Source organism: Streptosporangium sp. NPDC023615 (genome assembly GCF_040640155.1).
Taxonomy (GTDB): Bacteria; Actinomycetota; Actinomycetes; order Streptosporangiales; family Streptosporangiaceae; genus Streptosporangium.
Genome location: NZ_JBFABE010000024.1, coordinates 1 through 57,274, shown reverse-complemented (window position 1 = coordinate 57,274; position 57,274 = coordinate 1). Strand labels below are relative to the sequence as shown.

At 71.9% G+C, this 57,274-nt stretch carries 51 protein-coding genes and 1 riboswitch; of the genes, 21 read left to right on the top strand and 30 right to left on the bottom strand.

The window, feature by feature from the left end; genetic code table 11:
• Positions 1-990: 990 nt before the first annotated feature.
• The 3 genes from AB0G16_RS18925 to mraZ form a co-directional block, all read right to left on the bottom strand.
• A complete protein-coding gene (locus tag AB0G16_RS18925; RefSeq protein ID WP_362806206.1) occupies positions 991-1,302 on the bottom strand; it encodes a hypothetical protein in 312 nt (103 codons plus the stop codon).
• Between the two features lie 190 nt (positions 1,303-1,492).
• Positions 1,493-2,452: a 16S rRNA (cytosine(1402)-N(4))-methyltransferase RsmH gene (rsmH, locus tag AB0G16_RS18920; RefSeq protein WP_362806204.1), complete on the bottom strand. Its 960-nt coding sequence runs from the start codon at positions 2,450-2,452 to the stop codon at positions 1,493-1,495.
• A gap of 290 nt (positions 2,453-2,742) precedes the next feature.
• The gene (gene mraZ / locus AB0G16_RS18915; RefSeq protein ID WP_344896758.1) at positions 2,743-3,174 is read right to left on the bottom strand and encodes a division/cell wall cluster transcriptional repressor MraZ; all 432 of its coding nucleotides are present in this window, start codon (positions 3,172-3,174) and stop codon (positions 2,743-2,745) included.
• A 492-nt stretch (positions 3,175-3,666) separates the two neighbouring features.
• Here mraZ and AB0G16_RS18910 point away from each other — a divergent pair, with 492 nt between their 5' ends.
• The 3 genes from AB0G16_RS18910 to AB0G16_RS18900 are packed head-to-tail and all read left to right on the top strand — an operon-like array spanning position 3,667 to position 8,380.
• Positions 3,667-4,644, top strand: a complete 978-nt coding sequence (locus tag AB0G16_RS18910) for a MoxR family ATPase (protein ID WP_362806201.1) — start codon at positions 3,667-3,669, stop codon at positions 4,642-4,644.
• Entirely contained in the window at positions 4,641-5,897 is a 1,257-nt protein-coding gene (locus tag AB0G16_RS18905; RefSeq protein ID WP_362806199.1) for a DUF58 domain-containing protein, read from the top strand. Before AB0G16_RS18910 ends, AB0G16_RS18905 begins: the two co-directional genes overlap by 4 nt.
• Complete coding sequence (locus tag AB0G16_RS18900) at positions 5,894-8,380, top strand: DUF3488 and transglutaminase-like domain-containing protein (RefSeq protein WP_362806197.1); 2,487 nt, start codon at positions 5,894-5,896, stop codon at positions 8,378-8,380. The genes AB0G16_RS18905 and AB0G16_RS18900 overlap by 4 nt, the downstream gene beginning before the upstream one ends.
• Positions 8,381-8,704: 324 nt before the next feature.
• Here AB0G16_RS18900 and AB0G16_RS18895 read toward each other — a convergent pair whose 3' ends face one another.
• From AB0G16_RS18895 to AB0G16_RS18865, 7 genes are all read right to left on the bottom strand, one after another.
• Positions 8,705-9,124: a DUF3040 domain-containing protein gene (locus AB0G16_RS18895; protein WP_362806195.1), complete on the bottom strand. Its 420-nt coding sequence runs from the start codon at positions 9,122-9,124 to the stop codon at positions 8,705-8,707.
• Between the two features lie 147 nt (positions 9,125-9,271).
• A complete protein-coding gene (gene dinB, locus AB0G16_RS18890) occupies positions 9,272-10,492 on the bottom strand; it encodes a DNA polymerase IV (RefSeq protein ID WP_362806270.1) in 1,221 nt (406 codons plus the stop codon).
• A gap of 55 nt (positions 10,493-10,547) precedes the next feature.
• Positions 10,548-11,306, bottom strand: coding sequence for a methyltransferase domain-containing protein (locus tag AB0G16_RS18885; protein WP_362806193.1), 759 nt, complete (start codon positions 11,304-11,306; stop codon positions 10,548-10,550).
• A gap of 100 nt (positions 11,307-11,406) precedes the next feature.
• Positions 11,407-11,817 carry a transcription antitermination factor NusB gene (gene nusB, locus AB0G16_RS18880; protein ID WP_362806191.1) on the bottom strand — a complete coding sequence of 137 codons (411 nt, stop codon included), beginning with the start codon at positions 11,815-11,817 and terminating at the stop codon, positions 11,407-11,409.
• Positions 11,817-12,377: an elongation factor P gene (gene efp / locus AB0G16_RS18875; protein WP_362806189.1), complete on the bottom strand. Its 561-nt coding sequence runs from the start codon at positions 12,375-12,377 to the stop codon at positions 11,817-11,819. The genes nusB and efp overlap by 1 nt, the downstream gene beginning before the upstream one ends.
• A gap of 25 nt (positions 12,378-12,402) precedes the next feature.
• The gene (locus AB0G16_RS18870; protein ID WP_362806187.1) at positions 12,403-13,536 is read right to left on the bottom strand and encodes an aminopeptidase P family protein; all 1,134 of its coding nucleotides are present in this window, start codon (positions 13,534-13,536) and stop codon (positions 12,403-12,405) included.
• Between the two features lie 182 nt (positions 13,537-13,718).
• Positions 13,719-14,759, bottom strand: coding sequence for an LLM class F420-dependent oxidoreductase (locus tag AB0G16_RS18865; RefSeq protein WP_362806185.1), 1,041 nt, complete (start codon positions 14,757-14,759; stop codon positions 13,719-13,721).
• Between the two features lie 209 nt (positions 14,760-14,968).
• Here AB0G16_RS18865 and AB0G16_RS18860 point away from each other — a divergent pair, with 209 nt between their 5' ends.
• Positions 14,969-15,862 (top strand): endonuclease/exonuclease/phosphatase family protein, encoded by an 894-nt coding sequence (locus AB0G16_RS18860; protein ID WP_362806183.1) that lies wholly within the window; start codon positions 14,969-14,971, stop codon positions 15,860-15,862.
• A gap of 9 nt (positions 15,863-15,871) precedes the next feature.
• Here AB0G16_RS18860 and AB0G16_RS18855 read toward each other — a convergent pair whose 3' ends face one another.
• The 4 genes from AB0G16_RS18855 to AB0G16_RS18840 form a co-directional block, all read right to left on the bottom strand.
• Complete coding sequence (locus tag AB0G16_RS18855) at positions 15,872-16,450, bottom strand: nucleotidyltransferase family protein (protein WP_362806268.1); 579 nt, start codon at positions 16,448-16,450, stop codon at positions 15,872-15,874.
• A gap of 143 nt (positions 16,451-16,593) precedes the next feature.
• Positions 16,594-17,700 carry an XdhC family protein gene (locus AB0G16_RS18850; RefSeq protein WP_362806181.1) on the bottom strand — a complete coding sequence of 369 codons (1,107 nt, stop codon included), beginning with the start codon at positions 17,698-17,700 and terminating at the stop codon, positions 16,594-16,596.
• Positions 17,693-18,886, bottom strand: a complete 1,194-nt coding sequence (locus AB0G16_RS18845) for a VWA domain-containing protein (RefSeq protein ID WP_362806179.1) — start codon at positions 18,884-18,886, stop codon at positions 17,693-17,695. Before AB0G16_RS18845 ends, AB0G16_RS18850 begins: the two co-directional genes overlap by 8 nt.
• A complete protein-coding gene (locus tag AB0G16_RS18840) occupies positions 18,870-19,736 on the bottom strand; it encodes a MoxR family ATPase (protein ID WP_362806177.1) in 867 nt (288 codons plus the stop codon). Before AB0G16_RS18840 ends, AB0G16_RS18845 begins: the two co-directional genes overlap by 17 nt.
• Positions 19,737-19,902: 166 nt before the next feature.
• Between AB0G16_RS18840 and AB0G16_RS18835 the strand changes: the two genes are divergently transcribed.
• Positions 19,903-21,243: a potassium transporter TrkG gene (locus AB0G16_RS18835; protein WP_362806175.1), complete on the top strand. Its 1,341-nt coding sequence runs from the start codon at positions 19,903-19,905 to the stop codon at positions 21,241-21,243.
• A complete protein-coding gene (locus AB0G16_RS18830; RefSeq protein WP_362806173.1) occupies positions 21,236-21,904 on the top strand; it encodes a TrkA family potassium uptake protein in 669 nt (222 codons plus the stop codon). Before AB0G16_RS18835 ends, AB0G16_RS18830 begins: the two co-directional genes overlap by 8 nt.
• 57 nt (positions 21,905-21,961) lie before the next feature.
• Here the strand turns inward: AB0G16_RS18830 and AB0G16_RS18825 are convergent, their stop codons facing one another.
• The 6 genes from AB0G16_RS18825 to AB0G16_RS18800 all read right to left on the bottom strand — a co-directional run bounded on the left by AB0G16_RS18825 (position 21,962) and on the right by AB0G16_RS18800 (position 26,975).
• Positions 21,962-22,420, bottom strand: coding sequence for a PH domain-containing protein (locus AB0G16_RS18825; protein WP_362806171.1), 459 nt, complete (start codon positions 22,418-22,420; stop codon positions 21,962-21,964).
• A 204-nt stretch (positions 22,421-22,624) separates the two neighbouring features.
• Positions 22,625-23,119: a 6,7-dimethyl-8-ribityllumazine synthase gene (gene ribH / locus AB0G16_RS18820; protein ID WP_362806169.1), complete on the bottom strand. Its 495-nt coding sequence runs from the start codon at positions 23,117-23,119 to the stop codon at positions 22,625-22,627.
• Entirely contained in the window at positions 23,116-24,330 is a 1,215-nt protein-coding gene (locus AB0G16_RS18815; protein ID WP_362806167.1) for a bifunctional 3,4-dihydroxy-2-butanone-4-phosphate synthase/GTP cyclohydrolase II, read from the bottom strand. Before AB0G16_RS18815 ends, ribH begins: the two co-directional genes overlap by 4 nt.
• On the bottom strand, positions 24,327-24,989 hold the full coding sequence (locus AB0G16_RS18810) for a nicotinamide mononucleotide transporter family protein (RefSeq protein ID WP_362806165.1): 663 nt from the start codon (positions 24,987-24,989) through the stop codon (positions 24,327-24,329). The genes AB0G16_RS18815 and AB0G16_RS18810 overlap by 4 nt, the downstream gene beginning before the upstream one ends.
• Positions 24,986-25,606 (bottom strand): riboflavin synthase, encoded by a 621-nt coding sequence (locus tag AB0G16_RS18805; protein ID WP_362806163.1) that lies wholly within the window; start codon positions 25,604-25,606, stop codon positions 24,986-24,988. The genes AB0G16_RS18810 and AB0G16_RS18805 overlap by 4 nt, the downstream gene beginning before the upstream one ends.
• Positions 25,607-25,888: 282 nt before the next feature.
• Positions 25,889-26,019: riboswitch (FMN riboswitch) on the bottom strand.
• Between the two features lie 140 nt (positions 26,020-26,159).
• Positions 26,160-26,975: an oxygenase MpaB family protein gene (locus AB0G16_RS18800; protein ID WP_362806161.1), complete on the bottom strand. Its 816-nt coding sequence runs from the start codon at positions 26,973-26,975 to the stop codon at positions 26,160-26,162.
• A gap of 350 nt (positions 26,976-27,325) precedes the next feature.
• Between AB0G16_RS18800 and AB0G16_RS18795 the strand changes: the two genes are divergently transcribed.
• The 9 genes from AB0G16_RS18795 to AB0G16_RS18755 all read left to right on the top strand — a co-directional run bounded on the left by AB0G16_RS18795 (position 27,326) and on the right by AB0G16_RS18755 (position 37,955).
• A complete protein-coding gene (locus tag AB0G16_RS18795) occupies positions 27,326-28,327 on the top strand; it encodes an ABC transporter permease (RefSeq protein WP_362806158.1) in 1,002 nt (333 codons plus the stop codon).
• Positions 28,328-28,344: 17 nt separating this feature from the next.
• Positions 28,345-30,129, top strand: a complete 1,785-nt coding sequence (locus tag AB0G16_RS18790; protein ID WP_362806156.1) for an ABC transporter substrate-binding protein — start codon at positions 28,345-28,347, stop codon at positions 30,127-30,129.
• A 123-nt stretch (positions 30,130-30,252) separates the two neighbouring features.
• Entirely contained in the window at positions 30,253-31,233 is a 981-nt protein-coding gene (locus tag AB0G16_RS18785; protein ID WP_362806154.1) for an ABC transporter permease, read from the top strand.
• A 14-nt stretch (positions 31,234-31,247) separates the two neighbouring features.
• The gene (locus tag AB0G16_RS18780) at positions 31,248-32,249 is read left to right on the top strand and encodes an ABC transporter ATP-binding protein (protein ID WP_362806152.1); all 1,002 of its coding nucleotides are present in this window, start codon (positions 31,248-31,250) and stop codon (positions 32,247-32,249) included.
• Positions 32,246-33,301 (top strand): oligopeptide/dipeptide ABC transporter ATP-binding protein, encoded by a 1,056-nt coding sequence (locus AB0G16_RS18775; RefSeq protein WP_362806150.1) that lies wholly within the window; start codon positions 32,246-32,248, stop codon positions 33,299-33,301. The genes AB0G16_RS18780 and AB0G16_RS18775 overlap by 4 nt, the downstream gene beginning before the upstream one ends.
• A gap of 1,315 nt (positions 33,302-34,616) precedes the next feature.
• On the top strand, positions 34,617-35,120 hold the full coding sequence (locus tag AB0G16_RS18770) for a hypothetical protein (protein ID WP_362806148.1): 504 nt from the start codon (positions 34,617-34,619) through the stop codon (positions 35,118-35,120).
• A 3-nt stretch (positions 35,121-35,123) separates the two neighbouring features.
• On the top strand, positions 35,124-36,947 hold the full coding sequence (locus tag AB0G16_RS18765) for an ABC transporter ATP-binding protein (RefSeq protein WP_362806146.1): 1,824 nt from the start codon (positions 35,124-35,126) through the stop codon (positions 36,945-36,947).
• Positions 36,947-37,390, top strand: a complete 444-nt coding sequence (locus tag AB0G16_RS18760) for a S26 family signal peptidase (protein ID WP_362806144.1) — start codon at positions 36,947-36,949, stop codon at positions 37,388-37,390. The genes AB0G16_RS18765 and AB0G16_RS18760 overlap by 1 nt, the downstream gene beginning before the upstream one ends.
• 1 nt (position 37,391) lies before the next feature.
• On the top strand, positions 37,392-37,955 hold the full coding sequence (locus tag AB0G16_RS18755; RefSeq protein WP_362806142.1) for a MauE/DoxX family redox-associated membrane protein: 564 nt from the start codon (positions 37,392-37,394) through the stop codon (positions 37,953-37,955).
• 204 nt (positions 37,956-38,159) lie between these two features.
• Here AB0G16_RS18755 and rpe read toward each other — a convergent pair whose 3' ends face one another.
• The 7 genes from rpe to AB0G16_RS18720 form a co-directional block, all read right to left on the bottom strand.
• Positions 38,160-38,816 (bottom strand): ribulose-phosphate 3-epimerase, encoded by a 657-nt coding sequence (rpe, locus tag AB0G16_RS18750; protein WP_362806140.1) that lies wholly within the window; start codon positions 38,814-38,816, stop codon positions 38,160-38,162.
• Between the two features lie 104 nt (positions 38,817-38,920).
• On the bottom strand, positions 38,921-40,462 hold the full coding sequence (locus AB0G16_RS18745; RefSeq protein ID WP_362806138.1) for a transcription antitermination factor NusB: 1,542 nt from the start codon (positions 40,460-40,462) through the stop codon (positions 38,921-38,923).
• A 5-nt stretch (positions 40,463-40,467) separates the two neighbouring features.
• A complete protein-coding gene (gene fmt / locus AB0G16_RS18740) occupies positions 40,468-41,397 on the bottom strand; it encodes a methionyl-tRNA formyltransferase (protein ID WP_362806136.1) in 930 nt (309 codons plus the stop codon).
• A 5-nt stretch (positions 41,398-41,402) separates the two neighbouring features.
• Positions 41,403-41,951 carry a peptide deformylase gene (gene def / locus AB0G16_RS18735; protein WP_362806134.1) on the bottom strand — a complete coding sequence of 183 codons (549 nt, stop codon included), beginning with the start codon at positions 41,949-41,951 and terminating at the stop codon, positions 41,403-41,405.
• Positions 41,952-42,028: 77 nt separating this feature from the next.
• Complete coding sequence (locus tag AB0G16_RS18730) at positions 42,029-43,405, bottom strand: hypothetical protein (protein ID WP_362806132.1); 1,377 nt, start codon at positions 43,403-43,405, stop codon at positions 42,029-42,031.
• Positions 43,406-43,445: 40 nt separating this feature from the next.
• Positions 43,446-45,107, bottom strand: a complete 1,662-nt coding sequence (locus tag AB0G16_RS18725) for a hypothetical protein (protein ID WP_362806130.1) — start codon at positions 45,105-45,107, stop codon at positions 43,446-43,448.
• A 49-nt stretch (positions 45,108-45,156) separates the two neighbouring features.
• The gene (locus AB0G16_RS18720; protein WP_362806128.1) at positions 45,157-47,412 is read right to left on the bottom strand and encodes a primosomal protein N'; all 2,256 of its coding nucleotides are present in this window, start codon (positions 47,410-47,412) and stop codon (positions 45,157-45,159) included.
• 237 nt (positions 47,413-47,649) lie between these two features.
• On the opposite strand from AB0G16_RS18720, the gene AB0G16_RS18715 reads away from it, so the two are divergent.
• The 6 genes from AB0G16_RS18715 (at position 47,650) to AB0G16_RS18690 (ending at position 53,601) form a co-directional block, all read left to right on the top strand.
• Positions 47,650-48,042, top strand: coding sequence for a GntR family transcriptional regulator (locus AB0G16_RS18715; RefSeq protein ID WP_362806126.1), 393 nt, complete (start codon positions 47,650-47,652; stop codon positions 48,040-48,042).
• A complete protein-coding gene (locus tag AB0G16_RS18710; RefSeq protein ID WP_362806124.1) occupies positions 48,039-48,911 on the top strand; it encodes an ABC transporter ATP-binding protein in 873 nt (290 codons plus the stop codon). The genes AB0G16_RS18715 and AB0G16_RS18710 overlap by 4 nt, the downstream gene beginning before the upstream one ends.
• Entirely contained in the window at positions 48,908-49,861 is a 954-nt protein-coding gene (locus tag AB0G16_RS18705) for a hypothetical protein (protein WP_362806122.1), read from the top strand. The genes AB0G16_RS18710 and AB0G16_RS18705 overlap by 4 nt, the downstream gene beginning before the upstream one ends.
• Before the next feature lie 370 nt (positions 49,862-50,231).
• The gene (locus tag AB0G16_RS18700) at positions 50,232-50,870 is read left to right on the top strand and encodes a TetR/AcrR family transcriptional regulator (protein ID WP_362806120.1); all 639 of its coding nucleotides are present in this window, start codon (positions 50,232-50,234) and stop codon (positions 50,868-50,870) included.
• On the top strand, positions 50,867-51,424 hold the full coding sequence (locus AB0G16_RS18695) for a dihydrofolate reductase family protein (RefSeq protein WP_362806118.1): 558 nt from the start codon (positions 50,867-50,869) through the stop codon (positions 51,422-51,424). The genes AB0G16_RS18700 and AB0G16_RS18695 overlap by 4 nt, the downstream gene beginning before the upstream one ends.
• A 188-nt stretch (positions 51,425-51,612) precedes the next feature.
• Positions 51,613-53,601, top strand: coding sequence for a hypothetical protein (locus tag AB0G16_RS18690; protein ID WP_362806116.1), 1,989 nt, complete (start codon positions 51,613-51,615; stop codon positions 53,599-53,601).
• A 1-nt stretch (position 53,602) separates the two neighbouring features.
• On the opposite strand, the gene AB0G16_RS18685 is transcribed toward AB0G16_RS18690, so the two are convergent.
• The 3 genes from AB0G16_RS18685 to AB0G16_RS18675 form a co-directional block, all read right to left on the bottom strand.
• The gene (locus AB0G16_RS18685; protein WP_362806114.1) at positions 53,603-54,064 is read right to left on the bottom strand and encodes a hypothetical protein; all 462 of its coding nucleotides are present in this window, start codon (positions 54,062-54,064) and stop codon (positions 53,603-53,605) included.
• Between the two features lie 87 nt (positions 54,065-54,151).
• Positions 54,152-55,717 carry a hypothetical protein gene (locus AB0G16_RS18680; RefSeq protein WP_362806112.1) on the bottom strand — a complete coding sequence of 522 codons (1,566 nt, stop codon included), beginning with the start codon at positions 55,715-55,717 and terminating at the stop codon, positions 54,152-54,154.
• A gap of 440 nt (positions 55,718-56,157) precedes the next feature.
• Complete coding sequence (locus tag AB0G16_RS18675; protein WP_362806110.1) at positions 56,158-56,973, bottom strand: MerR family transcriptional regulator; 816 nt, start codon at positions 56,971-56,973, stop codon at positions 56,158-56,160.
• Positions 56,974-57,274 lie beyond the last annotated feature (301 nt).

Here is a 57,274-nt window from a genome sequence, read left to right as displayed (position 1 = left end):
GGTCGCCGGGCCTGCCGGGCCCGCGGCTCGTCCCGGGGTCGCCGGGCCTGCCGGGCCCGCGGCTCGTCCCGGGGTCGCCGGGCCTGCCGGGTCCGCCGGTCGCCTCGGTGCCCGCCGGTCTGCCCGGGGGTCCGGACGGCCTGACCGGCCTGTCGGGCCTGCCGGGCCTGCCGGGTCTGTCGGGTCTGTCGGCGCTCCCGGACGTGCCGCTCCGGTCGGGGCGCGCTCCGGGACGGCCCTCCGGCCGTCCGGCCCTGCCCGGCGAACCGGAGGCGGGCGGCCTCGCGGCCGGTCCCTGCCGTCCGGGAGGGACCTTCCTTCCGGCGGGGCCGGGCCTGCCGGCGGGGCCGGGCCCGCTCGTGGCGGGGTGCCCGCCGGACCCGCCCGATCTGCCGGACCCGCCCGTGGAGGCCGGTCTGCCGCCGCCCGTGGAGGCCGGTCTGCCGGACCCGCCCGGTGTGGCCGGTCCCGACGCGGTCCTGCCCGCCGGGCCCGATCCCCTCCCGGCCGGGCCCGGCCCCGGCGCCGGTGACCTGCCCGACGAGCCCGGCTTTCCCGATTTCTCGGACTTCTCGGATCTTCCGGGCACGCGCGGGCCGCCCGGGGACGCGGGCGAGCCCGTCCTGGCGGGACCCGGCGGGGTGGATCCCCTGCCCGAGCCCCCGGAGGCGGGCGGCCGCGCCGACCGGTCCTCGGCGGCCGGTGGCGCCGGGGGCCGGGCGGCCGGGCCGGCCTTGCCCGTCCGGCCGGCGGACGTCCTGTCCGGCCCCGCGGCGGCCCTGTCGGGCCTCGCGGGCGTCCTGCCGCGCCCCGTGGGGGCCGGGCCCGACGGCTCCCCGGCCGGACGGGGGGCACCGGAGCCGGTCGCGCCCGAGGTTCCCGGCGTACGGCCCGGACGGCCCGTGCCGGCGGCCCGGCGGCCGGCCCCTCCCGCCGCCCCGCCCCGGGCGTCGTCGCGCCCCGGCCGGGGATTCCGTCCGCCGGTCTCGGTCACCGGCCCGTGCCCGGCACTCGTTCCCGCCCGGCGGGTGTCCCGCCGTCGCCGGCGCCCGTGGAGCCGCCGGGGATGATGACGCGCGCGGTGTCCCAGTCCTTGTGCTGGCCCTGGAGATCGTTGTTCCGCGCGATCGCCTCGGGCGTGTCCTGCCGCATGTTCTCGACCTTCTTGCTCTCCCTGGCGGCGCGCAGGTCGATGAGGTCGTTGTTCAGTTCCCGGACCCGGTAGGAGTCCTGGGCCAGCACGGCGCTCAGCAGCAGCAGGCTGACCAGGCCGCCGCAGAGCAGGCCGACCACGAGCAGCACGAAGGGCGCCCTCGGCGCCCGCGAGCGACGGGCGGCGGGCGCCGACTGGACCGGCTGGACCGCCTGGGCCGGTGCGGTCCGGGCGGCGGGACCGGCCGCCGCCGGTATCGGCCGCCGTCCGCGCGGTGTCGCGCGAGGGGCGCGCGCGGGACGGGTGCCTCGGCCGGGCGCGGTGCGCCGGACCTCTGTCTCACTCCTCGTCAACTGCCTCACGGATCCTCTCTGCCGCCCGGCACCGGGCGGAGGCCGCCCGCGGGTTGCGGGCCACCTCCTCTTCACTCGGAAGCTCGGCCCCCCTCGTCAGGAGCGCGAAACGCGGCTGGTGAGCCGGCAGGGGGACGGGAAGCCCGGGGGGGCCGGTGTCCCTGGTCCGCGCGGTGATGACCTGCTTGGTCAGCCGGTCCTCGAGGGAGTGGTAGGCGAGCACGACGACGCGCCCGCCCAGCGTCAGTGCGTCGAGCGCGGCGGGGAGCGCGCGTTCCAGCGCCGTCAACTCCGCGTTCACCTCGATTCGCAACGCCTGGAAAGTCCTTTTGGCGGGGTTGCCCCCGGTCCTGCGGGTCGCGGCCGGGATCGCCGTCCGGACGATCTCCGCAAGCCGCTTGGTAGACGTTATGGCCTCCCTGGCCCTTTCCTTGAGGATTAGGTTCGCGACACGCGGGGCGAATCGTTCTTCTCCGTAGTCCCGCAGGATCCGGATGAGGTCGGGGGCGGAGTAGGTGTTGACCACGACCTCGGCGGTGAGCTCCTGGTCGCCGTCCATCCGCATGTCCAGCGGCGCGTCGTAGGAGTAGGCGAAGCCGCGCTCGGCCTCGTCGAGCTGCGGGGAGGAGACCCCCAGGTCGAACAGGGCGGCGTCGACGCGGGGCTGGCCCGCGTCCGCCAGCACCTCGGCCAGCTCGTCGGAGACCGCGCGCACCAGCGTGATCCGGTCGGCGTACGGGGCGAGCCGGGCGGTGGAGCGCTCGACGGCGGTGGGGTCGCGGTCGATCCCGATCAGGTGGAGCGCGGGGTGCGCGGCGAGCAGCGCCTCGGCGTGGCCGCCGAGGCCGAGGTTGGCGTCGACGAGCACGGGGGCGGGCCGGGCCAGCGCGGGAGCCAGCAGCTCCAGCACCCGGTCGAGCATGACGGGGACATGACCGGGCGACACGTGGGGGTCACTCCGGAGATCATGGCCGTGCGTCTGAAGGTCATGGCTGTCGTTCTCGGCGCGCATGAAGCGCCAACCCCCTCTTTCCCGCCCCGTCCGCGGACGTGCGGCGGGCCTCACCGGTCTGTCGAAACCGGCCCCTACCCTCGGGGCCGTCCGGCCAGGTCCCCATCCGCACCCGCGTTTCGGCCCGTCACCTGACACCGGGGAAGGTGCATCAGCTGACGGACAGGTGGTTGCGGGTGGAGACCTCGCCGAACGACGTTTTCACCGATGAGTCGACCGTGGAGTCACAGAATCCCTGGCAGCACCTCCTCCGACAGATCGGCAAAAGCCTGCTCTTGGTCGGCCAGATAGGCGCTCCAGGCATCCTCGGCCCAGATCTCCAGCCGGGTGTTGGCCCCGATGACCACGCAGTCGCGGCGCAGGCTGGCGTACTCACGCAGAGCCTGCGGGACGGTGATCCGGCCCTGCTTGTCGGCGACCTCGTCGGACGCGCTGGCGAAGAGGACACGGCTGTAGTCACGGACCGCCTTGGCGGTCACCGGCGCGGTGCGCAGAGCCTCGGTTATGCGCTGGAACTCCTCTACGGGAAAGACGTAGAGGCAGCGCTCCTGGCCTTTGGTGATCACCAGACCCTCCGCCAGCTCCTCACGGTACTTCGCCGGCAGGAACAGCCGTCCCTTGTCATCGAGACGCGGGTGGTGCGTGCCGAGGAACATCGGCCTCACCTCCCGTGCCCAGCGGAGCGCCAGGCGTCACAGCCCTGCCCTCCACTGCGCACCACCATACTCCACTTCTCTCCACCGTCAACTGATTCCACGCCTCTTCGCGGCGGGTTTCACCGACATTTCCGCAGTTCAAATGGGGTGGGGTGGAGTGGAGGGGGTTGACCGCCCCGCATATGCCCTGGGCGTGTCGTAAAGCGCGTCCAATACCGCAAAGATCATGAAATGCTTACAGAGCGACAGGGGCCCGCGGGGCCCCGGACGGGCCCCCGCCCGTCACGGGACCGGCACGTCATCGGCACATGATCGCGACGGACGTGGGACACACTGTGGCCATTCACCCGGAATCATCCCTGATGACCAGATAAAGTCGCCGCCGGTCCGCGTGGCGCCGTAGTGTCGGTAAACAGAATGAGCAAGGGGATCGCAAAGATCCCGCGACAGAACCCCCCGGCGCGCAACCGCCGCACCTTCATGGAGGCCTGGGTGGCATTGACCCATGACGTCTCACCGCAGCTCGAGGATCTCGTCGTCACCGCGCACCGGATCCGCGAGTCGATCGAATCGGTGATCGAGGGCAAGAGCGACGTGGTCCGCCTGACCTTGACCGTACTGCTCGCCGAGGGCCACCTTCTCATCGAGGACGTGCCCGGAGTCGGCAAGACGATGCTCGCCAAGGCGCTGGCGCGATCCATCGACTGTCCCGTACGCCGCGTGCAGTTCACGCCCGACCTGCTCCCCAGCGACATCACCGGGGTGAGCGCCTACAACCAGCAGACCATGGAGTTCGAGTTCAAGCCCGGCCCGGTCTTCGCCAACATCGTGGTGGGCGACGAGATCAACCGGGCCTCGCCGAAGACCCAGTCCGCGCTGCTGGAGTGCATGGAGGAGCACCAGGTCACCGTGGACGGGGAGACCTACCTGCTGGACTCGCCCTTCATGGTGATCGCGACGCAGAACCCCATCGAGATGGAGGGCACCTACCCCCTGCCCGAGGCGCAGCGCGACCGCTTCACCGCCCGGATCGCGATGGGCTACCCCGCCCCGTCGGCGGAGCTGGAGATGCTCGACGTGCACGGCGCCGCCTCCCCGCTGGACAAGCTGCAGCCGGTCGCCACCACCGAGCAGGTCAAGGCGCTGATCGACGCGGTCCGCGCGGTCTACGTCTCCCAGGCGATCAAGATGTACGCGATCGACCTGGTGACCGCCACCCGGCAGTCCCCCGACCTGCGGCTCGGCGCCTCGCCGCGCGCGACCCTGCAGCTCGTCCGGGCCGCGCGGGCGCACGCGGCGCTGGCCGGTCGCGACTACGTCATCCCCGACGACCTGCAGGAGCTGTGCGTGCCGGTGCTGGCGCACCGGCTGCTGCCCAGCGTCGAGGCCCAGGGGCAGCGCCGCCCGCCCGAGCAGGTGATCGCCGACCTGGTCCGCCGGGTCCCGGTTCCCGAGGCCCAGCCGCGGTGACCTCAGGCCTCAAGGCGCTCACCGCCCGCGGCCGGTCCTTCCTGGCGTCCGGCGTCGCGGCACTGCTGTGCGCCTTCTTCCTCGGCGAGCACGACCTGCTCAGGATCGGCGTCCTGGTCGTCGCGCTGCCGCTGCTCGCGGCCATGGTGGTCGCCCGGACCCGCTACCGGCTGAGCTGCGCCCGGCGACTGGACCCGCCGCGGTCCGAGGTGGGCAGCGAGGCCACCGTGACGCTGCGCCTGGAGAACGTCACCCGGCTGCCGACCGGCCTGCTGATGATCGAGGACACCGTCCCGTACGCCCTGGGCGCCCGGCCCAGGTTCGTCCTGGACCGGGTGGAGGCCCGGGGCGTCCGGGAGATCGACTACCGGGTCCGCTCCGACCTGCGCGGCCGCTTCACCATCGGGCCGCTGGCCGTCCGGATCAGCGACCCGTTCGGCCTGGTCGAGCTGACCAGGTCGTTCACCATCAGCGACACCCTGGTGGTGACGCCGCAGGTGGTGGCCCTGCCGCACGTGCGGCTGGCCGGGGAGTGGAGCGGCGGGGGCGACAGCCGGACCCGCAGCGTGGCCGCGGCCGGGGACGACGACGTCGCGCCGCGCGAGTACCGCCAGGGCGACGACCTGCGGCGGGTCCACTGGCGCTCCACCGCCAGGCGCGGCGAGCTGATGGTGCGGCGCGAGGAGCAGCAGTGGCAGAGCAGGGGCGCGCTGCTGCTGGACACCCGGCGTTACGCCCACCGCGGCGAGGGCCCGCGCTCGTCGTTCGAGACCGCGGTCTCGGCCGCGGCCTCCATCGGCGTGCACCTCGCCCACGAGGGGCTCGGCCTGCGGCTGGTCACCGACCAGGGGGCGGAGCACCTCACCGACAACGGGCTGAGCCGGTCCCTGCTCGACACCCTGGCCGTGGTGCGGGCCGGCACCGCCAGGTCGCTGGAGTTCGGCGTCGGCGCGCTGCGCCAGGGCGGCGGCGACGGCCTGATCGTGGCGGTGCTCGGCTACCTGGACCTGGAGCAGGCCCAGGAGCTCTCCCGTGCCCGGCAGGGCAACGTGACCGGCGTGGCCGTGATGCTGGACGTGGCCGGCTGGGAGCAGCCCGAACTCGGCGAGAACGAGGAGTTCCAGGCGGCACGGGCGGTGCTCACCGGTACGGGCTGGCGCGTCGTGCGCCTGGCCGCCGGCGTCTCCGTCGCGAGCGTCTGGCAGGAGGCCGCCCAGCGCGGCAGATTCGCAGCGAGCAGAGGTGACACATGAGACTTCCCATCGCCTCGGGGCTGGCGACGGGGGCGGTCGCGATCGCGCTCTACCCCCTGTTCCAGGGAGGTGACTGGTTCTGGGCGAGCCTGGGGGCCATCCTGGTGGTGGCCGGGATCGGCACGGCCGCCGGGTACTACGCGCTTCCCGGCTGGGCGGTGCCGCCGGCGCAGGTGCTGGCCCTGTGGGTCTACCTGACGGCCGCGTTCACCGCCGACGAGGCCTGGGGCAAGGTGGTGCCCACCACGGACTCGGTGCTTGAACTGGCCGAGCTGCTGACCACGGGCTTCGCCGACATCCAGCGGTTCGCCGCCCCCGTGCCCGACAGCACCGGCATCGTGCTGCTCACCTGCGGCGGCGTCGGGGTGATCGCGATCACCGTCGACCTGCTGGCCGCGCGGCTGCACCGGGCGGCGCTCGCCGGGCTGCCGTTGCTGGCGCTGTTCACCGTCCCGGCGGCGGTGATCGCCGAGCCGATCGGCTGGCCGGCGTTCGTCGCCGGGGCCGCGGGCTACCTGGGACTGCTCGTGGCCGACGGCCGGGAGCGGGTCAGCCACTGGGGCCGGGCGGTGCTGGTGCGCCGGATGTCCGCGTCGGCGACCGCGCGGCCCGCCTCCTCCGACACCGGGCCGCTGCGGCTGTCCGGCAAGCGCATCGGCTTCACCGCGGTCGCGCTGGCCATCCTGCTGCCCTCGCTGCTGCCCACGCTGGAGCCCGACCCGCTGTTCGTCTTCGGCGTGGGCAACGGCAGGGGCGGCGGCAACTCGATCAGCATCCCCAACCCCATCGTCAACCTGCGCGGCCAGCTCACGCTGCCGGAGAACTCCACGGTGCTGACCTACCGGCCCAGCGACGGCGACTCGCGTTACCTGCGGCTGTACGCGCTCGACATCTTCGACGGCGAGCAGTGGACGATGTCGGAGCCCAAGGGACGGCCCGAGGACCGCACGTCCGAGGCGCCCATGCCGCCCGCGCCGGGCCAGAGCCCGAGCCTGGAGGTCACCTCGGCCACGCTCGACGTCACCGTGAGCGACCAGGTCAGGAGGCTGAGCTTCCTGCCCCTGCCGTACCCGGCCGCCCGGGTCACGGCCGAGGGCGACTGGCGGCCCGACCGCGAGACGCTCATGGTCTTCTCCACCCGCGACACCGCCGAGGGACTGACGTACCGGGTGGTCACCGGTGAGCCCAAGACCACGGCGGAGCGGCTCAAGGCGGCGGCCCCGGCGTCCGCGGCGATCGCGGAGCGCTACCTGGCGCTCCCGGAGAACCTGCCCGGCGAGATCAGGCAGCTCGCCACCCGGGTGACCGAGCGCGACGCCGGCGCGTACGAGAAGGCGATCCAGCTCCAGAGGTTCTTCACCGAGGACGGCGGGTTCACCTACGACCTGTCGACCCAGGGGCACGACGGGGCGGCGCTGACCGACTTCCTGATCCGCAACCGGACGGGGTACTGCGAGCAGTTCGCCGCCTCCATGGCGGTGCTGGCGCGCGTCCTGGGCATCCCGTCCCGGGTGGCCATCGGCTACACCGGCGGCGGCAACGTCTCCGGGGCGTGGCAGGTGCGCACCCACGACTCGCACGCCTGGCCCGAGCTGTACTTCGAGGGCACCGGGTGGCTGCGTTTCGAGCCGACCCCGGCGGGCGGGGAAGGCCAGGGCAGCGCCACGGTGCCGGACTACACCCGGCCGCAGGCGGCCCCGGCCCCCAGCGCCGAGCCGAGCGCGGCGCCGTCGGCGGCCTCCAGCGGTCCCGAGACGCAGGGCGGGGCCTCGGCCAACCGCCGCGACCGGACGCTCGACCGTGACCTCGGCGGCCTGGTGGCCGCTCCGGAGGAGGGCATGCCGGTCGCCACGAAGATCGGGATCGGGGTCGCCGTCGCGCTACTGGTCGCGGCGGTCCCCGCCCTGGTCCGGTGGCAGATGCGGGTCCGCCGCCGCAGGCTCTACTCGCGGCCGGTCCCCTCACCCGGCGCCAGGGCCGGGGGCGCGGGGCCGGGTGAGGGGACGGCGGGCGCGGCCGTGGCCGGCGGACCCGTGGCGGGCGGGACCACCACGGCCGGGGTCGTGACGGGCGAGGCCCGCCGGGAGCCCGCGGTGATGGCGGCCTGGGCCGAGCTCGACGACGCCCTGTGCGACTACGGGATCTCGCGGGAGCCGAGCGAGAGCCCGCGCTCGCTGGCCCGGCGGCTGACCCGGCAGTACGCGTTCGACCCGGAGGCGGCCGCCGCCCTGACCAGGATCGCCGCCGCGGTGGAGCGGATGCTCTACGCCCGCAGCGGCGGGGAGATCGCCTCGCTCCGCGAGGACCTGCCGAGGGTACGGCGGGCCCTGGCGGCCACGGTGAGCCGTGGCCGGCGGATCAGGGCGGTGCTGCTGCCCCCCTCGACGCTCCTGCGGATGCGGGCGATGGGCGGGCGGGTGCTGGACGGCTTCGACCTGCTGGAGAACATCCGGCTGCGCAGGCCGCTCAGGAAGGGCGCGTGAGGCCCGGCCACCCGGCCGGGTGAGGTGTGTCCCGCCCGGCCGGCCCGGTGAGCCCCGGTCGTCCGGCCGGGTGAGGTACGGAAGACGTCCGGCCGCTCCCCCTCGGAGGGGGAGCGGCCGGACGTCCTCGCGCGGACGGGAGGCAGGCGGGGGACGGACGGGGGGACAGAGGGAGACACCGGAGCGGCCGGGTACCCGAAGCCGGAGGATCACCGGGGGAAGGGGAATGTCACCTCGGGGATCGGCGGGGGCGTCAGGGCATGCCGGAGGGGAACGTCACCGGGGCGGGATCCGCCGCCGTGAACGGTGGCGGGCCCCGGTGGTCTAGCGCTCGTCGTGGCGACGGCGCCAGCGCTCCTCCATGCGTTCCATGAAGCTCTGGCGGGTGCCGCCGGATCTGCGCCCGCCCGTCTTGCCGGACGGCTGATCGGTCGGGGCGGCCGGACCGGCCTCACCGAACCCGTTCATCCGCTTCCAGCTCGACAGGCCCCACAGGCAGGCGGCGAGCATCACCACGAAGCCGCCGACGCCGAGCGGGATGCCGAGCAGGACGTTGTTGATCACGACGCCGACCATCAGCAGGACGATGCCCACGATGAAGCCGATGCCGGCCTTCACCAGGCGACGCCTGTAGTGGCTGCGTGGATCACTGATCCTGACGGTGTTGGCCCACTTCGGGTCCTCGGCGTAGAGGGCCTGCTCGATCTGGTCGAGCAAGCGCTGCTCGTGCTCAGAGAGCGGCACGGCGCCTCCCAAGGACAGCCCCAGGACGGGGAAGACGGTGACGGACGACACGGGGTGTCCGAACCTCGCGGTCGGTTATCCCCAGAATACGAGGCTGTAGACGTAGACGAAAGAAAACGTCCAACGTAGTCCAAACCGGAGGCGACGTCATGGTTCCATTCCATCAAACGGCGGGCGGACAAGGGAGGCCGGGAGCACCGCGTTCCGGCCGAATCTTCGGGTCGCCCGGTCCATCGCCAGCTCGGCCTCGCGCCAGCCGGTCTCGCGCTCGCCGAGACCGAGCTGCCGGGCCGCTCCCTCGGCCGGGCCGAGGTTCTCCACCCGCACGCCGACCAGCCGCAGCGGGACGTCCTCCAGGCCGGAGGCGGTGTAGAGATCGCAGGCGACGTCGTACACGATCTTGGCGACGTCGGTGGGGTCGTGCAGGCTCCGGGAGCGGGACAGGGTGGTGAAGTCGGCCCGGCGCAGCTTGACGCTGATGGTGCGGCCGACGACGCCGGATCGCCGGAGCCTGGCCGCGACCCGCTCAGACAGCCGCAGCAGCTCCCGGCGGATCAGCACCGGGTCGCCGATGTCGGTGGCGAACGTCTCCTCGGCGCCGATGCTCTTGTCCGGCGTGTGCGGGGTGACGGGACGGCTGTCGCGCCCCCAGGCGAGCTCGGCCAGGTGCGTGCCCGCCGCCTGCCCCAGCTCTCGCCTGAGGGTGTCCACCGGGACCGCGGCGAGGTCGCCGACGGTCGCGATGCCGAGCCGGGCCAGGGACCGCTCGGTGCGCTCCCCCACGCCCCACAGCGCCGCCACCGGCAGCGGGTGCAGGAAGTCGACCACCTTGGCGGCGGGCACCACGAACAGCCCGTCGGGCTTGCCGTGCCGGGAGGCGAGCTTGGCCACGAACTTGTTGGGGGCCACCCCGACCGAGCAGGTCACGCCCTGCTCGCTCACGACCCGCTCGCGGATCATCTCGGCGATCTCGGCCGGGCGGCCCAGCCGCTTGCGCGCCCCGGAGACGTCCAGGAACGCCTCGTCGGAGGCGATGGGCTCGACCTCGGGGGTGAAACTCCGGAAGATCTCCATGACCTGCCGGGAGACCTCGGCGTACGTGTCGCGGCTGGGCGCGAGGATCACCGCCTGGGGGCAGAGCCGCCGGGCCCGGGTCATGGGCATGGCCGAGTGCACGCCGAACTCCCTGGCCTCGTAGGTGGCGCTGAGCACCACCCCGCGGCCCGCCGAGAGGCCGACGATGACGGGCCTGCCGCGCAGCTCCGGGCGGGTCCGCAGCTCGACGCCGGCGTAGAAGGCGTCCATGTCGACGTGCAGGATCGGGCAGCCGGTGTCGTCCGACCCCAGCTCCGGGCCCGGGCGCGGCATCTGCTGCTTTCTCGACACGACGTCATTCTACGGGAACACGCGTTCGACGCGGCGCTCACCGGTGTCCGAGGACGTGCAACTGGGTCGCGATGTCGCGGAGCACGGGGTGTGCCGCCGCCGCCTGCTCCAGGGCGACCAGGGCGCGGGCCGCTCCCGGCTCGCCGTCCAGCAGCCTGCTGGGCACCAGATCGGCGAAGATCCTCACGCCGTGGACCTCCCCGGGGGTGAAGCCGGTCACGGCCAGGAGCCGCTCCAGGCTCTCCCGGGTGAAGCGCCGGGGGGTGGGGTCCTTCTCGCCCCAGCGCCCGTCGGGGTCGGCGAGGGCCTCGCGGGCCTCGTCGAACCGGCCGGCGATGGAACGGTGCAGGGCCGCGGCCAGCGGGTTGGCGGCGAGCACGCTGATCACGCCGCCGGGACGCAGCAGCCCGGCCATGGCCGTCACCGCGCCGGCCGGGTCGTCCACGTACTCCAGCACGCTGTGGCAGAGCACCAGGTCGGCCTCGCCGGTCGGGAGCAGCTCTCCCAGGTCGGCGGCGTCACCCTGCAGGGCGCGCACGCTCACCCCGGCCTCCGCGGCCCTGCGCTCCAGCGCGGCGAGCGAGTCGGGGCTGGGGTCGACGACCGTCACGGAGTGGCCCAGCTCGGCCAGGGGGACGGCGAAACCGCCCGTGCCTCCCCCGGCGTCGACGATGTCCAGCCGTTCACGGCCCGTCGCGGCCGTCCGCTCGGCCAGCACGGCGCTCAGGGCCTCCCACACGACCGCGGTGCGGACCGCCGGGGTACCCGTCTGCCGTGAGATGCCTACGGCGTGCAACTTCAGTTCGCCTCCTCCTACGGTGACGAACCCAGCCTACGCCGCGTACGGCCCGGTGCGGGGCGGGGAGCCTGGGTGAACGGCTCCCCGCCGGGCGCGGTCAGAGCGTCAGGGAGGGTTTGAGCTGCTTGAAGCGGGCCATCAGGCCGTTGACGAACTGCGGCGACTCGTCGGTCGACAGCTCCGAGGCCAGGCTGACCCACTCGCTGATCACGACGCCCTCGGGGACGTCGGGCATCCACAGCAGCTCGTAGGTGCCGCCGCGCAGCAGGTTGCGGTCGACCGCGGGCATGCGGTCCAGCGTCCAGCCCTCGGCGTAGGCGGTGATCAGCTCGTCGATGCGCGACCGGTGCCGGCAGACGCCCTCGACGATCGTGGTGGTGTACTCGTTCACGGGCGGCTCGGCCCGCTCCAGGCGCTCGGCCAGGACGTTCCTGGGGTCCTCGCTCCGCGCCTCGGCCTCGAAGAGGATGTCCAGCGCGCGCCTGCGCGCCTTGCCCCGTGCCGACATCAGGCGCGGCCGAGATAATCGCCGGTGCGGGTGTCGACCTTGACCTTCTCGCCGGTGGTGATGAACAGCGGCACCTTGATCTCGGCGCCGGTCTCCAGCGTGGCGGGCTTGGTGCCGCCGGTGGAGCGGTCGCCCTGGAGGCCGGGCTCGGTCTCGGAGACGAGCAGCTCGACGGCCGCGGGCAGGTCGACGTAGAGGACGTTGCCCTCGTTGATCGCCACGGTGGCGAGCATGTTCTCCAGGAGGTAGTTGGCCGAGTCGCCGACCGCCACCCGGGAGACGTGGAGCATGTCGTAGGTCTCGGTGTCCATGAAGACGAAGTCGTCGCCGTCCATGTAGGAGAACTGCATCTCGCGCTTGTCGACGTTGGCCACCTCGACCTTCACGCCCGCGTTGAAGGTCTTGTCGACGACCTTGCCCGACATCACGTTCTTGAGCTTGGTGCGGACGAACGCGCCGCCCTTGCCGGGCTTGACGTGCTGGAACTCCACGACAGCCCAGAGCTCACCGCCGTCGAGCTTGAGCACGAGGCCGTTCTTGAGGTCGTTCGTCGTCGCCACTAGTCTCTCCTGCGTACGGCCGCTCTTAAAGGACGAGCAGCTCTTTGGTCGTCCGTGTGAGAAGCTCCGGCCCGCCGTCGCGCGCCACGAGAGTGTCCTCGATGCGCACGCCGCCCCTGCCGGGCAGGTACACCCCGGGCTCGACGGTGATCGGAACTCGATCCTCTAGTCTAGCGTGCTCCCGGTCACGCTCCGGCTGCTCCGAAAGCTCCGAAAGCTCCGGCCGCCCGGGCCGCCCGGGCTTGCGCGGGGACAGGAACGGCACCTCGTGGATCTCCAGCCCGACGCCGTGGCCGAGGCCGTGCTTGAAGAACTCCCCGTACCCCGCCCCGGCGATCAGGTCGCGGGCGGCGGCGTCCACCTCGTGCGTGGCGGTGCCGGTCCGCGCCGCCGCGAGGCCGGCGCCCTGGGCGGCCCGGACGAGGTCGTACAGCTCGCGCTGCCAGCCGGCGGGCTCGCCGATCGCCACGGTCCTGGTCATGTCGGCGTGGTAGCCCAGGTGGCGGGCCCCGAAGTCCATGGTGACCAGGTCGCCGCGCTCCAGCGGCCGGTCCGAGGGCGCGTGGTGCGGGACCGCGCCGTTGGGCCCGCTCGCCACGATCGCCTCGAAGGCGGGGGCGTCCGCGCCGAGGGCGGCCATGTGCCGCTCCAGCGCCCTGGCGATCTCCTTCTCGGTCGTCCCCGGGCGCAGTTCGGGCAGTACGGCCTCGAAGGCCCGGTCGGTGATCTCGCACGCGGTGCGCAGGAGGGCGATCTCGTCCTCGTCCTTGACCATGCGCACCGACTCCACCGCCTGCGACAGGCGGGGCAGGTCGCCTCCCAGCCGGAAGTAGGCGGCGACGGACATGTGGTCGGCCTCGACACCGGTCCGGCCGGCCCCGCCGGAGCCCCCGCCGGGGCCGGCGAGCAGGGCGCCGGCCACGTCGCGTTCCTCGATCACCTCGATGTCGGCGCAGACGTTCCGGGCCGCGCCGATGTAGCGGGAGTCGGTCGCCAGGGCGGCGCTCGCGTCGGCCCGGACCAGGACGGCGGCGTTGGAGCTGGCCAGCCCGGTCAGGTAGTACACGTTCACGGCGTGGGTGACCAGGATCGCGTCCGCCTCGTGAGCGGGGAGCAGGGCGGCGAGGTCCTCGCGGCGCCGGGCGTGGAGAGCGGTCATGACAGGCATGCTATTGACCGCTATGCCCGGTGTCGCCACCGCGGCCGTCCCCCGCCCGCCCGGTCCGGCCCCCGGTCCACCCCGGCCGGTCCACCCCGGTCCGCCCGGTCCGCCCGGTCCGCCCGGTCCGGTGGCGCGGACGCCGGCCGGGCGGGGGCGGCGCGAGGGCGGGCCCGCCGGGGTCAGGCGGCCAGCTCCCTGACCCGCTCGATCAGCCGGACGCGCTCCTCGTGGGTGCGTGCCAGCGGGCTGACGTTGAGGGTGGTGACGCCCGCCTCGCGCATGGCCTGCAGCCGCTCGCGGACGTGGCCCTCGGAGCCGATCAGGGACGTCTTGCGCAGCAGCTCGTCGGGGACGAGCGCGGCGGCCTCGTCCTTCTTGCCGTCGAGGTAGAGGTTCTGGATCTGCTCGGCCTCCTTCTCGTAGCCGTACCGGCGGGCCAGGTCGTTGTAGAAGTTCTTGCCCTTGGCCCCCATCCCGCCGATGTAGAGGGCGGCCACCGGGCGGCCCAGCTCCAGCCAGTCCGAGACGTCGTCGCCGATGGCCAGCGACGCCTGGGCGATCACGTCCAGCTCGCCCAGCGACGGGTCACGCCTGGCCCTGCCCGCGGCCAGCGAGGCCCCCCACACGTCGGCGGCCTTCTCCGGGACGTAGAAGATCGGCTCCCAGCCCTCGGCGAGCTCGGCGGACAGCTCGACGTTCTTGGGGCCGATGGCCGCCACGACGATGGGGATGCGCTCCCTGACGGGGTGGTTGATGAGCTTCAGCGGCTTGCCCAGGCCGGTCCCCCGGTCGGCCGGGAGCGGGATCGTGTAGTGCCTGCCGTCGTGGGCCAGGCGCTCGCGCCGCCAGACCTGGCGGCAGATCTCGATGACCTCGCGGGTACGGCCGAGCGGGGCGGTGTAGGGGACGCCGTGGAAGCCCTCGATGACCTGCGGCCCCGAGGCGCCCAGGCCCAGGGTGAACCTGCCGCCGGAGACGTAGTCCATGCCCGCCGCGGTCATGGCCAGCAGGGCCGGGGTCCGCGAGTAGATCGGCAGGATGCCGGAGGCGATCTGCAGTCTCTCGGTCTTGGCGGCGATGTAACCCATCTGGCTGACCGCGTCGAAGCTGTAGGCCTCGGCGACGAAGACGATGTCGAGGCCCGCGCTCTCGTAGTCGGCCAGGGCGGCCACCGTCTCCTTGAACCCTCCTGAGTAGCTCAGGGCCATACCGATACGCATGGTGAGATCGTCCTTCCGCAGCCCGGCGAAACCGAATGTTGTTCCGTTGTCTCGGCAACAAAGGCTATCGACTCACCGCCCGCGCACCAAGCCCCACGCGGCCGTCGCCGGGCCGGTAGCCTACGCATTCCGGGGCAGGAGATCCCCGGCGCGACCCGGCGGGACCCGCATGACCGGGCAGGACCCGGCGGAAACGGACGAGGAGCGGTGTGCTGAGGCGATCGATCATCGTGGCGTCGGGGACACTGGCCCTGACGCTCGGAGGGCACCGGCTCCTGCCGGAGCTGGGCGGGTTCACCCCCGTGCTGGAGAGCCTGCTGCCCTGGCTCGGCGTGGCCGTCCCGATCCTGCTCGTCTGCGCGCTGGTCACCCGCTCCTGGCAGGTCGTCTTCGCGGCGCTGCTCCCCGCGACGGTGTGGGCGGTGATGTTCGGCCCGGCGCTGGTCCGCACCCCGCCCGGCGGTCCCAGCGACCTGTCGGTCGCCACGCTCAACGTGGGCGCCACCAACGGTGACTCGGCCGACGCCATACGGTCCGTCTCCAAGGGCCGCGACCTGGTCGCGGTGCAGGAGCTGACCCCGGGGGGCCCGGCGGCCGAGGCCCTCGACGACAGGTTCCCGCACCGCTACCGGATCGCCACGGTCGGCCTGTGGAGCCGCTTCCCGATCGCCGAGGCGCGCAAGGCCGACATCGGCCTGGACTGGGCGCGGGCGCTGCGCGCGGTGGTCGTCACCCCCGAAGGCAGGGTCACCGTCTACGTGATGCACCTGGCCTCGGCCCGGCCGGGCCAGACGGACCTGCGCGACGAGACGCTGACCTACGCGCGCCGGATGATCGACAAGGACGACAGCCCGCACCTGCTGCTGCTCGGCGACCTCAACACCGCCACCACCGACCGCAAGCGGGCCGGTCTGGTGCCGCCCCTCTCGGACGCCCAGCAGGAGGCCGGTACGGGCTTCGGCTTCACCTGGCCCGCCGCCTTCCCGGTCACCCGCCCCGACCACATCCTCTACCGGGGGATGACCGCGACCACCGCGAGCGTCGAGCCCGCCGCGGGCAGCGACCACCGCGCCGCCGTCGCCTCGCTGCGCCTGGCCGCCTAGCGGGCGCGTTCAGACCGCGGGGCCGAGGCGGGCGCGCAGGGCGGCCAGGTCCTCCGGGGTGTCGATGTCGGCGGGGTCGGCGACGTCGTCACAGGGCACCGCGACGACCAGCTCGGCGCGCGCCCTCAGGAAGGGGCGGGCACCGGCGTCGCCGGTCGCGAGCCGGGCGACCTCCGCGAAGTGCTCCCCGGCGATCAGCACCGGGTTGCGCCGCTCCCCCGCGTAGGTGGCGACGGCGACCGAGGCACCCCGCCCGGCGGCCCGGATGAGCCGCCGTACCGCCCGCGGCCCGACGAACGGCTGGTCCACCAGGGCGATCACCACGTGCGCCGCCTCGGCGGGGACCGCCGCCAGCCCGGCCCGCAGCGAGGACCCCATCCCGGAGCTCCAGCGCGGGTTGTGCACGGTGACCGCCCCCGGCACCGGCGTACCGGCGGCCCCGAGCACCACGACCACGGTGCGGCAGCCTCCCTCGCGCAGCGCCCTGACCCCCCGGTCCACCAGCCGCTCGCCGTGGAACTCCACCAGGGCCTTCGGCGTGCCGAGCCGCGAACCGGACCCCGCGGCCAGCAGCAGGCCCGCGCTCACCGGTTCCCCGGCCTCCCGTTCCCCGGCCTCCCGTTCCCCGGCCTCCCGTTCCCCGCGCCCACGCTCTGCCGCACGCTCTGCCGTCCGCCGCGCCGCGCTCCCCGGCTCACCGCTCCCCCGCCCGCCCGTCTCCCGCGCCGCGCTCACGTCCCCGGCCCCTCCCCGTGGATCCGGCCGGAGCCGTCGGTGAGCGGGCGGCCGGAACCGCCCCAGCGCAGCTGGATCAGCTCCGCGGCGATGGAGATCGCGGTCTCCTCGGGCGTACGCGCGCCGAGGTCCAGCCCGATCGGCGAGCGGAGCCGGGCGAGCTCGGCCTCCGTCAGGCCCGCCCGCGCGAGCCGGGCCAGCCGGTCCTCGTGCGTGCGGCGCGAGCCCATCGCGCCGACGTAGCCCGCCGGGGTGCGCAGGGCCACCTCCAGCAGGGGGACGTCGAACTTCGGGTCGTGGGTCAGCACGCAGATCGCGGTCCGCTCGTCCACCACCGCCGTGGTGAGGTAGTCGTGCGGCCACTTGACGATCACCTCGTCGGCCTCGGGGAAGCGCTTGGCCGTGGTGAAGACCGGCCTGGCGTCGCAGACGACCACGTGGTAGCCGAGGAACTTCCCGACCCTGGCGACCGCGGCGGCGAAGTCGATCGCCCCGAAGACCAGCATCCGGGGCGGCGGCGCGAAGGACTGGACGAAGACCGCCAGCTCGTCGAGGCGCCGCTGCCCCTCGGCGCCGTACCTGCGCACGCCGGTCAGCCCCTGGGCCAGCATGCCCCGCGCGTCGTCGTCCACCGCGTCGTCCAGCCGGGCCACGCCCAGCGACCCCTCCGAGCGGTCCGGCCAGATCATCCGGCGGGCGCCCACGGCGCCCGGCCCGGTCAGGACCGTCGTCACCGCCACCGGTTCGTGCCCGAGCACCGACGCGGCGACCGCGCCCAGCTCGGGGAAGGTGTGCCGGGAGACCGGCTCGACGAACACGTCCAGGATGCCGCCGCAGGTCAGCCCCACGGAGAAGGCGTCGTCGTCGCTCACCCCGTACCGTCGCAGCACGGGGGTGCCCGAGGAGACCACCTCCCGGGCCAGCTCGTAGACGGCTCCCTCGACGCAGCCGCCCGAGACGCTGCCCGCGGCCTCCTCGCCGAGCACCGCCATGGACGCCCCGGGCGGGCGGGGCGCGCTGCGGAAGGTGTCGACCACGGTGGCCAGGCCGAACGTCTCCCCTGCCTCCCACCAGCCCAGGACCTGCGACAACACGTCACGCACGGGTGCCTCCCAGCAGCGCCGCCAGCTCTTCGAAGGCGGCCAGGCTGTGCCCGGCCACGAAGTGGTCGATGTACGGCAGGGCGGCCCGCATGCCGGCCGTGAGCGGCTCGTAGCCCTCCCGGCCCTTGTGCGGGTTCACCCAGATCACCCGGCGCGCCACGCGGGAGAGCCGGGCCATCTGCGCCCCCAGCAGCTCCGCGCCGCCGCGCTCCCAGCCGTCGGAGGCGATCACCACGGTGGCGCCCGCGGCGTCGCTCCGCGCCAGCAGGCGGCGGAGCTCCTCGCCCAGCCGGGTGCCGCCGCTCCAGTCGGGGACGGCGCGGGAGACGGCGTTCATCGCGGCCGCCGGGTCGCGGTGGCGCAGCTCGGCGGTGAGCCGCGTCAGCCGGGTGCCCGCGCTGAACACCTCGGTGGCCCGGGGCTCGGACCTGACCAGCGCGTGGGCCAGGCGGAGCAGGGTGTCCGCGTACGGTGTCATGGAGCCGCTGACGTCGACCACCAGCACGACCCGGCGGGGCCTGGTCCGGTGCTCGCGGTAGCGGAGCCCGGCCGTCTCGCCACCCCTGCGGAGGGTCTCGCGGACGGTCGCCCTGCCGTCCAGGCGACCCCGTCGCGAGGGCCTGAACCGCCGTGACGCGCGCCGTTCCCGGCCGGCCCGCAGCAGGGCGAGCAGCCGGTGCGCCTCGGCCAGCTCCGGCCCGGTCATCGTGGCCACGTCCCGGGTGCGCAGCACCTCCGTCGCGCTGGCGGTCGCCGCCGGGGCGGGGGGCTCGGCGGCGTCCCCCGGCTCGGGGGCGGCCCCGGGCGGGGCCGCGGTGTGCCGGACGACGGTGACCGTCGCCGGCCTCGCGCGGGACGCGCTCCGCCCGCCGAAGTAGGCCGCGAAGACCCGGTCGTAGCGGGGGATGTCGTCGGCCGAGGCGCAGAGGGTGAGGCGCCCGGCCCAGTAGACGTCGCCGGGACGCGAGGCGTCCAGGTGCGACAGGGCGCGCAGCAGGCCCTGGGTCCGTTCGTGGTCGGCGGGCACCCCGGCGGCCCGCAGGGTCCTGGCGAGACCGGTCATCACCCCCACCAGGTCCGTCCCCGCGAGGTCCCCGGCCGGGTCCCCCCCGATGTCCCCGGCCGGGTCCCCCGGGAGGTCCCCGGCCGGGCCTCCGGCGGCGGGCCCGTCAGCGGCGGGGCGCACCGAGGAACCCGTTCCCGAGCACCGTCTCGTGGTCCTCGCGGTGCTTGAGCAGCGCGCCCAGGGAGGCGGCGGCCAGGCCGGGGTCGAGCTCGCGCGCGCCCAGGGCCATCAGGGCCTCGGTCCAGTCGAGGGTCTCGGCGATCCCCGGCGGCTTGATCAGGTCGGCCTGCCGGAGCCGCCCGGTGGCCGAGGCCACCTGCTCGGCCAGGATCCGCGAGCACTCCGGGAGCCGCCCGCGCAGGATCGCGACCTCCCGTTCGAAGGAGGGGTGCTCCAGCCAGTGGTAGAGGCAGCGCCGCTTGAGCGCGTCGTGCACCTCTCGGGTGCGGTTGGAGGTCAGCACGACCACCGGGGGCCGGGCGGCGCGGACCGTGCCGAGTTCCGGGATGGAGATCGCGAAATCCGAGAGCACCTCCAGCAGGATGGCCTCGAACTCCACGTCGGCCCGGTCCACCTCGTCGATGAGCAGCACCGCCGGCTGTGTCTCGATGGCCCTCAGCAGCGGCCTGGCGATCAGGAACCGCCGGTCGTAGACCTCTCCCTCCAGGCGGGCGGCGTCGCTCACCCCGCCCGCCTCGGCCGCCTTCAGGTGCAGGAGCTGCCGGGCGAAGTCCCAGTCGTAGAGCGCCTGGGAGGCGTCCAGCCCCTCGTAGCACTGCAGGCGGATCAGCGGGGCGTCGAGCACCGCCGCCAGGGTCCTGGCCAGCTCGGTCTTACCGACACCGGCCTCGCCCTCGAGCAGCAGCGGACGGCCCATCCGCAGCGCCAGGAAGGCGGCCGTGGCGAGTCCCTCGTCGGCCAGGTACGCCCGCTCCGCGAGCAGCTCGGTCAGCCGCGCGGGCGATTCCACATCGGATGTCTCGATCGTCCACCTCACCACCACCTCAGGCTACGCCCGCCCGCCGCGTCCCGGCCCGCCCCCGGCGGCGGGCATGGGGCGCGGGGCCGACGATCCCCGGGAAAGGGATCGCTCCGGGCGTACTACCTGTCCCGCCGAAGAAGTATTGTCGCCCTCTGTGAAGAACCTGCTCGACCAGATCAACACCCCCTCCAGGGTCGTCGTGCTGGCGTTCCTGGCCGCGGTCCTCACCGGGGCGGGGCTGCTCGCGCTGCCGATCGCGGTCGAGGACGGGGCGTCTGCCTCGTGGACGTCGGCGCTGTTCACCGCCACCTCGGCGGTGTGCGTGACCGGGCTCGCCGTGCACGACACCGCGGCGCACTGGTCGGTGTTCGGCGAGGTCGTGCTGATGGTGCTGATGCAGATCGGCGGCTTCGGGATCATGACGCTCTCCTCGATCCTCGCGGTGATCGTCTCCGGCAAGCTCGGCCTGCGCGCCCGTCTCAACACCCAGGCCGAGACCAAGACCCTGGGGCCCGGCGACGTGCGCCAGGTCATCGTGGGGGTCGCCAAGGTCACGCTGGTCGCCGAGGCGCTGACCGCCACCGTGCTCGCCGCCCGCTTCGTGATCGGGTACGGGGAGCCGGTCGGCCGCGCCGCCTACTACGGGGTCTTCCACGCGATCTCGACGTTCACCAACGCCGGGTTCGCGCTCTGGCCGGACAGCATGATGAGGTTCGTCCGCGACCCGTGGATCTGCGTCCCGCTCACGCTGGCGGTGATCGCCGGTGGTCTCGGCTTCCCCGTCTACGCCGTGCTGCGGAACCACTGGCGCCGCCCGTCGCGCTGGACGCTGCACGCCAAGATCACGCTGGGGATGACCGCCGTGCTGCTGTTCGGCGGCACGCTGGCCATCACCGCCACCGAGTGGAGCAACCCCCGCACGATGGGCGACCTCTCCCCCGGTCTGCGGGTCATGGCCGGGTTCTTCCACAGCGTGATGACCCGCAGCGGCGGGCTGAACTCGGTGGACACCTCGCAGATGAACGAGAACTCCTGGCTGATCAGCGACGTGCTGATGTTCATCGGGGCGGGCAGCGCGAGCACCGGGGGCGGCATCAAGGTGACGACGTTCGCGCTCCTGGGGTTCGTGATCCTCGCCGAGCTGCGCGGCGAGCCGGACGTCACGGCGGGCCGCCGCCGCATCCCCGAGCAGCTCCAGCGCCAGGCCCTGACGATCGCCCTGCTGAGCGTGGCCTCGGTCACCGTCGGCACCCTCGTCATGATGGCGGTGACGCCGTTCAACCTCGACCGCGTACTGTTCGAGGTGATCTCCGCGTTCGGCACGGTCGGGCTGTCGACGGGGATCACCGCCGACGTGGGCGCCGAGGGGCACCTGGTCCTGACCACTTTGATGTTCGTGGGACGGCTCGGGCCGGTGACGCTGGGCGCCGCGCTGGCGCTGCACGTGCAGACCCGTCGGTTCCGATACCCGGAGGAGGGTCCCCTCGTTGGTTGACAAGAGAAACCGCCACGAAGCGGTCGCGGTGATCGGCCTCGGCCGGTTCGGCGGCGCCCTGGCGATGGAGCTGGTGGGGCGGGACGTCGAGGTGCTCGGCGTGGACAACGACCCCAAGAACGTGCAGCACTTCTCCGGCCGCCTGACCCACGTGGTGAGCGCCGACTCCACCGATCCCGACGCCCTCGCCCAGCTCGGCATCGGCGAGTTCGGCAGGGCGGTGGTCGGCATCGGCACCGACATCGAGGCGAGCATCCTGACCACCTCGATCCTGGCCGACCTGGAGGTGACCTCCATCTGGGCCAAGTCGATCAGCCTGCAGCACAGCCGCATCCTGCGGCGGGTCGGCGCGCACCACGTGGTGCAGCCCGAGCACGACATGGGCGAGCGGGTCGCGCACCTGGTCACCGGGCGGATGCTCGACTACCTGGAGGTCGAGGAGGGGTACGCCCTGATCAAGACCATGGCGCCGCGCTGGGCGGACGGCAAGACCCTGGGCGCCCTGGGGATCCGCACCGAGTACGGGGTCACGGTGGTCGGGATCAAGAAATCCGACGGCAGGTTCACCTACGCCGCCTCCGACACCCTGATCCAGAACGGCGACATCCTGCTCGTGGCGGGTGAGACGGCCAACGCCGAACGGTTCGCCGAGGAGACCTGAGCCGTCGCCCGCCGGCCGGGGGGACCGTCCGGGACGAGGACGGGGCCCGGGAGGGACTCAGGGGGCCTCCCTGGCCTCCCCGTGCTCCCTGATGAGGGCCGACAGCTCGCGGACCTGGCGGGCGGTGCGCTCCTTCTCCGAGCCCTGCATGCCCATGGCCCCGACCGTGACCCCGTCGGTGAAGTCGATCTTCGCCCACGGCTCGTTGTCGACCAGGCTGACCCCCAGCACCTGTGACCACTCGTAGCGGCGCACCCGCAGCGGGTTGACGACGGTGATCCCCCGCTCGTCGGCCTCCACCCGGCACCGTCCCAGCAGGTGGAGAACCCCGGCGATCATGAAGCCGAGCGCGGCCATCGCGATCCTGTCGGCCAGGGCGAACGGGTCGGGCAGGAAGACCGCCATCAGCACGGCGCCGACGACGATCACGCTCGCGAAGCCGTAGGCCGCGATCCGCCCGTTCTTCGGCCGCCACACGACGGGCAGCGGGGGCGGGGAGACGCTCTCCGGGCTCACTGTGAGATCACGATCCTTCGACATACCGGTGCCTTCGCGGGACCGGCGCCCCCCGACGGGCCCGCGCCCTCGGCGGGGGACCGGCGGCCGGGAACGCCCGGGACGGCCGCGACGGCCGGTCACGGCGCCGATGGCAACCTACCGCACGGTCCCGCCGCCCCCGTCACACGGCACGGCGGGACCCCTCCGGTCGTCCCCGGCGCGTCAGAAACCGGCCGTGGCGGAGGTCCGGGAGCGCAGCTCCCTCAGCAGCACGGCCGTCTCCAGCGCCGCGACGGTCGCCTCGTACCCCTTGTCCTCGTGGCTGCCGGGCACGCCCGAGCGGTCGACGGCCTGCTCCAGCGAGTCGCAGGTCAGCACGCCGTTGCCGATCGGCACCTCCTCGTCCAGGGAGATGCGGGTCAGGCCCGAGGTGACGGAGTCACAGACGTACTCGAAGTGGGCGGTCTCACCGCGGATCACCGCGCCGAGGGCCACGACCGCGTCGCACCTGCGGGCCAGCGCCTGGGCCACGACCGGGATCTCCAGCGACCCGGCCACCCGGACCACCGTCACCTCGGCGCCGCTGTCGCGCCCGGCCTGCTCGGCCCGCGCCACGAGCTGGTCGGTGATCTGACCGTGCCAGCGGGCCGCGACCAGGCCCAGGGTCAGCCCGCCCGCCTCGACGGCCGACGCCGCCGGTCGTCCGGTGCCGCTCATGTGTCCTCCCGGGGAATGTCGTGGCCGAGGCGGTCGCGCTTGGCCGACAGGTACTTCTCGTTGTACGGGTTCGCCGCCACCGGCATGGGTTCGCGGCCGAGCACCTTGACGCCGTAGCCGTCCATGCCGCGCAGCTTGGCCGGGTTGTTGGTCAGCAGCCGGACCGACTTCACGCCCAGGTCGGCGAGGATCTGCCCGGCGTTGGAGAACTCCCGCGCGTCCACCGGCAGCCCGAGCTCCAGGTTGGCGTCGACGGTGTCGCTCCCGCCGTCCTGGAGGCTGTAGGCCCGCAGCTTGGCCAGCAGCCCGATCCCGCGCCCCTCGTGGCCGCGCAGGTAGACGATCACGCCCCGGCCCTCGGCGGCGATGCGCTCCATGGCGTGGTCGAGCTGGACCCCGCAGTCGCAGCGCAGCGATCCGAACACGTCGCCGGTCAGGCACTCGGAGTGGGCGCGGACCATGACGTTCTCGCCGTCCTCGATGTCGCCGAGCACCAGGGCCAGGTGCTCGCCGCCGTCCAGCGCGCTGGCGAAGCCGTAGGCCCGCCAGAGGCCGAACGCGTTGGGCAGCCGCGTCTCGGCGACCCTGGTCACCATCCGCTCGCTGCGGCGCCTGAACTCCACGAGCTGCTCGATCGAGACCAGCGCCAGGTCGTGCTCGTCGCAGAAGACGCGCAGCTCCGGCAGGCGCATCATCGTCCCGTCGTCGTTGACGACCTCGGCGAGCACACCGGCCTCGCTCAGCCCGGCGAGCCGGGCCAGGTCCACGGCCGCCTCGGTGTGGCCGCGCCTGGCCAGCACGCCGCCCTCGCGGTAGCGCAGCGGGAAGACGTGGCCGGGTCGCACCAGGTGGTCCGGTTCGGTCTCCGGGTCGCACAGGGAGCGGATCGTCAACGCCCGGTCGGCGGCGGAGATGCCGGTGCTCACCCCGTCGCGCGCGTCCACGCTGATCGTGTACGCGGTGCGCAGGCGTTCCCTGTTGTCGTGCACCATCAGCGGCAGGCCCAGCCGGTCGAGGTCCTCGCCGCGCATCGGCACGCAGATCACGCCGCTGCTGTGCCGGACGGTGAAGGCCAGCAGTTCCGGCGTGGCCGCGGAGGCGGCGAAGATGATGTCGCCCTCGTTCTCGCGGTTCTCGTCGTCGACGACCACGACGGCCTTGCCGTCGCGGATGTCGGCGATCGCGCGCTCGATCGGGTCCAGGGTGGTCACACGGCCTCCTCGGGGACGAGCACGGCCTGGGACCGGTACTCCTTGAGCCAGTTGACGAATCCGATCAGGACGAGCACGAAGAACAGTGCGAAGACGGTTCCCGAGACGACGAGGCCGGACCTGAAGGCCAGCGGCACGCCCACCAGGTCGACGGCGACCCAGATGATCCAGAAGTCGACCAGGGCGCGGCCCTGGGCCCAGGTGGCGACGGCGCTGCCGACGAAGATGTAGGCGTCCGCGGCGACGAGGAAGTAGCCCTCGGGCAGCGGGGCGCGCGCGCCCCAGGACAGCTTGGCGACGTAGAAGAGCACCGCGACCGCGGCGGTGCCCGCGACCGTGACCGCGGCCAGGACGAGCCGCTCGCGGCCGGTGGCGGGGCGTACCGGCAGGGCCTGCCCGTCCTGGGTGCCGCGCGACCAGCGCCACCAGCCGTACACGGCCAGCGCGCCGAACATGACCTGCTTGAGGGCGTTGCCGGTGAGACCGGCGTCGACGGAGGCGGCCAGCAGCAGCACCGAGGCGGTGAGCTGGACCGGCCAGGTCCACAGGGACTTGCGGATCGCCAGCAGCACCGTGGCCAGGGCGGCGATGTTGCCGACCAGGTCGGTCCAGAGCACGTCGACGCCGAGGATGGTGAACCCCGCGTGCGCCCAGTTCACGACGCGTCCTCCCGGCCGGCGGTCCCGCCGTAGGCGCCGACCAGCTTCTCCACGTGCTTGGCGATCACGTCGACCTCCAGGTTCACCGGGTCGCCGGGCCGCTTGGCGCCCAGGGTGGTCAGGCGCAGCGTGGTGGGGATGAGGCTGACGGCGAAGCCGCCGGGGCCGACCTCCATGACGGTCAGGCTGACGCCGTCGACGGCGATCGAGCCCTTCTCGACCACGTAGCGGTCCAGCCCGGGCGGGAGGGAGACGCGGACGATCTCCCAGTGCTCCCCGGGCTCGCGGGAGAGCAGCGTCCCGGTGCCGTCCACGTGTCCCTGCACGATGTGGCCGCCCAGCCGCTGGTCGGCGCGGACGGCGCGCTCCAGGTTGACCGGGGAGCCCGCCTCCAGCGCGCCGAGGCAGCTGCGGTCCAGGGTCTCCTTCATCACGTCGGCGGTGAACACGTCGCCGTCCACGTCCACCACGGTCAGGCAGACGCCGTTGACGGCGATCGAGTCACCGTGCCCGGCGTCGGCGGTGACCGTGCCGCCGCGGATGGACAGCCGGGCCGCGTCGGTCAGCGGCTCGATCCCGGCGATCTCGCCGAGCTCCTCGACGATTCCGGTGAACATTCACGGCTCCTTCGGGGGGGACGCCGGGACACGGGGAGGCGTCCGGGCGCCCGGGAAGGGCATCGGGGGGCACGAACGGGGGGCGCCGGGGCCGGAGCGGCCGGTCGTACGGTGGGGGGCGGCGGCGTGTCCGTGAGGGACGCGCCCGGCCGCCCGGCGCTTCAGCGCCGGATCAGTCACCCGAGGTCTCCTACTCGCCAGTAGCTCTCTGCCACGGCGGGCCCCGGGGGTACACGGGTGGGTACACCCGTTCAGCGGAGGGTGCCTGAGGGCACTCTCCGCTCGCGCGCTTCCTCCCATCCGGACTTTGACCGTCGGTCCTGGAGTTCCACCAGGTCAACCGGTCGATGGCCTCGACCGGGTCGCGGACTGTAACCGCCGGCTCGGAATTTCACCGACCCCGGAGCACGCTGCTCTGCACTGTCACGGAAGGCGTGCCCTACCAGGGCACGGCCTTTCCGTACACCAGTGTGCCATGTGCGGCAAACCACGCCGCACACGGCTTCCAGGATATGAAACAAGCGAGCGCTTGGTCAAGCAGTGCGGCGGCCGGTCAGGCCGCGCGCCCGGAGACGACCTTGCGCGCCCTGCGGGCGTCCGGGGAGTAGCGCACCGGGGCGGGCACCAGGCCGATCCCGGTGTGCAGCGCCCGCAGCGAGGCCGTCGCCCACAGGTCGCCCAGCGGGCTGCCCGGCAGCCCGTACAGCCTGCGCGCCCAGCGCGGCAGCGTGGCGAAGGCGAGCAGGGTGATCATGGGGAACATCGGCTTGAGCGCGGTCAGCCTGGCCGGGAGCGGGGCGTTGAGCGACTGCCGGAGCGGGTGGGGCACCTCGGGCGCGAAGTACAGGCCCGGCCGGCAGGACCGGATGTAGTCGTCCATCTCACCGACCGAGCCGGGCACGTCCTCGGGCCGCAGGCCGACGACCTCGGCGGCGCGGCGCCACTCGGCCACGAACCGGTCGGCCTCGGAGTCGCTCAGCCGCACCCCCGCCCGGCGGGCCACCGACAGGTAGGAGTCGACCTCGCCGACGTGCACCCACAGCAGCGCGGCGGGATCGTCGAGCCGGAACCGCTCGCCGGTGTCGAGGTCGAGGGCGGTGAGGGCGGCATGGATCTTTCTGACCCGGGCCCCTGCACGGGCGACCTCGTCGGTCGTACCGTAGGTACGCACCCTGACGAACTCGGTGGTGCGCAGGAAGCGGGACCACGCCTCCGCGGGATCCATGAGAGCGGAGTTCTGCGCGACCCCTCGCATGGCGCGGGGGTGCAACCCCTGCATGAGCAGTGCCCTGAATCCCCCGACGAGCAGGATCGGCTCCCCCATCACCTTCCAGGTCACCGAGTCCGGCCCGAACAGTCCGTGATCCATACGCCACCTCCTCGTAAGCGGGTAGTTACCCTACCCGGAGGGGGCGGACACCTCCGGGGCGGGCCCCCGACACGAGTTTGTCCCAGGTCCGTGACACGAGCGGAACGTGATCAGGATCGTGGTGTCACCGTCACGTCATAGGTGTGTCACAGATCCGTGAAAAAGCCCTCTTAGGTGTCTCAATTGTTGCATCTCGCCCCCTAGGCACGTCAACGGAATCAAAGCCACAAACAGGTGGAAATTACGCAACGATAAAATGAGTAAGGAGCAGACCATTGATTTGACCTCGACTGTTTTGCAATGGTTCCACCAGATCCCGCTCAGCCAGGCTCGTTGGGAGCACCCGCACGATGACCACCCCTGCACCCGCCGTCACCCCGATCGGGGACCCCACAGCGGTGAAGACACCGGAGACGGTGGGCCGCTCCCCCAGCCAGCTGATGTGGCTGCGCTTCCGCCGCGACCGCACCGGGCTCATCTCGGCCGGCGTGGTGATCTTCTTCTTCCTGGTCGCGCTCCTCGCACCGGTCATCTCCTGGCTCTACGGCAAGGACGCCTACGCCCTGTACGGCCAGGACACCCCGGGGCTGCTGAACGACTTCGGCTACCCGATCCTGCCGAACGGCGGCATCAGCTCGGAGTTCTGGTTCGGTCTCGAACCCGGCCTGGGCCGTGACGTGTTCATGCAGCTCGTCTACGGCATCAGGACCTCGCTGTCGATCGCGGTGACCGCGACGATCATCACGACGGCCCTCGGCATCGTGCTCGGCATCGTCGCCGGATACGCGGGCGGCAGGACCGACTACTTCATCGGCCGCCTGATCGACACCGTCCTGTCGTTTCCCTCGGTGCTCTTCATCATCGCGTTCATGCCGGTGGTGGAGAACATCTTCGTCAGCCCGGACGAGGAGACCCCGATCTGGCTGCGGGCGGTGACGCTCGTGACCATGCTGACGGTGTTCGGATGGGCCGGCCTGGCACGGCTGCTCCGTGGTCAGGTGCTGTCCCTGCGCGAACGGGAGTTCGTCGAGGCGGCCCGGGTCACCGGAGCCTCCCCTGCCCGCATCGTCTTCAAGGAACTGCTCCCCAACCTGTGGACACCCATCCTCATCCAGTCGACGCTGCTGTTGCCGGCACTGGTGACCTCCGAGGCGGCCCTGTCCTTCCTGGGAGTCGGGATGATCGAGCCGATCCCCGACTGGGGCCGGATGTTCCGGCGTGGCACCGAGATCTACCAGAACGACATCACCTACCTGATCTTCCCCGGTGTGGCTCTGCTGATCTTCGTGATCGCGTTCAACCTTCTGGGCGACTCGATCCGCGACGCCTTCGACCCCAAACTCAAGCGTTAGATCCGAATAGGAGAGAGATGACAGTCCGTACGCGGTCAGCGATGGCCGTACTCGCCATCAGCGCGCTCGCCTTCACCAGCGCGTGCGCCGAGGGCAACCAGGGAGCCCCCGCCGCCCCCAGCGGCTCCTCCGGCGCGGCCGCCCCCTCGGCCGAGCCCTTCAAGCCGCCGACGATCACGGTCGGCACGGCGGACGACTCCAAGGGCCCCGCCATCGAGCCGGAGGGCGTCGTCAAGGGCGGCACCGTCACGATGATGGACCGGGACGACTTCTCCCACATGGACCCCGCCCAGCTCTACGTCAACACCGAGACCAACTTCTCCCTCCTGATCAACCGCGGCCTGACCGGCTACAAGAGGGTCGCCAAGGGCGACTACAAGCTGGTCGGCGACCTGGCCACCGACGCGGGCACCGCCTCCGACGGCGGCAAGACCTGGACCTTCACCCTCAAGGACGGCGTGAAGTGGCAGGACGGCACGCCGATCACGTCCGAGGACGTCAAGTGGAGCATGGAGCGGACGTTCGCCCCGTTCGTCACCCAGGGCCCCACCTACATCCAGCAGTGGCTGACCGAGGTCGACCACAAGAAGGCCTACCAGGGCCCCTATGACGGCAAGCGCCTCGACAGCATCGAGACGCCGGACGACAAGACGATCGTCTACAAGTTCAAGACGCCGCACGCCGACGCCAACTACGCCTTCGCCATGGGCGGCTACGGCATCGTGCCCAAGGCCAAGGACACCAAGGAGAAGTACGACAAGGAGCCCGTCTCCAGCGGCCCGTACATCATCAAGAGCCACGTGGTCGACAAGACCATCGACCTTGAGCGGAACCCGAACTGGGACGCGGCGACCGACCCGATCCGCGGCGCCTACCCCGACAAGTGGCACCTGCAGTTCGGCCAGGAGAACCTTCAGATCACCGACCGCCTGATGGCGGACGCGGGCGCCGACCAGACCGCCTTCACCTTCTACGCGACCGTTCCCCCGGAGCGGCTGCAGCAGGTGCTCGGCGACGCCTCACTGGCGCCCCGTCTGCTGAAGAGCCCCTCGCCGTACGGCAACTACTACTACTTCAACCTCACCCGCATGAAGGACATCAAGGTCCGTCAGGCGATCAACTGGGCCTGGCCGTCCAAGCAGATCCAGCAGGTCCTGGGCGGCCCGCAGGCCGCCGCGCTGCCGACCACGATCCTCAACGAGAACACCACGGTCGGCTACGAGCCCTACGACCTGTTCGGCAAGACCACCAAGCCCGAGGGTGACATCGAGAAGGCCAAGCAGCTGCTGGCCGAGTCGGCCACCCCGACGCCGACCATCGTCTACGCCTACAACCAGACCCCGGTCCAGGAGCAGGTCACCGTGGTCATCAAGAACGCCCTGGAGAAGGCCGGCATCAAGGTCGTCGCCAAGCCGCTCGACCGCAAGACGTACTACGACTCGATCGGCAAGATCGAGAACGAGTTCGACCTCTACTGGGGCGGCTGGGGTGCCGACTGGCCGTCCGGCTCGACCGTGATGCCCGTCATCTTCGGCCCCATCGCCGACGGAGCGCCGAACTACTCGCACCTGAAGGACGAGGCGCTCACCAAGGAGATGGACGAGATCTCGGCCATGACCGACATCGACGCCCAGAACAAGGCGTGGATGGCGCTCGACAAGAAGATCCAGGAGACGATCACCCCGCTGGTCGTCGCCGAGAACAAGATCGCCAACACCCTCCACGGCTCCAAGGTGGGCGGCGTGGAGATCGACCCGCAGAGCTGGGTCGTCCCGCCGAACCAGATCTTCGTGAAGCAGTGACGCTCACGAAGCCGTAGGAGACACCGGCGGCCGCGGCCCCGCGGGAACGAAGGACTTCCCGCGGGGCCGCGGCCAGGGGCCGCCCGGCCCCACAGCGGTCCCAGTCATCTCGGGAAACAGGCAATGCTTCCATTCATCACTCGCCGTATGCTCGGCGCCCTGGTCACCCTCGTGATCATCTCCGCGGTCACATTCTTTCTCTTCTTCGCCGTGCCCGGTGACCCGGCGCGGCTCGCCTGCGGCAAGGTCTGCCCGCCAGAACTGCTGGAGCAGGCCCGGCGCAACCTGGGACTGGACCAGCCCTTGTTCGCCCAGTTCGTGGCCTGGCTGAGCGGCATCTTCGTCGGCCGCGAATACCAAGGGCTGGGCAACTGTCCCGCCCCATGCCTGGGGTACTCGTTCGTCAACCGGGCACCGGTGCTGGAAACGATCCTGGATCGTCTTCCCCTGACCATCTCGCTCACCGTCGGGGCGGCGGTGGTCTTCTTCACCTTCGGCGTGGCGACGGGCATCATCGCGGCACTGCAGCAGGGAAGACCGCTGGACAAGATCGCCAGCGTCTCGTCCCTCGTCGGAGCCTCCGTACAGATCTACTTCGTCGGCACGCTCGCGTTGTACTTCCTCGTTTACCAGAACCATGTCTTCCCCCAGCCCAAGTACATGCCGTTCGTCGAGAACCCCCTCGCCTGGGCGACCGGCCTGCTTCTGCCCTGGCTGGTCCTGGCGCTCATCTTCACCGCCAACTACACGCGCATGACGCGCTCGACCATGGTGGAGCAGCTCAGCGAGGACTACGTCCGCACCGCGCGAGCCAAGGGCATGTCGGGCCGCAGCGTCGTGATGAGGTTCGCCCTGCGCGGCACCATGACACCTATCATCACGATCCTGGGCGTGGACCTCGGCGCGCTGATCGGTGGAGCGATCATCACGGAGCAGACCTTCGGGTTGCAGGGGCTGGGGCAGCTGTCGATCAGAGCCGTCACCTATTCCGACCTGCCTATGCTGATGGCGACGGTGCTCGTGGCGGCCGGGGCGATCGTCGTCTTCAACATCGTCGTCGACGTCCTGTACGCCTTCATCGACCCCCGCGTGCGGCTGGGTTAGGAGTTCTGAAGAAAGTGTCGAACCCGTTCCTCTCGGTCCGTGACCTGACCGTCGACTTCCACACCGAGGACGGCGTCGTCCACGCGGTGGACGGGCTCTCCTTCGACGTGGAGAAGGGCACCACGCTGGGCATCGTCGGCGAGTCCGGATCCGGCAAGTCGGTGACCAACCTGACCGTGCTCGGCCTGCACAACCCGGAGACCACCAAGATCGGCGGAGAGATCCGGCTGGACGGCGAGGAGCTGATCGGCGCCTCCCGGTCCACCATGGAGAAGCTGCGCGGCAACAAGGTCGCGATGATCTTCCAGGACCCGCTGACCTCGCTCTCGCCGTACCACACCGTCGGCAAGCAGATCTCCGAGGTCTACCGCAAGCACACCGGCGCGAGCCGCGCCGAGGCCAGATCCCGCGCGATCGAGATGCTGACGCGGGTCGGCATCTCGCAGCCCAAGGTCCGGGTGGACGACTACCCCCACCAGTTCTCCGGCGGCATGCGGCAGCGCGTGATGATCGCGATGGCGCTGGTCTGCGACCCCGACCTGCTGATCGCCGACGAGCCCACCACCGCGCTGGACGTGACCGTGCAGGCCCAGATCCTGGACCTGCTCAAGGACCTCCAGGACCAGATGGGCACCTCGATCATCCTCATCACGCACGACCTCGGCGTGGTCGCCAACACCGCGCACGACGTGCTGGTGATGTACGCCGGGCGGGCGGTGGAGCGCGGGACCGTGCGGGAGGTCCTGCACGAGCCCCGTCACCCCTACACCTGGGGCCTGCTGGCCTCCATGCCCCGGCTGACCGGCCCGGTGGACGTGCCGCTGCGGCCGGTCCGCGGCACCCCGCCCAGCCTGATCAACGTCCCGCCGGGCTGTCCCTTCCACCCCCGGTGCGACTACAAGGAGCTGGCCGGTCCCGAGCTGTGCCGCTCCGAGCGGCCCGAACTGTCCCCGCACCGCGGTCACGGCGACGCGTGCTACCTGACCCTCGCCCAGAAGCGGGAGATCCTCAAATGACCGAGACGACCGGCGAACCCCGCGGCGAGGCACTGCTGGAGCTGTCCGGCCTGAAGAAGTACTTCCCGGTGACGGGCGGTCTCATCTTCAAACGGCAGGTCGGCAACGTCCACGCGGTCGACGGCATCGATCTGACGGTGCACACCGGGGAGACGCTCGGCCTGGTCGGCGAGTCCGGCTGCGGTAAGTCCACGGCCGGGCGGCTGGCCGCCCGGCTGCTGGAGCCCACCGAGGGCAGCGTCCGGTACGCCGGGCGCGAGATCGGGCACGCGAGCCGCAGAGAACTGAAGCCCATCCGATCCGAGATTCAGATGATCTTCCAGGACCCGTACTCGTCGCTCAACCCCCGGCACACCGTGGGCACGATCGTCGGCGGCCCGATGGAGATCAACGGCATCGACCCGCCGGGCGGCAGGGCCAGGCGGGTCCAGGAACTCCTGGAGATCGTCGGGCTCAACCCCGAGCACTACAACCGCTTCCCGCACGAGTTCTCCGGCGGCCAGCGCCAGCGCATCGGGGTGGCCCGCGCGCTCGCCCTCAGCCCCAAGCTGATCATCGCGGACGAGCCGGTCTCGGCCCTGGACGTCTCCATCCAGGCCCAGGTCGTCAACCTGCTCCAGCAGCTCCAGCGGGAGATGGGGATCGCGTTCCTGTTCATCGCGCACGACCTGGCGATCGTGCGGCACTTCTCCCAGCGGGTCGCGGTCATGTACCTCGGCAAGATCGTGGAGGTCGCCGACCGCGCCTCCCTGTACGAGCGCCCCCGCCACCCCTACACCCACGCGCTGCTGTCGGCGGTGCCCGAGGTGCTGGAGGACGAGGTGCCGCGCGAGCGCATCCGGCTCGCCGGGGACGTGCCCTCCCCGATCAACCCCCCGTCCGGCTGCCGTTTTCGCACCCGCTGCTGGAAGGCGGAGGAGAAGTGCGCGAACGAGGAGCCGCCGCTGGTCAGGCTGGAAGGCAACAGGGACGGTCACCTGACCGCCTGCCACTTCCCCGAGAAGCCGACCGTGCACGGCGACGACGTGGTGCTGGACCCGGCGCTCCTTTGACCTTGGATTCCGAGGGTTTCCGAGTCACTTCGACATCGTGCCTGTGAGAGCCACCGTTCCTCTGTGGTCTTGGTGGCTCACAGCACACCGCACCGTCCGAGCGGCGAAGCCCCTGACAGGACTCCGGCCGGCCACGATCCCTTTTCTCGGCCGGGGAGCTTCGTCGCCCGCCCGGCCCGCCTTCCCCGCCATCGCCCCCGCCCCCGCCCCCGCCCCCGCAGAGGGCGCACCGGGCCGGAAGGCCTGACACGGCTCCCCGGCGGGGCGGCGGGGGCCGGAGACGCGCGTGGTCGGCGCTGACGGTTCCGTATCCGGGACAGGATGAGGCCGTAGGTGAGAGCCGCGTCACGCGGTGACGATCGATCGGCTACCCCCTGTGGCGGAACCACACAAATCAGGATCCACGAACGTGGTACCGGCCTGAACCGCGCAACTCGAACCACGTGAACCGCCCGGCTTGACCGGTGACGAACCGGGCGACGCCCAGCCCCCCAAGTATGGGCCGGGACACAGACGGCCACCACCGGTGCCCTTTCGCGCCCGGTACGGGCCGAGGATGGCCGGCCTACCCATCGGGTAAGGCCACGAAACCCCGCGGCGCCGCGAGTTCTGGCGGGTTCATGCGACCCCCGTTCGCTCGAACAGTTTGCACGGCGGCCCACCCATATGTTTTTCATGATGAGCACAGGCGCTGACGCCGCGCATTGCGATGAACTACTCCGGAAATCACTCTCCGTGGCTGTTTGACCCCCGAAGCACTATTGACCCGATCAAACACGACTCATTAATCTCAGAAGAGTCAAGGGGCCCGAAAATATCCGAAACAAAAGGGCCCCGTAAATCTTGCGACGACGCATGCCGCGTTCCCGGGGAAAATAAATCCGCACAGCATTTCCGGAGAAACGGCATGGGCGTCGCAGCGCAAAGCAAAGGAACAACCAAAATGACTCGTCAGATCCAGCGACTCAGCGACAAGCTGCTTGCGCTTTTTGTGCCGTCCTCCGTGGCCGAGGCGGGTTGTCCTCACATCTGCGAGCAGGTCTCCGCCTGCGGCGGACGTGAAGGTTGCGGGACGTACAAGACCTGCTGCATCGTCCAGCAGGGCAACACTTGCGGATGGACCTGCTGAGAGCAGATCGTACGGCCGGGAACACCGGCCGCCCGATCGGCTTGCGCCGGAATTCCAGTAAATCATGTACGTAAATTTTAGGAACACTTGAGTCCCGTGCTCCCCGGCCGTGGAGGTGGTTGATCGCCCCCACGGCCGGGGAGCACTTGTGCACAACAATTAAAACCATACCATTTAAGGTGTCCCATGCCCTATGTTGTTGCGGCGATCTGCCTTGTAGGCATATTTTGTGTTTTCAATCTCCTGCTCACCCTGGGCGTCATCCGGGGCCTCCGGAAGGAGGCTCCTCTCCCCGAACGCCGACTTCACCTACCGGTGGGGGCGGACCTGGGGGAGTTCTCGGCGATCACGACCCGGGGCCGGCACCTCACCAAGGATTCCCTTGAGCAAGAAACGCTGGTGGCATTTTTGTCACCGGGGTGCGAGCCCTGCAAGGACGCGCTTCCAAAATTCATCGAACACGCGAACACCTCGGGCAGTCCCACTCTGGCGGTCATGGTCTCCTCCGGAGAAGGGCTGAGCGACATGACCGCACAGCTGGAAAAAACAAGCGAAGTGGTACAGGAGGGGATTCAAGGCCCGATAGGCACGGCATTCGAGGTCACCGGGACTCCTGCATTCGTCACCGTTCGCGGCGGAAAGGTGCTGAGCACGGGACTTCCAAGGATCAAAGAAGAACTGCCGGTCTGAAGCATGCGAAAGACGAACGAACAGGGTTCCTCCTCGCGTCAGGCCTTCCGGGAGCTTCCACCGGCGCTTGAGCTGGCCTGGCGGGCCGGCGGCGCAAGGGTGACCGGCATCGTCGCCATGGCCGTGGCCGCGGCGGTCGTTCCCGTGCTGACGGCCTGGCTGACGAAAATTCTGCTTGATCACATAAGTCTCGGAAGAGATCTGAAGACGGTGTGGCCGATCGCGGTGGGGCTCGCGGCGCTGGGACTTCTGGCCGCCACGACCTCGGCGCTCAGACGTTACGCCGGTGCGGAGCTGGATCGAAAGATCGGACTGCTCTCCCAGGACCGGCTTTATCGAGCAGTGAACCGTCTTCCAGGATTGGCCAGATTCGAGGACCCCTCATTCATAGACAGGCTTCGCCTGGCCACCCAAGCCGCTGTATCGACACCGGGACAGGTCTTCGAGACATCCCTGGGACTGATGATCGGCACCATCACCTTCGCCGGGTTCTTCGGCTCCCTGCTGACGATCAGCTGGGTGATGGCAGCGGCCGCGTTGGCGGGAGCCCTGCCCGCACTCGCAGCGGAAATATTGTTGTCGAAACGCCGAGCGCAAATGGTCTGGGAGCTGGGCCCCGTCGAGCGCCGGGAGATATTCTACAGCCAGCTCATCTCCAGCGCGGTGGCGGCGAAAGAAGTCCGGCTGTTCGGTCTTGGTGACTTCCTGCACTCACGAATGCTCAGCGAGCGCCGTACGTCCGACGCCGAGAAACGCCGCATCGATCACCGGACCATGATCACTCAGTTCAGCCTGGGCATGCTGTCGGCGATCATCTCAGGCAGCGGGCTGGTCTGGGCGACGGTACAGGCCGTCGGTGGAAACCTGACGATAGGCGATGTCGTGATGTTCGTGGCCGCCATAGCCGGGGTGCAGATGAACCTGGCCGGCATGGTGACCCAGATCGCCTCCACCCATCAGCAACTCACGCTTTTCCAGCATTACCGGGCGGTTGTAGGCGTCGAGCCGGACCTACCGGTGAGGACGGGCCGGCTTCCCGAGGCCGCCGGTGAGATCGAACTGAAGGACGTGTGGTTCCGGTACGGTCCGGAACACCCGTGGATCCTGCGTGGGGTGAATCTGACCATCCCGTTCGGGAGCAGCGTTGCGCTGGTAGGCCTGAACGGGTCCGGGAAGAGCACCCTGGTCAAGCTGCTGAGCCGGTTCTACGATCCGGACGACGGCTCGATTCTCTGGAACGGCGTCGATCTGCGTGACGTCGACCCCGCACATCTACGAAATCGGATCACCGCCGTCTACCAGGACTACATGCAGTACGACTTGACGGCCTCCGAGAACATCGGCCTTGGCGACCTGGAGAAACTGGAAGATCGTCAGGCCATCGAGAACGCGGCTCACAGGGCCGGTGCGGACAAGATCATCACCGCCCTGCCACGCGGCTACGACACGATGATCACTCGATTTTTTCATTCGTCCGACGACTCCGAGGGCGTTCTCTTGTCCGGGGGGCAGGGACAGAGAGTCGCGATCGCGAGAGGGATGCTTCGCGACGATCGCGATCTGTTGATCCTCGACGAGCCCAGCTCAGGACTGGACGCGGAGGCCGAGCACGAGATCCACTCGAACCTGAGGAACTACCGGAGGGGGCGCACCAGCCTGTTGATCTCACATCGCCTCGGAGCGGTCCGTCACGCGGACGTGATCGCCGTCCTGGACGAGGGCATGATCACCGAGACAGGCACCCACACCGACCTGATGGAGGAAGCCGGTGTATACGCACGGCTTTTCAAGCTTCAGTCCTCGGGTTACGGCGATGAAAAGGATTGATGATGTTGGGACAGTTGACAGCGCTGACAGGGGTGATTCTGGCCTGCGGAGCGCTGTGGTTGCGACGAGGCCTTCTCATCGCGGAGGTCTCAGGCGCCAGCATGCTGCCCTCCTACCGGAGCGGGGACCGACTGCTCGCCGTCCGGAGGAGACCCGGAGGCCCTCTCCGAGCCGGCCAGGTGATCCTCATGCGCCATCCCGGCCCGACCGTGAAGAACCGCTGGCTGGTCAAGCGTGTCGCGGCCGTCGCGGGAGAGCCCGTGCCCTCGGACTTCAAATCCGATGCGATCTCGAAAGAGCAAACCATACTTCCAGGAGACACGGTCCCCGAAGGACACGCTTTGATCCTGGGTGACAACCAGGCGCACAGCATGGATTCACGGCAGCTCGGATTCGTCTCCCTGAATGATCTCGTGGCCGTGGTGACCAGAAGGATAAATTAAAATGGGGCACATCGCCTTTTTTTGCGCGACCCTTCTCGCCGTGGTGTTCGCCGTGTCCTCGGTGGGAAAGATCTTGGATTTTGCCGCCTTCGTCGACTCCCTGAAAACGATTTCAAAAGTTTCAGAACCACTGTCGAACCTCCTGGGCGCCGCGATCCTGGCCGCCGAGGTCCTCACGGTTCTCGCCCTGGCCACCGTCTGGACCGATGCGACGCACTGGGCGGCCTACGGTTTCGCGACGGCCACCACGCTCTCGATCGTTTTCGCGGTCGTGGTCTCGGCCGAGGTCAGAAAAGGGAGCCGGGCGCAGTGCCTTTGCTTCGGCCGGAAGGGGACCCGTTTCGGGGCCCGCCACGTGGTCCGCAACGGTTGCCTGGCACTGGCGGGCGTGGCGGGTCTGATCAGCATGTCCTCTGCTCCACTCATCCCCTTGGCCGGGATGATCCTGGCGGCAGGAACAGGGCTTTTCGCGGCCGTCGTCTGTGTGACGATGGATGATGTCGTCGAATTGTTCCGAAGTGGCGCGGGAGGGGTGTCCGGGATCGAAAGCGAAACCGTACGGTGAGGATCTCCCGCCGATGATCGAGAACGCCTTCCGTGCTCGAGGAGCGAGACATCCGGAAAACAGCGATCCGGTCGCCGGGCAAGGCGACGAACGCGAGCGGTAGCGAATCGAAACGATTACGCCGGGTCGACCGAACGCGCGGCGGGATCTTTCAGGAGCGGATTCGTCGAGACACCCGAATCGGCGAGGGCTCCCGGAAGGGAATCAGGTTCCGGCGGCCAGGGCCCGCAGGGCGTCGACCGCGCGGGCCGGGTCCTCGGCCCCGTAGACGGCGTTGCCCGCCACGAAGACGTCGGCGCCCGCCTCGGCGCAGCGCTCGATCGTGGTGTCGGAGACGCCGCCGTCCACCTGGAGCCAGACCTGCCCGCCGTGCCGGTCGAGGAGCTCCCGGGTGCGGCGGATCTTGGGCAGCACCACGTCGAGGAACTTCTGCCCGCCGAAACCGGGGTCGACGGTCATCAGCAGCAGCATGTCGAGCTCGCCGAGCAGGTCCTCGTACGGCTCGACCGGGGTGGCCGGGTTGAGCGCCAGCCCGGCGCGGGCGCCGGCGGCGCGGATCTGGCGCAGCGTGCGCACCGGGGCCTTGGCCGCCTCCGCGTGGACGGTGACGCTCCCGGCCCCGGCCTCGGCGTAGGAGGGGGCCCAGCGGTCCGGGTCCTCGATCATGAGGTGGCAGTCGAGCGGCGTCGAGGTCGCCTTGAGCAGGGACTCGACGACCGGCAGCCCGAGGGTCAGGTTGGGCACGAAGTGGTTGTCCATGACGTCCACGTGCAGCCAGTCGGCGTTGGGGACCGCCGCGGCCGCCTCGGCGAGGCGGGCGAAGTCGGCGGACAGGATGCTGGGCGAGATCTGTACGGCCATGATGGGCCGATTCTATGGGTCCCCGGCCCCGTCCCCGTCCCCGCCTCGGGCCGGGGCCTCCCGCACTCCCCCGCCGCCCTCCCCCGCCCCCGTCCCGGGGCGGGTCAGCGACGGCGCAGCAGGGCGAGGAACATCGCGTCGGTGCCGTGCCGGTGCGGCCAGAACCGCGCGTACGGGCCCTCGCCCAGGCCCTCGGCGACCTCGGGGAGGTAGGCGCGGGCGTCCAGCGTCTCGACGTCGTCGCGGTCGCGCAGCACGTCGCCGACGACGGCGACGGTCTCGGCCAGGTGCGGCGAGCACGTCACGTACGCGACGACACCGCCGGGACGGACGGCCTCCAGCGCGGAGGTCAGCAGGCCGCGCTGGAGCGCGCTCAGCTCGGGCAGGCTCCGCGGGTCGCGGCGCCAGCGGGCCTCGGGGCGACGGCGCAGCGCGCCCAGGCCGGTGCAGGGGGCGTCCAGCATGACCCGGTCGAAGACCCCCGGCCGCCAGGCGGGCTCGGTGCCGTCCGCGGTGATGACCGCGGCCCGCCGGGTCGTCTGGCGTACCAGCCGGGCCCGGTGGTACTGCAGCTCGTTGGCGAGCAGGTTCGCCCCGCCGCCGAAGGTCACCGGCCCGTCAGTGCCCGTGCCGCCGTCCGCCCCCGGGGCCGTCGCCGGCAGGCCCGCCTCGTCGCCGTCGGACGCGAGGGCGTCGAGCAGGCCGGCCTTGCCGCCGGGCCCCGCGCACAGGTCGAGCCAGCGGGAGTCGGCGCCCCGCACCGGGACCCGGGTCAGGGCCAGCGCGACGAGCTGGCTGGCCTCGTCCTGCACGGCGGCACGGGACTCGGCCACCGCGAGGATCGCCCCGGGGTCGCCCTCGGGCAGGTAGGCGGCGTAGCGGGAGTACCGGGCGGGCTCGGCGCCCGCGTCGAGCAGCTCCCGGGTCGAGGAGCGGCCGGGGCGGGCGACCAGCGTCACCCGGGGACGCTCGTTGTCCGCGGCCAGCAGGGCGGCCGTCTCGTCGAAGCCGCCCCCCACGGCGTCGCGGAGCGCGTCCACGATCCACCGGGGATGGCTGTGGGCGACCGCCAGGTGGCCGACCGGGTCGTCGGCGGGATCGGGCGCCACGATCGGGATCCACTGCTCCAGCGAGCGGGTGGAGACCTTGCGCAGCACGGCGTTGGCGTACTTGGAGGCGCCGATGCCGACCCGCAGCCGGACCAGGTCGACGGTGGTGCCCACGGCGGCGTGCGGGGGGACGCGGGTCCGCAGGAGCTGGTGCACCCCCAGGCGGACGGCGTCGAGCAGCGGCGGGTCCACGTTCTCCGGGGTCCGGTCGCTGCAGGCGGCGATGATCTCGTCGTAGGTGCCCAGGCCGCGCAGGGTGCCGTAGGCCAGCTCGGTCGCCAGGCCGGCGTCGCGCCCGGACAGGCGGCGCTCGCGCAGCAGCGCGGGCATCAGCAGGTTCGCGTAGGCGTCCCGCTCGTCGACCGCGCGCATCAGGTCGTAGGCGGTGTTGCGCGCCTCGTCGCGGACCGGCCTGGGCGGCCTGGGACCCCTGCCGCCGCCCTTGCGGGCGCTCCCGCCCTGACCGCCCTGACCGCCCTGACCGCCGTGACCGCCGTGACCGCGCGGCGCGTTGCGGCCGTTGCCACCGTTACTCATGATCTTCAGGCCAGCCGATCCTCGTCGGTGAGCCGCACGCCGCGGGCCCACTCCCCCGCCCCCATCGGGCGCTTGCCCTGCGGCCGCACCTCGCCCAGCTCGACCGGGTAGGTCGCGGTGCCGACCAGGACGGAGTTCTTGGACGCCGCGATCCGGCCGGGGGCCAGGCCGGGGGCGTCGGGGGCCGGTCGTACCGGGCCGAGCTTGATCCTCAGGTCGCGGAACTCCGTCCACGCGCCCGGCGCGGGCGTGCAGGCCCGGACGAGGCGGTCGACCCGCATGGCGGGCGCCGACCAGTCGACCCTGGCGTCGTCCACGTTGATCTTCGGGGCGAGGCTCACCCCCTCGGCGGGCTGCGGCACGGCCTCCAGCTTGCCGTCCTCGATGCCGTCGAGGGTCGCCACCAGCAGCCCCGCGCCGGACCCGGCGAGCCTGGCCAGCAGCTCGCCGCTCGTGTCGGCGGGGCGGATCTCCTCGGTGACCACTCCGTAGACCGGGCCCGCGTCCAGCTCCTTGACGATCCGGAAGGTGGTCGCGCCGGTGATGGCGTCGCCGTGCAGGACGGCGTGCTGCACCGGCGCCGCGCCGCGCCAGGCGGGCAGCAGCGAGAAGTGCAGGTTGACCCAGCCGTGCGCGGGGATGTCCAGGGCGGACTGGGGCAGCAGCGCGCCGTAGGCGACCACCGGGCAGCAGTCGGGGGCGAGCTCGCGCAGCCGGTCCAGGAAGGCGGGGTCGCCCGCCTTGGGCGGCCTGAGCACCTCGATGCCCGCCTGTCCGGCGAGCTCTGCGACGGGACTCGGGTGCAGCGCGCGTCCCCTGCCCGACGGGGCGTCCGGACGGGTGACGACGGCGACGACGTCGTGCCGGGGCGAGTCGATCAGGGCCCGCAGCGCGGGCAGTGCGGTGTCCGGGGTTCCGGCGAAGACCAGGCGCAAGGTTCCTACAGAGCCTTCCCTTGGGTGGGGTGCGGGGAGAACTTGACAGCGGGGGCCGACAGGCCGCTCCAGGAGGCCTCGCGGATCGCCTTCATGGCGAGCTTGCGCTGTGCCACGTCCATCCGGTCGATGAACAGCACGCCGTCCAGGTGGTCGGTCTCGTGCTGGAAGCAGCGGGCCATCAGGTCGGTGCCCTCCAGGGTCACCGGCTCGCCGTGCATGTCGAAGCCGGTCGCCACGGCCCGGATCGCGCGGGGGGTGGGGAAGGACAGGCCCGGGAAGGACAGGCAGCCCTCCTCGCCCTCCTCGTCGCACTCGTCCGACAGGTCCAGGTCGGGGTTGATCAGGTGTCCGAGCCGGTCGTCCACGTAGTAGGTGAAGACCCTCAGCCCGACCCCGATCTGCGGTGCCGCGAGGCCGGCCCCGGGAGCGTCCATCATCGTGTCGGTGAGGTCCTTGACGAGCTTGCGCAGCTCCTTGTCGAAGTCCTTGACCGGCTCGGCCGGAGTGCGTAACACCGGGTCGCCGAAAAGGCGGATCGCCTGGATGGCCAACAGGGGTCTCCTCACGCTTCAGGGGATCACCCCAGTCTAAGGGCGCCGATCGCCCTGCCCGGGCCACCTCGCCGGGGTCAGCGGGAGCGGGCCTTCATGGCGGCCTTGCGGGCGGACTTGGCCACCGCCGCGTCGGTGTGCCGGGAGCCCAGCAGGTCCAGGACGGCGATCGTGTCGGGGTGGTCCACCAGGGCCATCTCCTCGACCACGCGCAGCAGGTCCTCGCCTGGTTCGAGCGCGTCGAACTCGCAGATCGCCTCGGAGGCGTCGCCGTTCTCCAGCAGCGAGGCGAGCGAGTCGACGGCGAGCCAGGTGTTGTCGGCGGGCGTGAGCGCGGGCGCGGGCAGGTCCCGGATGTGCAGCCAGGAGGCGGCGTAGCGCCACATGGCGGGCTCCGACAGCGCCTCCCTCAGGGGCGCCTCCGCCTCGGGGCCGAGCTCCTCCAGGATGGTGCCGACCGCGCCGCGCCGCCCGGCCGTGCCCGAGGCGGCGACCTTGACGAGCTCGCGGGCGGCGGCCTCGGGGTGGCGCGACTCCAGCCAGACGGTGACGGCGCTGGGGGCGGCGGCCCCCTTCATGATCGCCTCGACCAGCTCGGCCGCGCCGAGGTCGGCGAAGACCGCGGCCTCGGCGCTCGTCGGCGCGTCGTGGCCCTCGCGCATCAGGTCCTGGCGGACGGCCCACATGCCGAGCGGGGTCAGCCGGGGCCAGCCGGCCCGCGACGTCTCGACCAGCCCGCAGTAGGCCAGCAGCTCCAGCGCCGAGGCGAGCTGGGACGGGAGCGCCGCGGCCAGCCCCCGCATCTGGGCCGGCCGGGCCCCGCAGGCCACCTGGTGGGACTGCAGGATGCCCTTGACCAGGGTCGCGGCGGACAGGCCGTCGCGCACCGCGTACAGCGTGGCGAGCATCTCGGCCAGGTGGTCGTCGATCAGCTCGGAGCCGGTCAGGTCGTCGTCGGCACGGTCCAGGACGTCCATGACCACGCCGTCCCAGAACTCCAGCAGGGTGGTGGGCGGCAGGTCGGCCGAGAGCTCCAGCGGGCCGGGGACCACCCGGCCGCGGGCGATGCGGAGCATGCCGGTGTTGACCGCCACGACCCAGAGCAGGTGCAGCCGCGCCGGACCCGGCAGGCCGAGCGCCTCGCACGGCGCGAACGGGTCGGGCAGCAGGCCCTCGGGGGTCACCGCGCGGGCGCCGGTCCAGGCGGCCACCCGGCGGGCGTCGGCCACCAGCGGCACCCGGAGCACGGCCGCGGCGAGCTCGGCGTCCGGGGCGAGCTCGACCGGCGGGAAGCTCAGCGCGTCGCCGCGTGAGGCGCAGTCGCAGCGTGGCGCGGTGACGGACTCCTCCAGGACGGCCGCCCGCAGCTCGCGGGGCGCCGCTCCCAGCTCGTCGACCAGCCTGCGGAGCTCGCCGATGTCGAAGACGTTCCCACTGTTCCCGCTCTTTGCCACCCGTGAAACTTACTGCACTCGCGCCTCACGCATACACGGCTCAGCCGATGGCGCGGGAACGCGCCTTGAACGCCGCCTTGCGGGCCGCCTTGGCCGCGTCGCGGTCCCTCAGCGAGCGTCCCAGCAGCTCAAGGACGTCGACGACGTCGGGGTGGTCGACCCGCCACATCTCCTCGATCACCTGCGACGCCGGGCCCGAGGCCGACATGTTCTCGGCGAACGTCTCGGGGTCCTCCTCGGCCGCGGGCATCGCCAGGGCCAGTGTGTCCACGCTCATCCAGAGCGCCTCCTGCCGGCTCAGGGAGGGCGCGGACAGGCCGCGCGCGGTCAGCCAGTGGATGACGTGCGGGCGCAGCTCGGAGTCCTCCAGGAAGGCGCGTACGGCCTCCTCCGCCTCGGGGCCGAGGCGGTCGACGATCGTCACCGCGACGCCCCGGGCGGCGGCGGGGGCGCCGGAGACCGACCCCAGCAGCTCGGTGGCGGCCCGCGCCGGGTCCCTGTCCTCCAGCCAGCCGTCGATGTCGGCCTCGGCCGCCTCGGCGGGCATCCCCGACAGCAGCCCCTCGATGAGCTCGGGCGCGTCGGCGGCGGTCAGGTCGGCCGCCTCGGGCGCCTCGACGCCCAGGCCGGTGTAGAGCTCGCGCAGCCCCCACAGGGCCAGCGGGGTGAGCCGCAGGGTCTCGGCGGCGGTCTCGGCGGCGGGCTCGGCGATCCCGCAGTAGGCCAGCCGCCGCACGGCCTCGTCGACGTCGATCTCGCCCCCCTCGGCCAGGCCGATCTCCTCCAGGTAGTCCCTGACCAGGGGGACCGGCACGGGCGCCTGGAGGCGGTAGAGCATGTCGCACAGCCCGTAGAGCTCCTCGTCGAGCGAGACGTGGCCGGTCACCGCGCCGCCGGTGTCCCTGTCCACGACGAACTCGATCGTCGCGGCCCACACCTCGAGCGGGTCGAGGTCCTCGCCGTCGAAGATCGCGGTGCCCTCGACCTCGACCAGGCCGGTGTGCACCGCCAGGTCCCACAGCAGGGCCGGGTCGGCCACCGCGAGCTGGGTGCCCGCCTCGGCGGCGTCGCGGACCCGCAGGCGCCCCTTGACGGTCGGGGTGCGGCCCCCGGCGAGCATCCACTGCACCAGCCTGCGCGCGTCGGTCAGCAGCGGCACCCGCGGCGCGCTCGCGGCGAGCGTCTCGCGGGGCGCCAGGCGCACCGGCGGCAGGGGCGAGCAGCCGGGGCACTCGCAGTGCTCGACGGCGGGCTCCTCCTGCACCGCCGAGACCGACAGGACCGCGTCCTGCTCCAGGGAGTCGGCGCCCATCGCGCTGAAGAGGCTCTTGGCCATGCCGAACCGGGAGGTGTCGGCCAGGGCGATGGGCATCTCGGGCTCGATCCGGTCCAGCACGCCGCGCATCCGGACGGCCATCTTGCCGCCGATCTCCTCGGTCGCGAGCAGGAAGTCGACCAGGGTACGGGCGGCGGCGACCGTCTCGGCCGCGCTCTCCGGCGGGGCGATGACCTTGCGCGGGTAGATGTTGAGAAGCAGTTCCTCGAAGGCGACGGGCGTGAAGTCACCCAGCTCGTTCACGTCCAGATAGTCGCTGGCGTAGTCGCAGAGCAGGCGCACCTCGTCCGCGTCAACGTCGAGGCCGTGCGCACGCCCCCACGCGCGCAGGTCGTCTACGGCCCGATTCACCCATTCGATCGACACAGGGGAAAATTAACGGCTTACTGCCAGCACCGCGAATCGGGGAAACGCCTCAAATCACGTCCAGGGGGTCAATGCATACCTTGACCACCTCCGGAGCCTTGCGCGCGGAACGCACTCCCACGGCCCCTTTCAGTGCCGCCGCCAGCGCCGGGCCGAAGTCCGGCGCGATCCGCACCATGGCGCGTTCCCGCACCTGATCGCCCCTGGAGGAGGTCACGGGGACGGGCCCGAGCACCTGAGCCTCGGGGGGCAGGACGAGCTCTCCGAGCATTTCCCTCACCGCCCCGGGAGAGCCGGTGAGCGTCGCCATCTTCATCGCCGGGGGGAAACCGAGTTCTGTCCTGTCGGCCAGTTCCCGCTCGGCGTGGGTGACCGGGTCCCAGCGCAGCAGCGCCTGCACCGAGGGCAGCGAGGAGTCGGCCAGCACGACGAGCTCGGCCGAGGGCCGCAGCAGGGCCGCCGCGTTCATCCACCGCCGCAGCGTCTCCTCGGCGGCCCGCAGGTCGGGCCGGCCCAGCAGCGCCCAGCCGTCCAGCAGCACCGCCGCGGCGTACCCGCCCTGGGGCACCGGCTCGGCCCCGGGGGTGGCCACCACCAGGGCCCGGCCCGGGCCGACCCTGGCGAGCACGCCGTCCCTGCCCGACGTCCTCACCGGCACAGAGGGGAAGGCCCGTCCCAGCTCCTCGGCCGTGCGGCGGGCGCCGACCACCTGGGCCCGGACCCTGGCCCCGCCGCAGGAGGGGCAGCGCCAGTCGGCCGCGATCCGGCCGCACCAGCGGCAGTAGGGCGAGACGTGACCGGAGCGGAGCGCGAACGGGCCGCCGCAGTGCCCGCAGCGCGCGGGCGCCCGGCAGCTCTGGCAGGCCAGCGCGGGCAGGTACCCCCGCCGGGGGACCTGCACCAGCACCGGCCCGGTCTCCAGCCCGGCGCGCAGGGTCCGCCAGGCCAGGCTGGGCAGCCGGGCGGCCCTGGCCGCCTCGTCCCTGGCCAGCTCCCCGTCCTCCCCCGCCGGGCGCACCCGGGGCGCCCTGGCCCGGACGGTGGCGCGGGCCGCGACGACGGGACCGGCCCAGCCGGCCGCGATGAGCCGGGTGGCCTCCGCCGTGCGGGCGTGGCCCCCGATGAGCAGGCCGGCGCGCGCCTGGTGCGCGCGCAGCGCCAGGACCTCCCTGGCGTGCGGGTAGGGGGCCAGCCGCTCGGAGTGCAGGTCGTCGCCGTCGTCCCAGACGACCGCCAGCCCCAGGTCGGCGACCGGGGCGAACGCCGCTCCCCTGGTGCCCACGACGGCCTTCACCGTGCCCCTGAGCACCCGCAGCCACCGCCGGTAGCGCTCGGCGGGCCCGAGGTCGGCCGTCAGCGCCACGTGCGCGCCGGGTCCCAGGGCCACGCTCAGCGCCGCGTCGGCCAGGATCACGTCCTTGCCGTCGGGGAGGACCACCAGCGCCCCCCTGCCCCCTCGCAGGACCTCCCGTACGGCCACCGCGACCGCCTCCGGCCACGCCGGGCCGCTCTCGGTGGTCCCGGGCAGGGCGGTCCACACCGCCCGGGGCGAGTCCCCCCGGGCCAGCGCCGCCAGGAACGCCTCCCCCTCGCGGTAGTCCGCCCAGGGGCCGGGGCCGGGGCCGGTCCCGGGGCCGGTCTCGGCGTCGGCTCCGGGGTCGGTCGCGGGACCGGCCCCCGGGTGGGCCCCCGAACCGGACCCGGGAGCGGGAGCGGGCTCCGGCGCGGATTTCTCGGCGTCGCGCGGTCCGGGCGTGTCGCGATCTTCGGCCTCGACCCGGGCGTGCCGGGGCGGTACGGCCAGGCGCAGCACGTCGGCCATGGTCCCGGCGTAGCGGTCGGCCACCGCGCGGGCCAGCGCGACGATCTCCGGGGTGAGCACCGGCTCGGCCGAGACGACCCGCTCCAGGCGGGCCAGCCTGCCCTGGTGCTCGGTGCTCTCCGCCCGTTCCAGCAGGAAACCGTCGACCAGCTTCCCGGCGAACCGGACGCGGACCCGGCAGCCCGGCACCGCGGAGGCGTCCAGCGGCTCCGGCACCAGGTAGTCGAACGGCCGGTCCAGGTGCGGCAGCGGCGTGTCGACGAGGACCCGCGCGACCGGCGCGACCGCGGCCAGCTCCGGCACGCCCCTGGCCGCCCGGGCCGCGTCGAGCTCCGCGAGCTCGGTGACCCCCGTGCGCACCGCGGGCGCCGGGAGTGCCGCGAGCGCCCTCGACCGCACCGACGGCACCGACGGCACGCGCTCGCGTACGGCGTCGAGGGGCAGCAACGCGCCGTCGTCCGCTGCCGGGCCGGTGTAGGTCACCGAGCGCCTACAGGTCCTTCGGGGTGGAGCACCTACGGGTCCTTCGGGGTGGAGGGGAACGCGGGACGATCCCGAATCCTAGTCTCCGGCCGCGCCGGTCAGGTCACGTCTCGCGCCCCGCCGTCACCGCCGGGTGGCGGGGGCCGGGGATACCCCGGCCGCCGAGTCCGGACGTGTTGACAAAGCGGATCGGCGTTAACACCATTCAACTACTCATTTAGTGAAAAGGTGCGTCGTGTGATCGAGTTCCATCTGGACCGCGGGTCGGGGGTGTCGACGTACCTCCAGCTCGTCCACCAGGTCAGGCAGGCCCTCCGCCTGGGCGCGCTGCGGCCCGGCGACCGGCTGCCCACCGCGCGGGAGGTCGTCGAGGCTCTGGCGATCAACCCCAACACCGTGCTCAAGGCCTACCGCGAGCTGGAGCGCGAGGGCCTGGTGACGGGCAGGCCGGGGCTGGGCACCTTCGTCCAGCGCTCGATCGGCGGCGCCCGGCTGGCCGGCCACACCGCCCTGCGCCGGGACCTGGAGGAATGGGTCCGGCGGGCGCACGCGGCCGGCCTCGACCGCGACGACGTGGAGGCGCTGTTCTCCATGGCCGTCGCCGGCCGGTTCCGGGAGGGCATCGCGTGAACGTCGCACTGCGGACGACCGGCCTGGGGGTGCGCTACCGCCGCACCTGGGCGCTGCGCGACTGCTCGCTGGCCGTCCCGTCCGGCCGGGTCGCCGCCCTGGTGGGCCCCAACGGGGCGGGCAAGACCACGCTGCTGCACGCGATCGTCGGGCTGCTGACCCCGGACGCCGGGACGATCGACGTCGCGGGCCAGACGGCCTTCATGTCCCAGGACAAGCCGCTGTACGACTCCTTCACGGTCGCCGAGACGCTCACCTTCGGACGGAGGCTGAACCCCACCTGGGACGAGGACTACGCCGCCACCCGCCTGGACGGGCTGGGCATCCCGCCGGACCGCAGGGTCGCCAGGCTCTCGGGCGGGCAGCAGGCCCAGATCGCGCTCACCCTCGCGCTGGCCCGGCGTCCCGGCCTGCTGATCCTGGACGAGCCGCTGGCCAACCTCGACCCCCTGGCCCGGCACGACGTCATGCGCGCCCTCATGGCCGCGGTCGCCGAGGCCCCCGAGGCCGCCGGGCGGCCGCTGACGGTCCTGCTCTCCTCCCACGTCGTCGCCGACCTGCGCGACACCTGCGACTGGCTCGTCGTGATCAACGACGGCCGGGTGCAGGTCAGCGGCGACATCGACGACCTGCTCGCCGGGCACCTGGTGCTGACCGGACCGGCCGAGCTCGCCGGCACCCCGCCGGCCGGGAGCCGGGTGGTCGAGGCGAGCCGCACCGGCAGGCGGGCCCGGCTGCTGGTGCGGGGCGCGCCCCCGCTCGACCCGCGCTGGAGCGCCCGTCCCGCGGACCTGGAGGAGCTGGTGATGGCCTACCTGCGCAGTCCCGGCGCGGCCGCGCTCCCCGCCCCGGCGGGGGTGAGGGCGTGATCTGGCTGACCTGGCGCCAGCACCGGGCGCAGATCGTCGTCACCGGCGGGCTGCTCGCCGCGCTCGGCCTGCTCCTGCTGGGTTCGGCGCTGGAGGCCAGGGCCTACATCTCCGGGCACGCGCCACCCGGCTGCCCCGGGACGGCCCCCTCCTGCTGGGACCTGGCCAGGGCCCTCGGCGACCGCCACGACGCGATCTACACGATCTTCGGCTGGCTGCCGATCGTCGCCCCCGCGCTGGTCGGCGCGTTCTGGGGCGCGCCGCTGCTGGGCCGCGAGTACGAGCGCGGCACCTACAGGCTGGCCTGGACCCAGTCGGTCTCCCTGCGCCGCTGGCTGGCCGTCAAGCTCACCGTGCCCGCCGCCCTGCTGGTCGTCGCCGGACTGCTGATGTCGGCGATGATCAGCCTGTGGCGACCTGTCTTCCGGCAGGACGTGTTCGGCAACATCGGCGTCTTCAACATGGTGGGCGTCGCCCCGGCGGCGTGGTGGCTGTACGCCTTCATGCTGGGCGCGGCGGCCGGAGCGCTGCTGCGGCGCACGCTGCCGGCGATGGCGGTGGTCGTGGCCCTGGTCTCCGCGACGACGTTCACCCTGTTCGGCCTGAGCGAGCACTACGCCGAACCGGTGCGGACGGTGCTGGCGGACACCACCGTTCTCCCGGACCCCGACGCGCGGCTGGTGAGGGGCGCCTGGATCGATCCCTCCGGGAGGGAGGCGGTGGTTCCGCCCGCGGGGGTGTGTCCCCGCCCGCCGGACGCCGGGCGGAGCAACCGGAACCAGGAGGCCCACGAACGATGCCTGTTCGGCATGGGCTACCGCTACGCGGTCTACCACCATCCGCCGTCGCGGTTCTGGCGCTTCCAGTGGACCGAGGCCGCCCTCCTGACCGCGGGCTCCCTGGTCCTGGCCGGCGTGACCGTCCACCGCACGCTCCGGCGCAAGGGATGAGGCTCTGCCGAGCCCCCCGCCCCGAGGGGACTCTCCCCCCGCGCACCTCGACGTGAGGGGTGAGGCTCCCCCGCGCACCTCGACGTGAAGGGTGAGACTCCCCCGCGCACCTCGACGTGAGGGGTGCGCCTCCCCGGTCACCCCCGCGAGGCCCCGCGACGTCCGGGCGCGAGGCCTCGCCCGCGGGCTCCGGCGTGAAGGATCGACTCGCCGTCACCCTCCGTCACGCTCCGGCACAGGGGAAAGCCTCCCGCTCCATTAATAAATGAACGTTCTTTTACAAACTCCTCCCGGCACGGTAGCCTTCCCGGGAAGCCGTTCCTGAACAGCCGTTCAGGAACGGCGGGGGCGGGAGCACCGGAGGAGGGCCATGGCACGTCCGCGTACCACCAGCGACGAGGCGATCCTGCGAGCCGCGGGGCGGGCGATCGGCGGTCACGGGCCGGCGGGCCTGACCCTGGCCGCCGTCGCGACCGAGGCGGGGCTGTCCCCGGCCGCGCTCGTCCAGCGGTTCGGGTCCAAGCGCGGCCTCCTGCTGGCCTTCGCCGAATGGTCCGCCTCCGGCACGGGAGAGGTCTTCGGACGGGCGAGGCGGCGGCACGACTCTCCCCTGACGGCCCTGTACGAGGCCCTGACCGAGCTGGCCTCGACCATGGGGACACCCGAGGAGGCGGCCAACGCCCTGGCCTTCCTGCAGCTCGACCTGACCGATCCGGAGTTCCGCGAGCACGCCGTCACGCAGGCCCGCCGGATGCGGGAGGAGATCACCGGACTGCTCGCCGAGGCCGTCGTCACCGGCGAGCTGACCGGGAACGCCGATCCCGTACGGCTGGCCCGCGCGGTCCAGGTCGCCTACAACGGCACGCTCATCCTGTGGGCCCTGACCGGCGAGGGCGATCTCCCCCGCGTCCTGCGCGCCGACATCGACCACCTGCTGCGGGTCCACCGACCCGATGTCCCCGACGCCCCCGACCACAACGACGACACACCGAGGAGACCCACCGCATGACGTCCCGACCGCCGTTCACCGTCTCGGTGTTCATCGGCACCAGCCTGGACGGGTTCATCGCCCGTCCCGACGGCGACATCGGCTGGCTCACCAGCCGGGGAGAACAGGCCGGCGACATGGGCTATCAGGAGTTCATCGCCGGGATCGACACCATCGTGATGGGCCGCGCCACCTACGAGACGGCCCTCTCCTTCGGCGCCGGGCACTGGCCGTACGACGGCATGCACGTGGCGGTCCTGAGCACCCGCCTGGGCGCCGACGCCGACCCCCGCGTCACGGTCCATCGCGACCTCGACGGACTGGTGCGGGCCCTGACCGAAAGGGGCACCAAGAGCGTCTACGCCGACGGCGGCCAGGTCATCCAATCGTTCCTGCGCGCCGGGCTGGTGAACGAGCTGACCATCACCACGGCCCCCGTGCTCCTGGGAAGCGGCCTGCGCCTCTTCGGCCCCCTGGAGGCGGACATCGCGCTCGTCCACCGCTCGACCACGGTCCCCGGCGCCGGTTTCGTCCAGACGACCTACACCGTGGAGAACGGGGGTCAGGGCACCTGATCCAAAGGGTGGCGGCCTGATCGGGAAAGCGTCCCGAGCGATCGAATGCGTATTCTCCTGCGATCGGAGTTCCTACAGTGGGAGGTGCGGACCACCTGCCGGGAGGACTCCCTGTGACAGCGACATCCCCGACCCCAGCGGGAAGCGGGCCACATCCGGATGATTTCTCCGGAATCGCCCCGGAGGCGATGGAGAGTTTCATCGCCTCGATGGAGCAGGCGCGCAGGGTGCTGGGCGAGCAGATTCCCGCGATCTCCCGGGCGCTGTCCTCGGTGGACGTCGACCGTTCCGGGATCACGCGGCTCAGGGAGACCGAGAACTGGCTGGAGCGGGAGATCCCACGGCTGCGCGGGCGCAACGAGATGATCCGGGCGGCCGAGCTGGCGGCCCGCTGGGACATCGGCGCGGACGGGCCGGGCTCCTGGGGCGTGCCGCCACCCGGCGGCGGGCTCGTGTCCTTCGACGAGAAGCGCTTCGCGACGTACAGCACCGCCAGGGCCGAGGGAGGGAAGCTGGCGCAGACCTTTCTCGGCCTGTCGCACACGACCACGCGCTTCGGCGAGGACGACTACGGCCGGGTCTTCGACGAGCTCACCGAGCGACGGGACGACGCCGCCTTCACCTCCGCGTTCTTCTCCGTCGTCGGCCCGAAGAACACCGTGCGCGTCCTTCGCGAGCTGGACCGTCGTGACGTCGCGTCCCTCAGGGAGAACGCGAAGACCCTGGGGACGGCCCTCGCGGGCGCGGTGAGCGGGCAGCCGGGGGTCCTCGGCACTGCCTGGGAGCCCGAGAGCCTCCGGAAGATTCCCGCGGACGATCTGGGCCTGCTGCTGGGGCACGGCAGGTTCCCGACCGGCTGGCTCGCCGCGGTCGTCGGCCCCCGGGTCGGGACGTCCTCCGGGAACGGCGGCTCGAAAGGGGGGAGTTCGAAGACCGAGGACTCGCAGGGCGGCGCGGCCGATCTGAAGCACCTTCTCCCCGCCCTGGCCAACAACCCCGAAACGGCCAGGACGCTGTTCAACGACATGCGGCCCGCGGATCTGCGCACGCTGTTCTCCGAGCTCAACGCGCGGGTCTCGCTCTACCCGAACGACCATTCCGGGATCGCGTTCGATCTGGAGGCGGAGTTCGGCCGGATGCTCGCCGCCGGAGCCGGGGTCTTCGAGAAGCGCTCCCCCGGCCCCGAGGCGGTGAGGTTCGCCTTCAACGTCATGACGACCATGGGAGACCTGCGGACGCGTGGCGATTTCCGCCGTCCGGAGGGAGAGCCGATGGAGGTGGCGCCGGGGGCGAGGATCTTCATGTCGATGCTCGCGGGCGCCTACGCCGCCGAGATCACCGAGGGCGCCAACGCCGGGGACGCCAACCGCACCCGGGACAGCGCCCTGGAGAAGACCACCTCCCTCACCGCCGGACTGCATCCGAAGTTCCGCCTCAGCCCGGGCGACACCTACCGCTTCCTCAAGATCTTCGCCCACTCCACCGGGCACATGAAACCGTTCGACGCGGGAATGGGCAGGCTGGCCGTGCACCTCATGAACGAGGCCGGCGCCAAGGACCGCGGGGCGGGCATCAAGCACCTGGGAAACACCTTCGCGAGCCTGGGATACGTGTCCGGCATGCAGCTCGCCGCGGCGAACGAGGTCCAGGGAAAGATGGACGAGTTCGACCAGGAGCAGAAGGACAGGCTCTTCTTCCTGCTCGGCCTGGGAGTCGACCTCGCGGGCCTCGGAGCCACGGGACTGGGCCTGGTGGTGACCTCGTTCGACGACATGGTCTGGCTGATGCTCAGCAAACCCGTGAGCGAGACCATCGACTCGTACAAGGACATCGACACGACCCGCCTGGACAGGCTCAAGGAGCGCGACAGGCTGGCCACCCTCGGGCGCGAGTACTGGATCTTCCATCAGCTTGAACGCCACGGGTTCTCCTACACGGTGCCCCCGGACGACCCGGCGTTCAACCGACCTCCCATCACCGGGAAGGACGGGAACATCCTTCCCTTCAAGGACCTCGCCAAGAACCCGAAGGCGCTGAAGAACCTTGCGGACTGGTTGATCCGTAACGGCTCCGGCAGCGGGGACGACAGCACGGTCGGAGAAGCCGCCACCAAACTCAACAACGCCTTCGGCGGGGCCAAGAACAACACGCAGACGAACCCCACGCCCTTCGGATAGTTCACAGATCGCTCCGCAGGCATCCTGTTTCGCCCCGGATCTCGAAGTGCTTCTTCCGCGACGAGTCGACGACTATCTTGACCCGGGACTCCCCCTTGATCGACTCGTTGCTCGGTGTCTTCCAGTCGACGGAGACAACCTTGTACCCTCGCTGTCCCAGCCCGCCGGTCAGGACGTTGAACACGTTGACCGGTCCGTCGATGCTGGACGCGTCCATCCCGGTGACCGAGTATGTCCGTTTCGCTTTTCCCTCCCCGCAGGGAATGTCCTTTCCACCGCCGTCGGTCACGCGAAGGTTCTCCGGACGCATCTGCTTCATGAGCCCGTCGATGTCGGCCTTCAGGCTCACCTCCGCCTGAGCCGCCGTGGGGCCGGGTGGGGCCGAGGAGCACGCCCCCAGAATCAGTGTCCCCGTGGCAACGAGCACGACCGAACCGATACGCGTGGAAACAGGACGTGCCATAGATTTCCTCCTTCATATCGGCCCGCTTCGTCTACGTTCCATGATGTCCGACAGCCACGTTGTTTTCAGAAAGAGCCTTGGGTCAGGTCAGACCGGGATGGCTGATGAGCGCAACCGTTCGTCCAGTTCCCGGACGTGTCTGCTCTGCTCCCACGGCTGAAGCCGCCCGCGCACCTGCCGGACAGATTCGATGAGCCTCGCGGAGCTGTGACGCGCGGCGATGTGCACGGCCTCGTCGACGGCCGCGACGGCCGCCGGGATCTCGCGTTTCTGGATCAACGCGGTCGCGTACTCCAGTTGCAGGATGCCTCGCTCGCGGACGGAGTCGGACCTCATCCGGGCGAGCCGCTGTTCCGCTTCGGCGATTGCCCGGTCGGCCTGCTTGAGCTCGAGGAGACAGAACACCCCGTAGGAGGCGACACGGTCCTGGTCGAGCCAGAACAGGTGACGCGGGTTCGGCTCGCTCACCCTGACGCCCGCCAGGTCCGTGGCGCGATCGAGGAGCCGCAGGCCCCCGTGGTCGCGTCTGGTGCTGGAGACGACCCGGGCGACCTGGATCGCGGTCGCCGCCTGTTGCAGGGGGTTGCCGCTCTCTCTGGCCCAGCCTTCGGCGGCGAAGACGTGGTCCATGGCCACCGTGGGTTTCTTCTCGTACAGCGCCATGTAGGCCAGCAACCCGTGCAGGTGGGCGAGGAGGGCGGGAGCACGCAGCTCGTGGGCCGCCGCCAGCCCCTCGTCGTACCGCTGGGCCGCCCCCGGATAGTCCCCCAGGTCGAAGCGGCTCCAGCCCGTCATGTGGCTCAGGCTCCAGTAGACCCGGAGCAGGCGTTCGCGCGCGGCTCCGGTGAGGGAACCCCGCCTGAGGAGGTCGTCGACCAGGGCGCGCTTGGCCTCGGCGACCGGCAGGACCCGCCGGGGGCCCGACGCCTCGTCCATGGCCCACAGACGGTCGGTGAGCCGTTCCAGGACGTCGATGGTGGCCGCGTCGACCGGGACCCGGTGCCGGGCGGCGGCGGCCAGGCGCTCCCGTTCCGGCGGGGTGAGGTGGCGCAGCAGACCCAGCGAAGGCGTCCCGCCCAGGATCAGGGCCAGTTCGAAGAGCAGCTCGCGGCGTTTCACGTCGGCCTCCTCTGCGCCGACCGCGCGCAGCAGGTCGGCGCAGCGAGAAGGCGCGGGGACGGGTAGGGGAAGTGCCTCCGTCCCCTTGGTGCCCGGGACGGCCGGGGCGGACACCTGCCGGCGGTGGTGCGGGTCGAGGTGGCGGTGGTCCTCGCGGTCGAGCAGGTCGCGGTCGCGTACCCCGTAGGAGGCGTAGACCTCGCCGGTGACCAGGCGGCGGGCGGTGGTCCGGTAGACGCGGGCGAGGATGGCGACCGCCCCGGCGCCGGGGCGCCGCCCGGCCCGCGGCCAGGACTCGTAGTCGTACAGGCGCGCGGTCCGCAGGCAGGCGGTGCCCGCCGGGTCGAGGTCGTTGCAGGCGGCCACCACGTCGCTCGCGGTGCGGCCGTGGGCGTAGCGGTACAGGCGCAGCGGGCTGACCTCGTGGTCGAGGGCGAACACGTCGGCGATCTGGTCGAACGTCAGGGAGCAGGCCCGCAGCGCCTCGCTGCGCCGCCTGCACCCCAGCAGGATCCGGTATCCCTCCGCGGGCATCCGCGCCCCCCTCCTCGGACATCACGGATCGTACGACGACGGCCACGGAGAATGACGGCCCGATGCGCGAATGGGGTTCATCAGCCGCCCCGAGGCGCGTTCTCCCAGGTGGGAGGGCATGGCGGCGGGGTGGTTCACCGGTCGCCGGCCGGGGTTACCGCGCGGCCGGGGCGGGCCGGCGTGGGGCCGACGACGTTCCCCCGCCCAGGAGACCGGCAGAGAGCCGATGACCGCGGCCCACGAAGGTGTGGCTCCGGAGTCGATCGACGCGATGGTACGGCTCCGCCCCGGAGACATGACCTGGCGGCGCACCTTTCCCGGCCGTCCCGACCAGGTGCCCGAGGCCCGGCGTTTCGTCCGCTTCCTGCTGGCCGACTCCCCAGGTCTCCCGGGGGCCGCGGCCGGGCGCGGCCCCGCCCCGGGGGCACGCGCCGCGCCGGTCAGGACGCGATGGTTACGGCGACCTCCACGGTGAAGTCGTTCTCGTCCTGGCCGACGACATGCTGGCGGATCTCCGTGTCGCGCAGCTCGAGGCCCAGCTCGGCGATGCCCTCGCACAGCCCGATGACGGCCGGGTGCGCCGCGCCCTGCGGCACGGCGGCGTTCCCGGCCGACCGCCACGAGGCCACCAGCTCGGTGCGCGCGGGCAGTTCCCCGGTGACGGTGTCCTCACCGCCCCAGCCCGCAGGCACCGGCTCCGACGTGGGCCAGCAGCACAGCACGCGCACCGTCTCGGGCCCGGGCCCCGCCTGGAGCGTCGTCCAGAACGGCCCCGCCGGGCCCAGGCCGTCGCGTCGCAGCGCCACGAACAGCTCGCGGAACATCTCGTTCCCCAGCTCGTCGGCGCCGTCGGCGCCGTCGGCGACGTCGACCAGCAGGACCCGCGCGGCGTACGGCTGCGCCGCGGCCCGCCTCTTCGTCACCTCCACCGGGGTGGCGTAGGCGGCGACGGCCAGCTCGGCCGCGGTGTGCGCGGCGTCCTCCTCCGCCCGCCGCGACAGCACGTCCTCGCGGTGGCGGGCGAGCATGCCCGCGACGTCCCCCTCGCGCAGGGTCTCCGCGATCCGGGGAAGGGGGACACCCGCGTCGCGGAGGACCCGGACGGTCGCCCCGGCACGCACCTGCGATTCGGAGTAGCGCCGGTAGCGCGACTCACCGTCGACGTCGGCCGGGACGAGGACACCCTTCTCGTCGTAGTGGTGCAGCGCCTTCACGCTCAGGCCGGTCAGGTTCGCGAATTCACCGATGCTCAACATGGATCCAGCATCGGCCCTCCGGCTACAGGAGGGTCAAACTCCGTGTCCCCGCGGGCCCGGCCGGACCCGTGACCTGCCCGGAGACCTCCCCGGGACGTGCGACGGCCCCCGTGAGAGCTCTCACGGGGGCCGTCGTCGAGCGCGGGCCGTCATCGGGCTGGACCCGTCATCGGCTGGGCCGTCGCCGGGCACGGGCGGAGCCGGCTCCGCCCGGCCCCCAGCCGGGGGGCTGGGGCGGGCGGGGGGTCGTCTGGTCGGGCGATCTCACCGCTGTAGAGACGTCACACGAACAATAAAAGGG

Bases quoted from the DNA above. Each gene is read 5' to 3' on its own strand.
- mraZ (WP_344896758.1), bottom strand. From the start codon at position 3,174: ATGTTCCTCGGCACGCACCACCCGCGTCTCGATGACAAGGGACGGCTG.
- AB0G16_RS18900 (WP_362806197.1), top strand. From the start codon at position 5,894: ATGAGACTTCCCATCGCCTCGGGGCTGGCGACGGGGGCGGTCGCGATC.
- dinB (WP_362806270.1), bottom strand. From the start codon at position 10,492: ATGCCGCGCCCGGGCCCGGAGCTGGGGTCGGACGACACCGGCTGCCCG.
- nusB (WP_362806191.1), bottom strand. From the start codon at position 11,817: ATGTCGGCACGGGGCAAGGCGCGCAGGCGCGCGCTGGACATCCTCTTC.
- AB0G16_RS18870 (WP_362806187.1), bottom strand. From the start codon at position 13,536: ATGACCGCTCTCCACGCCCGGCGCCGCGAGGACCTCGCCGCCCTGCTC.
- AB0G16_RS18865 (WP_362806185.1), bottom strand. From the start codon at position 14,759: ATGCGTATCGGTATGGCCCTGAGCTACTCAGGAGGGTTCAAGGAGACG.
- ribH (WP_362806169.1), bottom strand. From the start codon at position 23,119: ATGAGCGGCACCGGACGACCGGCGGCGTCGGCCGTCGAGGCGGGCGGG.
- AB0G16_RS18805 (WP_362806163.1), bottom strand. From the start codon at position 25,606: ATGTTCACCGGAATCGTCGAGGAGCTCGGCGAGATCGCCGGGATCGAG.
- AB0G16_RS18800 (WP_362806161.1), bottom strand. From the start codon at position 26,975: ATGGATCACGGACTGTTCGGGCCGGACTCGGTGACCTGGAAGGTGATG.
- AB0G16_RS18795 (WP_362806158.1), top strand. From the start codon at position 27,326: ATGACCACCCCTGCACCCGCCGTCACCCCGATCGGGGACCCCACAGCG.
- AB0G16_RS18790 (WP_362806156.1), top strand. From the start codon at position 28,345: ATGACAGTCCGTACGCGGTCAGCGATGGCCGTACTCGCCATCAGCGCG.
- AB0G16_RS18785 (WP_362806154.1), top strand. From the start codon at position 30,253: ATGCTTCCATTCATCACTCGCCGTATGCTCGGCGCCCTGGTCACCCTC.
- AB0G16_RS18775 (WP_362806150.1), top strand. From the start codon at position 32,246: ATGACCGAGACGACCGGCGAACCCCGCGGCGAGGCACTGCTGGAGCTG.
- AB0G16_RS18770 (WP_362806148.1), top strand. From the start codon at position 34,617: ATGCCCTATGTTGTTGCGGCGATCTGCCTTGTAGGCATATTTTGTGTT.
- AB0G16_RS18765 (WP_362806146.1), top strand. From the start codon at position 35,124: ATGCGAAAGACGAACGAACAGGGTTCCTCCTCGCGTCAGGCCTTCCGG.
- AB0G16_RS18760 (WP_362806144.1), top strand. From the start codon at position 36,947: ATGATGTTGGGACAGTTGACAGCGCTGACAGGGGTGATTCTGGCCTGC.
- AB0G16_RS18755 (WP_362806142.1), top strand. From the start codon at position 37,392: ATGGGGCACATCGCCTTTTTTTGCGCGACCCTTCTCGCCGTGGTGTTC.
- rpe (WP_362806140.1), bottom strand. From the start codon at position 38,816: ATGGCCGTACAGATCTCGCCCAGCATCCTGTCCGCCGACTTCGCCCGC.
- AB0G16_RS18745 (WP_362806138.1), bottom strand. From the start codon at position 40,462: ATGAGTAACGGTGGCAACGGCCGCAACGCGCCGCGCGGTCACGGCGGT.
- AB0G16_RS18700 (WP_362806120.1), top strand. From the start codon at position 50,232: ATGGCACGTCCGCGTACCACCAGCGACGAGGCGATCCTGCGAGCCGCG.
- AB0G16_RS18695 (WP_362806118.1), top strand. From the start codon at position 50,867: ATGACGTCCCGACCGCCGTTCACCGTCTCGGTGTTCATCGGCACCAGC.
- AB0G16_RS18690 (WP_362806116.1), top strand. From the start codon at position 51,613: ATGGAGAGTTTCATCGCCTCGATGGAGCAGGCGCGCAGGGTGCTGGGC.
- AB0G16_RS18685 (WP_362806114.1), bottom strand. From the start codon at position 54,064: ATGGCACGTCCTGTTTCCACGCGTATCGGTTCGGTCGTGCTCGTTGCC.
- AB0G16_RS18680 (WP_362806112.1), bottom strand. From the start codon at position 55,717: ATGCCCGCGGAGGGATACCGGATCCTGCTGGGGTGCAGGCGGCGCAGC.
- AB0G16_RS18675 (WP_362806110.1), bottom strand. From the start codon at position 56,973: ATGTTGAGCATCGGTGAATTCGCGAACCTGACCGGCCTGAGCGTGAAG.